Source organism: Mucilaginibacter sp. UR6-1, assembly GCF_020880975.1.
Classification (GTDB): Bacteria; Bacteroidota; Bacteroidia; order Sphingobacteriales; family Sphingobacteriaceae; genus Mucilaginibacter.
The window spans coordinates 634,387-692,057 of the sequence record NZ_JAJIWP010000003.1 but is presented as its reverse complement, the minus strand read 5'-3'; the positions used below and the strand labels follow the sequence as shown (position 1 = coordinate 692,057).

General features: G+C 41.9%; 57 protein-coding genes (2 of these 57 only partly in view). 18 read left to right on the top strand and 39 right to left on the bottom strand.

Annotation, left to right across the window (positions count from 1 at the left end; genetic code table 11):
• The 3 genes from glgB to LJ707_RS13560 form a co-directional block, all read right to left on the bottom strand.
• Positions 1–1,370, bottom strand: the 5' portion of a protein-coding gene (glgB, locus tag LJ707_RS13570; protein WP_228952523.1) for a 1,4-alpha-glucan branching protein GlgB. Its footprint begins 577 nt before the window's first position; only the first 1,370 of its 1,947 coding nucleotides appear in the window; its start codon is at positions 1,368–1,370; its stop codon lies off the left edge, out of view.
• 333 nt (positions 1,371–1,703) lie between these two features.
• Complete coding sequence (locus tag LJ707_RS13565) at positions 1,704–2,621, bottom strand: OmpA family protein (RefSeq protein ID WP_228951845.1); 918 nt, start codon at positions 2,619–2,621, stop codon at positions 1,704–1,706.
• Positions 2,622–2,797: 176 nt separating this feature from the next.
• Positions 2,798–5,254 (bottom strand): glycoside hydrolase family 31 protein, encoded by a 2,457-nt coding sequence (locus tag LJ707_RS13560; RefSeq protein ID WP_228951843.1) that lies wholly within the window; start codon positions 5,252–5,254, stop codon positions 2,798–2,800.
• Between the two features lie 196 nt (positions 5,255–5,450).
• On the opposite strand from LJ707_RS13560, the gene LJ707_RS13555 reads away from it, so the two are divergent.
• Entirely contained in the window at positions 5,451–6,044 is a 594-nt protein-coding gene (locus LJ707_RS13555; protein ID WP_228951841.1) for a hypothetical protein, read from the top strand.
• Here LJ707_RS13555 and LJ707_RS13550 read toward each other — a convergent pair.
• On the bottom strand, positions 6,041–7,750 hold the full coding sequence (locus LJ707_RS13550; protein ID WP_228951839.1) for an alpha-amylase family protein: 1,710 nt from the start codon (positions 7,748–7,750) through the stop codon (positions 6,041–6,043). The two genes, LJ707_RS13555 and LJ707_RS13550, sit on opposite strands and share 4 nt — an antisense overlap.
• Positions 7,751–7,985: 235 nt before the next feature.
• On the opposite strand from LJ707_RS13550, the gene LJ707_RS13545 reads away from it, so the two are divergent.
• From LJ707_RS13545 to LJ707_RS13530, 4 genes are all read left to right on the top strand, one after another.
• Positions 7,986–8,558, top strand: coding sequence for a thermonuclease family protein (locus tag LJ707_RS13545; protein ID WP_228951836.1), 573 nt, complete (start codon positions 7,986–7,988; stop codon positions 8,556–8,558).
• Positions 8,545–10,983, top strand: a complete 2,439-nt coding sequence (locus LJ707_RS13540) for a penicillin acylase family protein (RefSeq protein ID WP_228951834.1) — start codon at positions 8,545–8,547, stop codon at positions 10,981–10,983. Before LJ707_RS13545 ends, LJ707_RS13540 begins: the two co-directional genes overlap by 14 nt.
• Positions 10,984–11,068: 85 nt before the next feature.
• Positions 11,069–11,746, top strand: coding sequence for an outer membrane lipoprotein carrier protein LolA (locus LJ707_RS13535; protein WP_228951832.1), 678 nt, complete (start codon positions 11,069–11,071; stop codon positions 11,744–11,746).
• A 118-nt stretch (positions 11,747–11,864) separates the two neighbouring features.
• The gene (locus LJ707_RS13530; protein WP_228951830.1) at positions 11,865–12,455 is read left to right on the top strand and encodes a hypothetical protein; all 591 of its coding nucleotides are present in this window, start codon (positions 11,865–11,867) and stop codon (positions 12,453–12,455) included.
• Here LJ707_RS13530 and LJ707_RS13525 read toward each other — a convergent pair.
• Complete coding sequence (locus tag LJ707_RS13525; protein ID WP_228951828.1) at positions 12,452–13,003, bottom strand: AAA family ATPase; 552 nt, start codon at positions 13,001–13,003, stop codon at positions 12,452–12,454. The two genes, LJ707_RS13530 and LJ707_RS13525, sit on opposite strands and share 4 nt — an antisense overlap.
• A gap of 116 nt (positions 13,004–13,119) precedes the next feature.
• Between LJ707_RS13525 and LJ707_RS13520 the strand changes: the two genes are divergently transcribed.
• On the top strand, positions 13,120–13,392 hold the full coding sequence (locus LJ707_RS13520; RefSeq protein WP_228951826.1) for a hypothetical protein: 273 nt from the start codon (positions 13,120–13,122) through the stop codon (positions 13,390–13,392).
• Entirely contained in the window at positions 13,389–14,153 is a 765-nt protein-coding gene (locus LJ707_RS13515; protein WP_228951824.1) for an MBL fold metallo-hydrolase, read from the top strand. Before LJ707_RS13520 ends, LJ707_RS13515 begins: the two co-directional genes overlap by 4 nt.
• Before the next feature lie 14 nt (positions 14,154–14,167).
• On the opposite strand, the gene LJ707_RS13510 is transcribed toward LJ707_RS13515, so the two are convergent.
• The 4 genes from LJ707_RS13510 to pfkA form a co-directional block, all read right to left on the bottom strand.
• Positions 14,168–14,782 (bottom strand): DUF4377 domain-containing protein, encoded by a 615-nt coding sequence (locus LJ707_RS13510; RefSeq protein ID WP_228951823.1) that lies wholly within the window; start codon positions 14,780–14,782, stop codon positions 14,168–14,170.
• Between the two features lie 136 nt (positions 14,783–14,918).
• Positions 14,919–15,914 (bottom strand): type I glyceraldehyde-3-phosphate dehydrogenase, encoded by a 996-nt coding sequence (gene gap, locus LJ707_RS13505; RefSeq protein WP_228951821.1) that lies wholly within the window; start codon positions 15,912–15,914, stop codon positions 14,919–14,921.
• Positions 15,915–15,919: 5 nt separating this feature from the next.
• Positions 15,920–16,768 (bottom strand): hypothetical protein, encoded by an 849-nt coding sequence (locus LJ707_RS13500; protein ID WP_228951819.1) that lies wholly within the window; start codon positions 16,766–16,768, stop codon positions 15,920–15,922.
• A 3-nt stretch (positions 16,769–16,771) separates the two neighbouring features.
• The gene (gene pfkA, locus LJ707_RS13495; RefSeq protein WP_228951816.1) at positions 16,772–17,758 is read right to left on the bottom strand and encodes a 6-phosphofructokinase; all 987 of its coding nucleotides are present in this window, start codon (positions 17,756–17,758) and stop codon (positions 16,772–16,774) included.
• A 127-nt stretch (positions 17,759–17,885) separates the two neighbouring features.
• Between pfkA and LJ707_RS13490 the strand changes: the two genes are divergently transcribed.
• Positions 17,886–18,611, top strand: coding sequence for an NUDIX domain-containing protein (locus LJ707_RS13490; protein WP_228951814.1), 726 nt, complete (start codon positions 17,886–17,888; stop codon positions 18,609–18,611).
• Positions 18,612–18,691: 80 nt separating this feature from the next.
• On the opposite strand, the gene LJ707_RS13485 is transcribed toward LJ707_RS13490, so the two are convergent.
• Positions 18,692–19,552, bottom strand: coding sequence for an N-acetylglucosamine kinase (locus LJ707_RS13485; protein ID WP_228951811.1), 861 nt, complete (start codon positions 19,550–19,552; stop codon positions 18,692–18,694).
• Between the two features lie 311 nt (positions 19,553–19,863).
• Between LJ707_RS13485 and LJ707_RS13480 the strand changes: the two genes are divergently transcribed.
• On the top strand, positions 19,864–20,355 hold the full coding sequence (locus LJ707_RS13480) for a hypothetical protein (protein WP_228951805.1): 492 nt from the start codon (positions 19,864–19,866) through the stop codon (positions 20,353–20,355).
• Positions 20,356–20,405: 50 nt separating this feature from the next.
• Here LJ707_RS13480 and surE read toward each other — a convergent pair whose 3' ends face one another.
• Positions 20,406–21,146, bottom strand: a complete 741-nt coding sequence (surE, locus tag LJ707_RS13475; RefSeq protein ID WP_228951804.1) for a 5'/3'-nucleotidase SurE — start codon at positions 21,144–21,146, stop codon at positions 20,406–20,408.
• A gap of 81 nt (positions 21,147–21,227) precedes the next feature.
• Here surE and LJ707_RS13470 point away from each other — a divergent pair, with 81 nt between their 5' ends.
• On the top strand, positions 21,228–22,124 hold the full coding sequence (locus LJ707_RS13470) for a diacylglycerol kinase family protein (protein ID WP_228951803.1): 897 nt from the start codon (positions 21,228–21,230) through the stop codon (positions 22,122–22,124).
• Between the two features lie 188 nt (positions 22,125–22,312).
• On the opposite strand, the gene LJ707_RS13465 is transcribed toward LJ707_RS13470, so the two are convergent.
• From LJ707_RS13465 to LJ707_RS13435, 7 genes are all read right to left on the bottom strand, one after another.
• Complete coding sequence (locus LJ707_RS13465) at positions 22,313–23,713, bottom strand: outer membrane beta-barrel protein (protein ID WP_228951802.1); 1,401 nt, start codon at positions 23,711–23,713, stop codon at positions 22,313–22,315.
• Complete coding sequence (locus LJ707_RS13460) at positions 23,710–24,261, bottom strand: RNA polymerase sigma factor (protein WP_228951800.1); 552 nt, start codon at positions 24,259–24,261, stop codon at positions 23,710–23,712. The genes LJ707_RS13465 and LJ707_RS13460 overlap by 4 nt, the downstream gene beginning before the upstream one ends.
• Before the next feature lie 79 nt (positions 24,262–24,340).
• The gene (locus LJ707_RS13455) at positions 24,341–24,793 is read right to left on the bottom strand and encodes a hypothetical protein (RefSeq protein WP_228951798.1); all 453 of its coding nucleotides are present in this window, start codon (positions 24,791–24,793) and stop codon (positions 24,341–24,343) included.
• Positions 24,794–24,858: 65 nt separating this feature from the next.
• Positions 24,859–25,662: a nucleoside triphosphate pyrophosphohydrolase gene (mazG, locus tag LJ707_RS13450; RefSeq protein WP_228951796.1), complete on the bottom strand. Its 804-nt coding sequence runs from the start codon at positions 25,660–25,662 to the stop codon at positions 24,859–24,861.
• Between the two features lie 134 nt (positions 25,663–25,796).
• Complete coding sequence (mnmD, locus tag LJ707_RS13445) at positions 25,797–26,525, bottom strand: tRNA (5-methylaminomethyl-2-thiouridine)(34)-methyltransferase MnmD (RefSeq protein WP_228951794.1); 729 nt, start codon at positions 26,523–26,525, stop codon at positions 25,797–25,799.
• Between the two features lie 50 nt (positions 26,526–26,575).
• On the bottom strand, positions 26,576–27,907 hold the full coding sequence (locus LJ707_RS13440) for an MBL fold metallo-hydrolase (protein ID WP_228951792.1): 1,332 nt from the start codon (positions 27,905–27,907) through the stop codon (positions 26,576–26,578).
• Positions 27,908–28,325: 418 nt separating this feature from the next.
• On the bottom strand, positions 28,326–30,374 hold the full coding sequence (locus LJ707_RS13435; RefSeq protein ID WP_228951790.1) for a M13 family metallopeptidase: 2,049 nt from the start codon (positions 30,372–30,374) through the stop codon (positions 28,326–28,328).
• Positions 30,375–30,754: 380 nt separating this feature from the next.
• On the opposite strand from LJ707_RS13435, the gene LJ707_RS13430 reads away from it, so the two are divergent.
• Both LJ707_RS13430 and LJ707_RS13425 read left to right on the top strand, forming a co-directional pair.
• Positions 30,755–33,496 carry a valine--tRNA ligase gene (locus LJ707_RS13430; protein WP_228951788.1) on the top strand — a complete coding sequence of 914 codons (2,742 nt, stop codon included), beginning with the start codon at positions 30,755–30,757 and terminating at the stop codon, positions 33,494–33,496.
• A 79-nt stretch (positions 33,497–33,575) separates the two neighbouring features.
• Positions 33,576–35,375, top strand: a complete 1,800-nt coding sequence (locus LJ707_RS13425) for an ATP-binding protein (RefSeq protein ID WP_228951785.1) — start codon at positions 33,576–33,578, stop codon at positions 35,373–35,375.
• Here the strand turns inward: LJ707_RS13425 and LJ707_RS13420 are convergent.
• Positions 35,372–35,830, bottom strand: coding sequence for a type I restriction enzyme HsdR N-terminal domain-containing protein (locus tag LJ707_RS13420; protein WP_228951783.1), 459 nt, complete (start codon positions 35,828–35,830; stop codon positions 35,372–35,374). The genes LJ707_RS13425 and LJ707_RS13420 overlap by 4 nt on opposite strands.
• 122 nt (positions 35,831–35,952) lie before the next feature.
• Here LJ707_RS13420 and holA point away from each other — a divergent pair, with 122 nt between their 5' ends.
• Positions 35,953–36,975: a DNA polymerase III subunit delta gene (gene holA, locus LJ707_RS13415; protein ID WP_228951781.1), complete on the top strand. Its 1,023-nt coding sequence runs from the start codon at positions 35,953–35,955 to the stop codon at positions 36,973–36,975.
• An 11-nt stretch (positions 36,976–36,986) separates the two neighbouring features.
• On the opposite strand, the gene LJ707_RS13410 is transcribed toward holA, so the two are convergent.
• The 5 genes from LJ707_RS13410 to LJ707_RS13390 form a co-directional block, all read right to left on the bottom strand.
• Positions 36,987–37,187 (bottom strand): hypothetical protein, encoded by a 201-nt coding sequence (locus tag LJ707_RS13410; protein ID WP_228951779.1) that lies wholly within the window; start codon positions 37,185–37,187, stop codon positions 36,987–36,989.
• Positions 37,188–37,630: 443 nt separating this feature from the next.
• A complete protein-coding gene (locus tag LJ707_RS13405; protein WP_228951777.1) occupies positions 37,631–37,939 on the bottom strand; it encodes a hypothetical protein in 309 nt (102 codons plus the stop codon).
• Between the two features lie 6 nt (positions 37,940–37,945).
• Positions 37,946–38,197, bottom strand: a complete 252-nt coding sequence (locus tag LJ707_RS13400; RefSeq protein ID WP_228951775.1) for a hypothetical protein — start codon at positions 38,195–38,197, stop codon at positions 37,946–37,948.
• A gap of 28 nt (positions 38,198–38,225) precedes the next feature.
• On the bottom strand, positions 38,226–39,485 hold the full coding sequence (locus LJ707_RS13395; RefSeq protein ID WP_228951773.1) for a Y-family DNA polymerase: 1,260 nt from the start codon (positions 39,483–39,485) through the stop codon (positions 38,226–38,228).
• Positions 39,469–39,870: a LexA family transcriptional regulator gene (locus tag LJ707_RS13390; RefSeq protein ID WP_228951770.1), complete on the bottom strand. Its 402-nt coding sequence runs from the start codon at positions 39,868–39,870 to the stop codon at positions 39,469–39,471. Before LJ707_RS13390 ends, LJ707_RS13395 begins: the two co-directional genes overlap by 17 nt.
• Positions 39,871–39,981: 111 nt before the next feature.
• Between LJ707_RS13390 and LJ707_RS13385 the strand changes: the two genes are divergently transcribed.
• Positions 39,982–40,830 (top strand): hypothetical protein, encoded by an 849-nt coding sequence (locus LJ707_RS13385; RefSeq protein ID WP_228951768.1) that lies wholly within the window; start codon positions 39,982–39,984, stop codon positions 40,828–40,830.
• 32 nt (positions 40,831–40,862) lie between these two features.
• On the top strand, positions 40,863–41,408 hold the full coding sequence (locus LJ707_RS13380) for a hypothetical protein (RefSeq protein ID WP_228951765.1): 546 nt from the start codon (positions 40,863–40,865) through the stop codon (positions 41,406–41,408).
• A 60-nt stretch (positions 41,409–41,468) separates the two neighbouring features.
• On the opposite strand, the gene LJ707_RS13375 is transcribed toward LJ707_RS13380, so the two are convergent.
• Together LJ707_RS13375 and LJ707_RS13370 are read right to left on the bottom strand one after the other, a co-directional pair.
• A complete protein-coding gene (locus LJ707_RS13375) occupies positions 41,469–41,915 on the bottom strand; it encodes a phage holin family protein (RefSeq protein ID WP_228951764.1) in 447 nt (148 codons plus the stop codon).
• Entirely contained in the window at positions 41,915–42,361 is a 447-nt protein-coding gene (locus LJ707_RS13370; protein ID WP_228951763.1) for a lysozyme, read from the bottom strand. The genes LJ707_RS13375 and LJ707_RS13370 overlap by 1 nt, the downstream gene beginning before the upstream one ends.
• Positions 42,362–42,510: 149 nt before the next feature.
• Here LJ707_RS13370 and LJ707_RS13365 point away from each other — a divergent pair, with 149 nt between their 5' ends.
• Both LJ707_RS13365 and LJ707_RS13360 read left to right on the top strand, forming a co-directional pair.
• Positions 42,511–42,948: a hypothetical protein gene (locus tag LJ707_RS13365; protein WP_228951762.1), complete on the top strand. Its 438-nt coding sequence runs from the start codon at positions 42,511–42,513 to the stop codon at positions 42,946–42,948.
• Positions 42,949–42,950: 2 nt separating this feature from the next.
• On the top strand, positions 42,951–43,388 hold the full coding sequence (locus LJ707_RS13360; RefSeq protein ID WP_228951761.1) for a hypothetical protein: 438 nt from the start codon (positions 42,951–42,953) through the stop codon (positions 43,386–43,388).
• Positions 43,389–43,734: 346 nt separating this feature from the next.
• Here LJ707_RS13360 and LJ707_RS13355 read toward each other — a convergent pair whose 3' ends face one another.
• The 11 genes from LJ707_RS13355 to LJ707_RS13305 form a co-directional block, all read right to left on the bottom strand.
• On the bottom strand, positions 43,735–44,214 hold the full coding sequence (locus LJ707_RS13355; protein WP_228951759.1) for a hypothetical protein: 480 nt from the start codon (positions 44,212–44,214) through the stop codon (positions 43,735–43,737).
• The gene (locus tag LJ707_RS13350; RefSeq protein WP_228951757.1) at positions 44,214–44,780 is read right to left on the bottom strand and encodes a hypothetical protein; all 567 of its coding nucleotides are present in this window, start codon (positions 44,778–44,780) and stop codon (positions 44,214–44,216) included. The genes LJ707_RS13355 and LJ707_RS13350 overlap by 1 nt, the downstream gene beginning before the upstream one ends.
• On the bottom strand, positions 44,780–46,603 hold the full coding sequence (locus LJ707_RS13345) for a hypothetical protein (RefSeq protein WP_228951755.1): 1,824 nt from the start codon (positions 46,601–46,603) through the stop codon (positions 44,780–44,782). The genes LJ707_RS13350 and LJ707_RS13345 overlap by 1 nt, the downstream gene beginning before the upstream one ends.
• Positions 46,603–46,953, bottom strand: a complete 351-nt coding sequence (locus LJ707_RS13340; protein ID WP_228951753.1) for a hypothetical protein — start codon at positions 46,951–46,953, stop codon at positions 46,603–46,605. Before LJ707_RS13340 ends, LJ707_RS13345 begins: the two co-directional genes overlap by 1 nt.
• Positions 46,954–47,039: 86 nt before the next feature.
• Complete coding sequence (locus tag LJ707_RS13335; protein ID WP_228951751.1) at positions 47,040–47,576, bottom strand: hypothetical protein; 537 nt, start codon at positions 47,574–47,576, stop codon at positions 47,040–47,042.
• 25 nt (positions 47,577–47,601) lie between these two features.
• Entirely contained in the window at positions 47,602–48,543 is a 942-nt protein-coding gene (locus LJ707_RS13330; protein WP_228951749.1) for a hypothetical protein, read from the bottom strand.
• A gap of 14 nt (positions 48,544–48,557) precedes the next feature.
• Positions 48,558–49,151 carry a hypothetical protein gene (locus tag LJ707_RS13325; RefSeq protein ID WP_228951747.1) on the bottom strand — a complete coding sequence of 198 codons (594 nt, stop codon included), beginning with the start codon at positions 49,149–49,151 and terminating at the stop codon, positions 48,558–48,560.
• Between the two features lie 40 nt (positions 49,152–49,191).
• Positions 49,192–49,797 carry an XkdF-like putative serine protease domain-containing protein gene (locus LJ707_RS13320; protein ID WP_228951745.1) on the bottom strand — a complete coding sequence of 202 codons (606 nt, stop codon included), beginning with the start codon at positions 49,795–49,797 and terminating at the stop codon, positions 49,192–49,194.
• A gap of 16 nt (positions 49,798–49,813) precedes the next feature.
• Complete coding sequence (locus LJ707_RS13315; protein ID WP_228951743.1) at positions 49,814–52,249, bottom strand: hypothetical protein; 2,436 nt, start codon at positions 52,247–52,249, stop codon at positions 49,814–49,816.
• 313 nt (positions 52,250–52,562) lie between these two features.
• A complete protein-coding gene (locus LJ707_RS13310; protein WP_228951741.1) occupies positions 52,563–53,000 on the bottom strand; it encodes a hypothetical protein in 438 nt (145 codons plus the stop codon).
• A gap of 47 nt (positions 53,001–53,047) precedes the next feature.
• Complete coding sequence (locus LJ707_RS13305) at positions 53,048–54,823, bottom strand: hypothetical protein (protein WP_228951739.1); 1,776 nt, start codon at positions 54,821–54,823, stop codon at positions 53,048–53,050.
• 25 nt (positions 54,824–54,848) lie between these two features.
• Here LJ707_RS13305 and LJ707_RS13300 point away from each other — a divergent pair, with 25 nt between their 5' ends.
• Entirely contained in the window at positions 54,849–55,982 is a 1,134-nt protein-coding gene (locus tag LJ707_RS13300; protein WP_228951737.1) for a hypothetical protein, read from the top strand.
• Between the two features lie 5 nt (positions 55,983–55,987).
• Here LJ707_RS13300 and LJ707_RS13295 read toward each other — a convergent pair whose 3' ends face one another.
• Together LJ707_RS13295 and LJ707_RS13290 are read right to left on the bottom strand one after the other, a co-directional pair.
• A complete protein-coding gene (locus LJ707_RS13295) occupies positions 55,988–56,842 on the bottom strand; it encodes a hypothetical protein (protein WP_228951734.1) in 855 nt (284 codons plus the stop codon).
• 2 nt (positions 56,843–56,844) lie between these two features.
• Positions 56,845–57,671: the 3' portion of an SGNH/GDSL hydrolase family protein gene (locus LJ707_RS13290; RefSeq protein ID WP_228951733.1), read on the bottom strand. The gene runs 193 nt beyond the window's last position; only the last 827 of its 1,020 coding nucleotides appear in the window; its start codon lies beyond the right edge, outside the window; the stop codon is at positions 56,845–56,847.

Sequence of the window (57,671 nt, the reverse complement as noted above, 5' to 3'; positions counted from 1 at the left end):
AATGATTTTTTACCGTACACCACCTCATCGTGCGAGAAAGGCAGCATAAAATTCTCGGTGAAGGCATAAATAGTGCTAAACGTTATCTGCCCGTGATGATACTTGCGGTATACCGGATCATTAGCAAAATACTTTAGCGTATCGTGCATCCAGCCCATCATCCATTTCATGCCAAAGCCAAGGCCGCCGGTAAAGGTAGGGCGGCTTACACCCGGAAACGCGGTTGACTCCTCGGCAATGGTTTGCACATCCGGAAAGTGCGCGTAAACCGCCTCATTAAACTCCTTTAAAAATGATACAGCCTCCAGGTTTTCGTTACCGCCATAAATATTGGGCTCCCACTCGCCATGGTTGCGCGAGTAATCAAGGTACAGCATTGAGGCTACGGCATCCACACGCAAACCATCAGCATGGTAACGATCCAGCCAAAACAGGGCATTACTTATTAAAAATGCGCGCACCTCGTTACGACCGTAATTAAATATGTATGATTTCCAGTCGGGATGATAGCCCTTGCGGGTATCGGCATGTTCATACAAATGCGAACCATCAAAGCGGTACAAAGCATGTGCATCTCCCGGAAAATGTGATGGTACCCAATCCAAAATAACACCGATGCCCTCGTTATGCAGGCGTTCAATCAGCTCCATTAACTGCTGTGGCGTACCATAGCGGGATGATGCCGCGAAAAAGCCGCTCACCTGGTAACCCCAGCTTGGGTAGTACGGGTGCTCCATTATAGGCATAAACTCTACATGGGTAAAGCCCATATCCTTGAGGTATGGCACCAGCTTATCGCCAAGCTGTGTATAGCTTAAAAACTCATCAGGGCTTTCGGGGCTTCGCGCCCATGAGCCTACGTGCATCTCATAAACCGAATAAGGTTTATCCAGCGCGTTGTGCGCATTGCGGTTGGTCATCCATTGCTTATCCTTCCACTCATAAAAAGTATCAGCTACTATGGATGCCGTGTGTGGCGGTAACTCCCAGCGTAGCGCGAAGGGGTCGCTTTTTTCAAGCTCCTCGCCTGATGATGATTTTATAAAATATTTATAAGTTTCACCCACCCCTATATTCGGTATAAAGCCTTCCCAAATACCTGAGCTATCCCAGCGTACCAGTAACTGGTGCGAACCGCGGTTCCAGCCGTTAAAATTACCTGTTACTGATACATATTGCGCGTTTGGCGCCCAAACCGCAAAGTACGTACCCACTACACCATGATGCTCAACCACGTGCGAGCCAAATTTCTCGTACAGCTTATAATGCTTGCCCGCCTTAAAAAGCGATACATCAAACTCGGTAAAACGGCTGTATGGCTCCACTGCCTTAAAAGTATGCGTAGCAGCGGTTACATGTACATCGGGCATTGCCGTGCTGGTAGCTTGAGGCGTTGTTGCAGCCACGGTTTCATCGCCCGGTACAGGTGCCGATTTGGCGCTTGCCTTAGTTGTTCTCTTTACTTTTTTGGTAGTAATATCGGTTAGTTCTGATTCGGTTATCTTGGTTTGCTTTGCCATATTAAAATGCCTTCTTCAGGCGGTTGTACCCTGTACAGGGAGAATGATTGATGCTCAAATATATCATATTTGAACATACTTAACAGACCTTTGTTTTATAGCACCACACTATCGGCCCAAAATAAAAAAGGGCGTTATCTGAATTAACAGATAACGCCCTTTAAATAAGTAATATCAGCTAAATTATTGCTGTGGTGTTTGCTGAGGCTGCGGGGTAGTTGGCTGTGCTGTACCTTGCTGGCCTTGCTGATCGGGCGCTTTGCCAATCAAATCCATAAACTGATCAAGTTTTGGTGTAATGATAATCTGTGTGCGGCGGTTCTTGGTTTTACCGGCCTCGGTATTGTTATCAGCTATCGGGTTGTACTGGCCACGGCCTCCGGCTGTTAATCGCTTAGGATCAACCGCGTAGTTGTTTTGCAATGCCTGTACTACTGACGATGCGCGTAGCGCGCTCAGATCCCAATTGTTGCGGATGTTTTTTTGCGAGATAGGCACGTTATCGGTATTACCTTCAATCAGCACATCGTAGTTATTGTAATCCTTGATGATCTTGGCAATCTTGCTCAGGGTTTCTCCTGATTTATCAGAGATCTCATAGCTGCCTGATTTGTACAGCATATTGTCAGACAATGAAATATAAACCACGCCTTTAAGCACCTTTACGTCAACATCGCGCATTTCCTGCTGGTTTAGTGAGCGAGTCAGGTTATTGGTAAGCACCATGTTAAGCGAGTCGCTTTTGTTTTTGGCGTTAACCAGTTGCTGTATATAGCGGTTAGATGCGTTTATCTCATCAACCAGTTTTGAGATATTGAGGTTACCCTGCCCGCTTGAGGTTAAACACTTATCCAACGCCGATTGCAATTGCCTGTTGTTGGCACGCTCGGTATTGATCTGATCGGTAAGGTTTTCTACCTTGTTGGTTGCCACGGCGAGGTTACGCTCGGTAGTAAGGTATTTTACGCGCATGGATTTGGTATTACTGTCCAAACGGTTATAATCTGTTTGTAGCTGCTTGTATTTTTTGCTGCTTACACAACCCTGGCCAATTACCGCGGCAAGCAGCAGCACAGGTATTGTTGTTAATGATAGTTTCATAGTATAATATATTTTGTGATAAAAATATTTAACAATACTAATCAACTAATATTATGCCATAAAGTTTTAAAAGGCTATTTATACACTTGAATTACATTTTAACATTACAGATAAAACATAGTGTATTAAATTAAAAACGGCCGTTAATACCGGCCGTTTTTAATTATTTAACAATATTATTTACTTATTTGTAAAGTACTGAACGTTTTGGTGTATTTAAATTCCAGCACTTTTTCATTACTGATCACAAAATCAGCGATATCCTTACCATCAATAGTAATAGTTGCGGGTACAAATGGCAGGCCTATCACCTTAAAGTGGTAGCCATCATAGCGTGGGGTGTATAAACCTTCCATGCTTTGGTTAAGCGTTAATGAGCTTTCATCGCCGTTCACTACAAACTTTTTCTCGGAGTAAATATCCTGCTCGTAAGCGAATGATTCGCCGTGATCTTCAAAAAAGAAGGAATTGGCCTCGTAATCACTGTAATAAACATTGAGCTTTATCTCTTCAATAGGTTTTTCGCCCACGTATTGCATTACCGGGTATTCGGGTATTACTGAACCTGCTTTTATAAAAATCGGGATGGTTTCCAGCGGGGTTGGTACTTCAACCTCTTCGCCGCCGGTTTCAACCTCATTTGTCCAGAAATTGAACCATTTACCTTTCGGCAGGTATACCTTGCGGCTTTTTTGGCCGGGTTCAAGCACCGGGCAAACAAGTATCTTATCGCCATAGGTGAATTCATCCTGGCGAAAGTGGTTTTTCAGCACATCCTGCTCCTGCATTACCACAGGGCGCAGTATAGGGAAACCGTAACGGTGATGTTCCCAAAAGGCCGAATACATGTAAGGCAGCAGGCGGTATCTTAATTCAATAAAGTTACGGTTGATGGCCGTGAACGGTTCGCCAAAGCTCCAGGGCTCGCGCTCTTTGGTATCTCCGGCGGAGTGCGCACGCATAAACGGCGAGAAGGAACCTAACTGTATCCAGCGGGTAAACAGCTCACCATCGGGTTCGCCGCTAAAGCCGCCAATATCGGTACCGCAAAACGGTATGCCCGACATGGACAGGCGCTGGCATTGTATATTACCCAAACGCAAATGCTCCCACGAGGCCACGTTATCACCCGTCCATACCGAGGCGTAGCGCTGCAAGCCCGAGTAGCCCGCGCGGGTAATGGTAAACGGGCGCTTGTTCTTTAATATTTTGCGCATACCCTCGTAAGTAGCACGCACCATTTGCATACCATACACGTTGTGCGCCTTGCGGTGCGAACCACGGTAGCCATCATAATCGTGCCTTACATCAGCCGGGAAGGTACCGGAGCCGAATACGGCAGGCTCGTTCATATCATTCCATACACCGGCTACGCCATATTCTATCAGTTCGTCAAACAAACTGCCCCACCATTCGCGCACCTCGGCATTGGTAAAATCCGGAAACTGGCATCGGCCCGGCCATACGTGGCCTTCCATAAAATAATCGTCAGACCGTCTGCAGAAATATTTCTTCTCCTTGCCCTCTTTAAAAATAGGGTAGTTATCATCTACACGGATACCCGGATCAACAATAACCACGGTTTTAAAGCCCATTTCGGCAGCGTCGGCTATCATCTTCTTCGGATCAGGAAAGTAGCGGCGGTTCCAGGTAAAGCAGCGGTAACCATCCATATAATCGATATCCAGGTAAATGGCATCGCACGGTATCTTATTCTCACGGAAACCTTTAGCCACCGCCCGGAATTTAGCTTCGGGATAATAGCTCCAGCGGCATTGGTGATAGCCCAGCGCCCACAGCGGCGGCATGGGGTGCGTACCGGTAAGCAGGTGGTAGCTTTTTACCACGTCCATCATGTGCGGGCCGTGAATGTAGTAGTATTGCATTTCGCCGCCATCAGCCCAAAAGCTGGTTTTGGTTCTGTCCTCGCCGCCAAAGTCAAAGTGCGCCTTAAAGGTATTGTCAAAGAAAATACCGTGCGCTATCCCCTCATTTACGCTGATGTAAAAGGGTATACTGCGGTATAGCGGGTCCTGATTCCAGGCAAATGAGTAGGCATCGGTATTCCAGTTCACCAGGCGTTTGCCGCGCAGGTTAAGCTCGGTTGGCTTATCACCCAGGCCAAAAAAGTTCTCGTCGGGATGACATTCTTTGGTTGAGAATACATAATACCCGCCAAACTGGGTGTTCTCTTCCCAGTGCATGGCTTTGGCATCGCTGCTGGTTATTACATTATTCTGGTCAGAAAAGGAGATAAAAAAATCAGCCTTACGGATGTGGCAGTTCACCTTAGCGGTTGATACCCTGAACTCCTTATCATCCTCAAAAAAGTTAACAGCTATATTTTTAGGTTTCAGATCAGGCACAGCGTACGAGAAGTCTTCAAGAAAAACGCCGTGCGGGGCCAGCCTCACACGCATAATCTCCTCGTTCACCACGATCAGCTCCACCTTGGCATCGCCATCGGTAAAATAGTATTTACTGCCCGAGCCTACACCGTGCGTGGGTACGCCCAAATATTTTTTGGTGATAGGCTTGATGCCATCGGCGGGGTTATTTAAGTGCCTGAACCCTTCTTCCTCTTCAACAAACTCATTCAGTATCTCCTTCGGGTTAAGTATGTTCTCTTCCATTTAAATCAATTAGTAAGTGCTACAAAAATGCTGATTGCATAACTTAATCGCAATATAAGGTTTTCAACCATTAATGGGACACTTTTGCACACACCAATTAACTTTTTTGGGGTTAGCGTTAATTAAATTTAAACTTAGCATTACGGCTGTGTTTTATGTAGCCTTTATAGTAAATTTACCATACATCCTGATGCCAATGAAACCCGCGTTAACCTTGTTACTGTTACTGCTTTTTAAAACAGGCCTTACTCAAAGCAATGAAAAGTTAAAGGCCAGGATCGCTGAATTGAAAACTGCCGGTGTAGACACTACTATAGTTTATTATATGTACTGCGCCGACACGCGGCCTCGCCTTCAAGCACCGCTTATGCCCTGCGAGGTAGAGAAGATACGTTACCTGATGTGGCAGCAAGATGGCAAAAGCCGGATACAACGATTTGACGAATGCAAGAATTATCAGCCGCAACTGATGAATACTAAGCTGGTAACATTTATTAAAGCAAACTTTGAGAAAATAATAGCAGACTCGATACCGCCACCTTTATTTAAAAACGATGGCAAAAACGGCGAATTTGAAATTGCTGTAAAAAGCGCACACTATTGCGATAATGTGTTTGTGTTTAACACCGGTAACGGGGAGTACATGCAAAGAATATATAAGCCCTTTATCAACCAAAAGTATGTTGGCAGAGAAAAGAAGCTAAACATCTACCACAAACACAACATGCGCTCACCGCTAAAAAAGCTGATAGACATGGTGGAAAAAGAACCTTATATCCAAGCCCTTTAAAATGCCAGTAAATATCCTGCTGCCGCCGGAAGATTCAATTGTAGTCCGTTAGCGATATCCGCTGTTGTAAACGTCTTTTCGGATAATAAATCACTAAACATTATCTCACCTGCAATCCCCAGTTTCCCGATCAGATCATGAGGCAGCTTTACCATAATATCAACTGCATGGCGGTTAAAATTAACCACCGCCAGCACCCGCGCGTTGGCGGTGTAACGCAGGTAAATATACAGGCGGTTGTTAAAGCCCGGCTGATGTTCATTGGCGATCATCAACTCATAAAACGCGCCTTCGCGCAAGGCTTCATTATCGCGCACGGCATTGAGCAGCCTACTGTAAAATTGGCGTAAACGCACCTGGCTTTCATGTAATTGCGCACCATCGTAGGCGTGGCTGTTTACCCATTTTTGATGTTCGGGTACGCCCCAGTAATCAAATATGGTGGTGCGGCCGTCATCACCGCTAAAACCGGATGCGCCATGGGCGGGTTCCCCTACCTCCTGCCCCGAGTAGATCATCACCGGCCCGGTTGAAAGCGTAGCGCTAACAATTATACCCGGCAGGGCCAGCCAGGCATCGCCCGCAAAGGGTGCAGAGGCTATCCTCTCCTCGTCGTGGTTTTCCATAAAGCGCAGCATACGCTCATCAAATCCTTTAGTGTGATGGTTCCATACGGCGTTAATATCCCAGGTACTGGAATGCCCCTCATTACGGGTAAGGCGCTTTACGGCATCGTATAAGCCTACTTTATCATACAGGTAATCAAACCGCCCATTAAAAAGATAGTTGTGATATTCGTGCGGATTATAGGCTTCGCCAATAAAGATCACATCAGAGTAACGCTCTTTCATCTCAGCTATCAGCCATCCCCAAAATTCAAAGGGTACGTACTCCACCATATCGCAACGGAACCCATCGATACCCTTATCCGCCCAGTACGACAGGATGTGCAGCATTTTATGCCACAGCGGCGGCACAGGGTTAAAGTAGGTTTTGTATCCGGCCACGTAATCCACCCCATAATTAAGCTTAATGGTTTCAAACCAGTTGTTGATGGATGGGTATGCGTTAAATACGTTGTCGCCAGTGGCCTTGGCCGGATTTTCATCAAACTGACCATCCTTTAGCGGGCTGGAAAATTCATCGCCTCCCGGATTATATCCCGAAGGTATCACCAGCGGCTGACCGGGTATATAATAAAAATCGTTAGTGGCCGAAAAGGCTATCGTGTTATCATCATCCTCGCCAAAATCGCGCACGCCGGCCGGTTTTATATCCGAGTGATAGGTACGCGCCACATGGTTTGGTACAAAATCCATTATCACCTTTAAACCGGCAGCGTGGGTACGGGCTATCAGCAACTCAAATTCCTGCACACGATTGGGTACATCAACCGCCAGATCAGGGTCGATATCATAATAATCCTTAATAGCATAAGGCGACCCCGCCCTGCCCTTCACCACATCCGGATCATCTGGCGCGATGCCGTGGGCGGAATAATCCGTCATGGTGGCATGTTCAATTACACCGGTGTACCAAACGTGGGTAAAGCCCATGTTTTTGATCTCGCTCAGCGCCTTTTCATTAATATCGTTCAGCTTGCCGCAGCCGTTCTCTTCTATCGAACCGTAATATTTCCGGGTAGTATTGGTGTTGCCGAACAGCCTCGGCAGCAGTTGATATATGGTGAGTTTATGGTCGCTCATTTTACAATATTGGGTAATGCATTGCTAAGATATATTTTTTTAACTCACCCCGACTGCGCTGCGCTGGTCACCCCTCTCTGCGCAAGCGCAAAGAGGGGGAGCATCCTTAATAATTATATTTTTTTTATTTGCTCTGTGATCCTCCCCCTCTCTACCTGTGGGTAGAGAGGGGTGGCCAGCGCAGCGCAGTCGGGGTGAGTTAAATTTTATACCTTAGCCATCCGTTTTACACCGAATGAAAAAGCTACGCCTGCTCCTGATATTTCTAATTATAGCCCTTGCCGGTTGCAACCCTTTACCCGAGGATACCTACAAGGTGGTAAAAATAAAAGACGGCGATACTATTGAACTGTTAAGCCACGATCTGCAAAACATAACCGTGCGTTTGGCCGGTATTGATTGCCCCGAAAAAGCACAGGCCTTTGGCACCGCTGCAAGGCAATACACCGCGCAACTTTGCTTTGGGCAAAATGTTACGCTGGATGGCAGCGATAAAGACCGCTATGGCCGCACGGTAGCTTATGTAATATTGGCCGATGGCCGTAACCTGAACCACGAGCTGGTTAAAAACGGCTACGCCTGGGAGTATAAAACTTACTCAAAAGACCCTGAACTGGCCGGGTTTGAACAATATGCCCGCCAAAACCGTTTAGGCCTATGGCAGGATGAAAACCCGGTTGAACCATGGAACTTTCGCCGCAACAAAACAAAGAACAAGAACAAAAAACCGCGTAAAAAGCGGAGGCATAAACAAGAGGAAACAGTATCTTTAGTAAGCCTTTACAACATACCTGATGAAGTTTTTTAAAGCTTTTTTTTCGCTCGTCGTTACGGTTACCATGTTATGGGCGCTGCAAACCAATTTTGGCAGCATACCCGCTATTGGCCCTTTGCTGAACCCGGTAAGTGGTTTTTGGCAAAATGCCGAGAACCGTACCGAAGTTGGGGATGATGAACTAAGTCTGCCCGGTCTTACCAACGAAGTAACCATCAAATTTGATGAACGCCGTATACCGCACATCTTTGCCAAAAACAACCACGATCTGTATTACGCGCAGGGCTACATCACCGCGCGCGACAGGCTGTGGCAAATGGATATTCAAACCCGCAGCGCGGCAGGCAGGTTATCAGAAGTTGTGGGCGATAAGGCACTGGAGCGCGACCGCACCGCCCGCCGCATGGGCATGGTTTACGGTGCCGAAAATACGCTGAAGTGCATCATGAAAGATAGCGTAATGAGCAAGGTGATCAATGCTTATACTGACGGCATCAACGCCTACATAGCCGGGTTGGATGAAAAAGATTATCCGCTGGAATTTAAGCTGATGGGCTACAAACCCGAGCCCTGGAAATCTATTAACTGCGCTTTTTTGTTAAAGCTGATGTCGCAAACGCTGGCGGGTGGGTCTGATCAGTTTGCCATGACCAATACCCTGCAACTTTTTGGTGCAGATGTAATGCGGGAGCTATTTCCGGACAGGCCGGTGCGCGATGAACCGATCATTCCCGCAGGCACTAAATGGAACTTTAAGCCGCTGACCGTACCCCAACCCTCAAAAAGCTTTACAGCGCAGATGAATGCGGCTGCAAAACCCCGGCAAAAGGTAGAAGGCATCGGCAGTAATAACTGGGCTATCAGCGGCAGCAAATCGGCCAATGGCTACCCTATTTTAGCTAATGATCCGCATTTGAACCTCACCTTTCCATCCATCTGGTACCAGATACAAATGAGTGCGCCGGGTGTAAATGTTTATGGTGTATCGCTGCCGGGGGCACCTTGTGTAGTTATCGGCTTTAACAATAAGGTAAGCTGGGGCGTAACCAATGTTGATGCCGCCGTGCTTGATTGGTACCAGATAAAATTCCGTGACGCTAATAAGAATGAATACTGGTACAACAACCGCTGGAATAAGGTAACCAAACGCGTTGAAGCTATCGCCGTAAAAGACGGCAGCACCGTATACGATACCGTTTTGTACACCCACCATGGCCCGGTAGTTTATGAAACGGCGGCTAAAAAAGACAAAAATGCCCCTGAGTATATCCCGGTAGGCAATGCATTAAGGTGGATAGCGCATGATGAGTCGGACGAGTTCAAGACCTTTTACCTGCTTAACCGCGCTACCAATTATGCCGATTACCGCAAGGCTTTGCAATACTACTCTGCCCCCGCGCAAAACTTTATTTTCGCGGATGTAAACAAGGATATCGCCATTACACCTAACGGTAAAATTCCCCTTAAATATTCGGAACAGGGCAAGTACATAATGGATGGCAGCGACCCGGGGAATGATTGGCATGGCTTTATACCTTATACCCATAACCCTACGGTTAAAAATCCGCCGCGCGGTTTTGTAAGTTCGGCCAACCAGTTCAGTACCGATAAAACATACCCTTACTATATTAACTGGCAATTTGCGGGTTACGAGCGCGGTAAACGCATTAACAGCCGTTTGGCTGCTATGCACCAGGCCAACGCCGATAGCCTGCGCTTGTTACAATTGGATGATTACAGCATAGTTGCACAAGATGTGTTACCTACCATGCTCACCTATTTGGATACCACCAAGCTGGATGATGCGCAGATGGATGCATACCAAATTGTTAAAAATTGGGATAAACATTATGCCGTAAATTCAGCAGGGCCAAGTGTTTTTAACGGCTGGTGGCGCAAGTTTTACGCCATGACCTGGAACGACCAGTTTAACAGCAGCAAAATACCCCTGCGCGTGCCCGACCGTGATGTTACCGAGCAACTGCTCATCAAACAACCAAAATCAAAATGGTTTGACAACCAGCGCACCCCGGTTGTTGAAACCGCGGCAGATGTAGTAACCCGTGCTTTTATAGTTACCGTTGATGACCTGGTGCGCCTGCATGGCAAACCGGGCAATAACTGGGCATGGGCTAAGGTTAAGCCCTTTGAGGTTGCGCACCTTGCCGGCTTAGATGGTTTTGGCTCGGGCAACTTTGCCACGCCGGGCACAGGTTTAACTGTTAATGCCTTGGTTGACGGGCATGGTCCATCCTGGCGCATGGTGGTACAAATGGGGCCTCAGGTAAAGGGCTATGGCATTATTTCGGGCGGGCAATCGGGCAACCCGGGCAGTTATTATTATGATGACATGCTGGCCACCTGGCAGGCCGGCAAACTGGATGAGCTGTTGTTCCTTCTCTCGCCGCGCGAACCTTCAAAACGCATTAAGGCCGAACTAAAACTAACTGTAAGGTAATTAAACCATCGGCACAAAATTCACTCTTAAAATATTAAAAACCCCTGCGGCAATTTTACGTTAGGGGTATAACTATAACAGATACATGAAAAAATATATCATACTCGCGTTGCTGATTACCGTGCAGGCTTACGGAGCCTTTGCCCAAAAGGATGACGATGCCAAAACCATTTTGAGCGAACTGAGCAAAAAATACAGGTCATACTCTTCCATAAAAACAGATTTTACACTGACTGTTGATAACAAGCAGGCCGGTATACAAAACACCCAAACCGGTACGCTTGTATCAAAAATACAGGGTAATAAATTCAGGGTGAGCGTTTATCAAACCAACGGCAAAAAACAGGTGATCGATCAGGAGATCATCAGCGATGGTAAAACCCAGTGGAGCTATATGGTTGACGAGAAAGAAGTACAGGTAAATGATGCCGGCCAGGGCGATGATGCCTTTAACCCGGCGCAGATATTTACCATCTACGAAAAAGGATATAAATACGTATATAATGGCCTGCAAAAACAGGGCGGCAAAACCTACCAGGTGATAGACCTGACACCTGAAGCCGAAAAAGCCCAGTTCTTCAAGATCAGGCTGATGATCGATAAGGTTAAAAAACAGATCTATAACGTACTGGTGTTTGACCGCAATGGCTCACGCTACAATTACACCCTTAAAACCACCACACCCAATGCCCCCGTGGCCGATGCTTACTTTAGCTTTGATGCCAAAAAACACCCAGGCGTTGAGGTAGTTGACTTGCGATAGATTTGAAAACCAAGCATAAAAAAAGCGGCACTAAAATAAAGGTGCCGCTTTTTTTATGCTCGTTAAACCTTTTATGTGTATTTTTATCAAACCCGTATAAACCAACCAATCTTATATCATGAAAAACCTTTTCCTTTTTGCTGTATTGATTTGCTTTATGGCAAATACAGCCTCTGCCCAAAAACGCACACCTTCGCACGAATACAATTTTCAAGACCTGTCGGCACTAAAAATGCTGCCTAAGAAAAGCCGTGATAGCTTGATCCGCGCGATGCGAAAATCAAATAAAGAGCTGGCTAAATTAAAAACCGTAGATGTAAACGGCAAGCCGTCGGGCGGCAAAATAGCTAAGTTAACCAAGGATTATTACAGCCAGATGTCAGCCATGATGATACAGGTGCTTGAAAACCCTACAGATGCGACAACTAAGTTTAACGAGCGCAAATTTGAACGGCTGCAATCGCAATTCGAGTTTGAAATGCAATTATTTACCGAAGAGGAAAACTATAAGCAGGAGCGTAAACGCATCATCGACGACTTTAATAACGAAGAATTTGACGATGCCGAAGACCGCCGAGATGCCCGCGAGGACATGAAAGAAGAACTTAAAGACCTGGAAGAAGATTACAAAGACACCATCAAGGATTTAAAGGATGAACGTAAAGACCGCCTTGAGGAAGAAGCCGAGCAGGATAGCGAAGACGTTTAAACAATACCCTGCATGGCGTTTAACACTTTTGCAACACGGTCATCAACCGTTGTATCGCCGGTGATGCGCAATACCGGGCATGTTAACGTTTGCAGCCAGTTTTGCTGTTTTTGAAGGGTGCGGCTGGTAGGCGCTGTATTATCATCGTAGCCGGCCGCCCAGTTCATAAACTCAACAAACTGCCGGTTGCGTGAAGCATCAGTATATATAATATCACCATAACGCTCAAATTCGCGTTTTTTTAAGCGCGTCATCCTTATATTAGGTGGTACGTGCAAAAAAACCACCAAATCAAAGGTCAGCTCTTCTGTAAACTTCCAGCCCATTACAGGGCCGCCTAATATCCAGTTGCCATGGCTTCGCAATTCATTAAGCATTAACCGGTTTCGATGCTCAATGGGCCGTTTTATGGTAAACGGATCGGCATTGGTGGTGTTATCCCAATAATAAAAATCACTGTCAACATAGGCATAGCCTGTTTTATTGGCCAGTGCCTGCCCCAGCGTGGTTACGCCCGCGCCCGAGGCACCTAAAATATTTATACGCATGTTCAGCTATTTATCAGCGCTGCAAAAATTGCACTTTTATCATGCAAACGAAAACTTTTTCGCAAACATATCATCCTTGATCATTCTTTGTTATTTTTGAAGGAATACGATATTCAATGCTTACGCTAACAACCCATACGCTCGAAAAACTGGAACTGCTGCTAAAAACGGGCGGGTACAGGGTGCGTTATGAAAAGGGTAACTTTAAAACCGGGGCATGCCTGCTGCAAAGCAGTAAAATGATCGTGGTTAATAAGTTTTCAAACCTCGAAAGCCGCATACAATCGTTAGTTGAGCTGCTGCGCGAGCTGGAAATAGATCATAAACAACTGGACGATAAGCAAATTGCTTTTTTACACCAGCTTAAACAAACCAACCTGCAACTGTGACCATTACTTTTTTAGGAACCGGAACTTCACAGGGCGTACCTGTTATTGCCTGCCATTGCGAGGTATGCCAGTCGCATGATCCGCATGATAAGCGCCTGCGCAGCTCGATACTGATTGAAACCGAGGGCAAGAACATTGTGATTGATTCGGGGCCTGATTTCAGGTACCAGATGTTGCGTGCCGATGTACAGCACCTTGACGCCATTATTTTTACCCATGAGCATAAGGACCACGTGGCCGGCCTTGATGATGTGCGCGCCTTTAACTACATACAACAGGCCCCTATTGATGTATACGCCATGGAACGCGTACAGGAGGCCCTGAAACGTGAATTCATTTATATATTTGATAATGCTGGTTACCCCGGCATTCCGCAAATCAACCTGCACACTATCAGTAAGGATGAAGCGTTCTATATCGGCAGCCTTGCCGTTACCCCTATTGAGGTATTGCATTACAAGCTGCCGGTATTAGGCTTCCGCATAGGTGATTTCACGTATATTACCGATGCTAAAACCATAGCCCCCGATGAGGTGGAGAAGATAAAGGGCACCAAAATACTGGTTATAAACGCGCTGCAAAAACAAACCCATATATCGCACTTTACGTTTGATGAGGCCATTGCCTTTGCCCAAACAATCGGTGCCGAAAAAACTTACTTCACCCACATCAGTCACCGTTTGGGCAAGCACCACGTTATATCGCAGGAGCTGCCGGATGGTATTGAACTGGCTTATGATTCGTTGCAGCTATACCTGTAGCTGATCAGCTCTTTTTAAGGGGTAAATTGTATTGATTGCACCAGGTATGCCTTGCCAAAGCGCTGCGGATCATGCTTTACCGTAGCTTTTATAGCTTTCCATTTAGGCTCCTGGATAGTTTGTGAATGATTGTTCCGCATGTCCTGCGCGTTGGCCCATATTTCGGCAAGCTGGCTCCCGGTATGGTTATCAGCATAGGTAAATTGTATCTCAGGCGTGAAATAATAATCATTATCAACCTTATTTAGCCTGATAACAGGTCCGCCGAATCCATAATGATAAATGAGCTGAATTGTAAAAGGCTCATCTCCTTTATACTGATCTTTACTTACTATACTAACAAAATCATACCAGTAAGATGAACCATCGGCAGGTGGGTTTTCCTCGTAGTGAAACCTGGCTTTAACCTTATAGCTATATCCCGGTTCACGATTTTCAAACCCGGCCAGTACGGCTTCCGCGGGCTTTTTAGTATTGGCGGTTAACAATATATCCTGATCGGCACCGTAGCGATGGTCAACCAGTAGTTCAACCTCCTGGCCGTTCTTTAACTTTAACGGACCGTATACCGCCTCCTTTTTGCAGGAAAATAAACTTACGGCAATAAAAAGTAAGATGAGCTTTTTCATGTAGATAATGGTTTTGATCTGTATGAAATATTACGGTATAACTACGCTAAACGCTACACATCCAAATTAAAAAATAGCTTATAAAACAGCAAAGCCGGCTTTAAGGGCCGGCTTTGATATATAAAAGGGTTGGCTATTATAATTTGCCTAACTCTTGTACTAAATCAATCAGTTTGTTTGAGTAACCCCACTCGTTATCGTACCATGAAACAACTTTAACAAAGTTATCATTCAGGGCGATACCGGCCTTAGCATCAAATATTGAAGTACGTGCATCACCTTTAAAATCTTCTGATACAACTTCGTCTTCAGTATAACCCAGGATGCCTTTTAATTCACCTTCTGAGGCTTCTTTCATAGCAGCTTTAACAGCCTCGTATGAGGTAGCTGTTTTAAGGCGAACGGTTAAGTCAACTACTGATACGTCAGCAACCGGAACACGGAATGACATACCTGTTAATTTACCTTTAAGCTCAGGCAATACCAAACCCACTGCTTTAGCAGCACCGGTTGATGAAGGGATGATGTTTTGGTAAGCACCACGGCCACCTCTCCAGTCTTTTGCAGACGGGCCATCAACAGTTTTTTGCGTAGCAGTTACCGCGTGGATAGTGCTCATTAAACCTTCTTCGATACCGAATTTATCATTCAATACCTTAGCTATAGGCGCTAAACAGTTGGTAGTACATGATGCGTTTGATACGATATTTTGATCAGCTTTTAATTGCTTGTGGTTAACACCCATTACAAATGTAGGGGTATCATCCTTTGCAGGGGCGCTCATAACAACTTTCTTCGCACCGGCGTCGATGTGTTTTTGAGCAGTTTCCTGAGTTAAGAATAAACCGGTTGATTCGATGATCACCTCGGCACCAACATCACCCCATTTAAGGTTAGCCGGATCTTTCTCAGCAGTAACACGGATGGTTTTGCCGTTAACAACAAGGTTACCGCCTTCTACAGTAACCGTACCGTTGAATTTACCGTGGGTTGAGTCGTATTTTAACATGTAAGCCATGTAATCAGGCTCAACAAGGTCATTGATGCCTACAACTTCAATTTCCGGGCGTTCAACAGCGGCTCTGAAAGCAAGGCGGCCGATACGGCCAAAACCATTAATTCCTATTTTCATATTGTTTAATTTTTGTTTGCGTAATACGTTAATAAATTATTTATGGGTGACCTGACAATGCTGCTTACGCTTATACCGGCATTGGCAGTTATAGGTTGCAATACGTCCTGAAAGTGCATAGCTACTGATCCTGAAAAATGTACCGGTGCTTCCGGGTATTGCTGATGTAAGGGTACTAAGTACGTATTCACCATTTTTTCAAAACCTGTAGTTAAAAGGTTCCTGATATATTGATCGTCCCTGTTATCAATAAAGAAGTCGTTAAAAGAGCTCAAAAACAGTGCCGTTTGCTTTTGGCGGTACACTTTGTCCAAAATGGCATTACGGTCATAATTATACCTTTTGGCAAACTTCTTACAAAGTTCATCAGGCAGGGCCTTACTTATAAATGCTTTTAGCAGTTGCCTGCCCAGCCAATTGCCTGATCCTTCGTCGGCAAGTATATAACCAAGGCCGAAATTGTTGTTTTTAATCTTACGGCCGTCATACCAGGCGGCGTTTGTACCGCTGCCGCAAATGCAAACTATGCCCTGTTCACCTTTGCAGCCGGCCAGCGCAACTGCATCAATGTCATGCCCTACTGTAATTTTGGCAAATTTAAAAAAAGTAGTGAAAGCTTTGCGAATAATTTCTTTCATATCAGGCGATGAAAGGCCCGGGCCGAAAAAATATATCTTTCTTACTACCTCAGCATGGTGTATGAGGTTAATGTTTTTATTCAGCACATGGATGATGTGCTTCTCGTCATTCAAATAAGGGTTTATACCGGTGGTTTTAAAAGATGCCACGGTGCGCCCCTTATCGGCAAGGCGCCAGTGTGCATAATGCGATCCGCTATAAACAACTGCTATCATTAATTAGATCGAGAGTATTTCCATCATCTGCATCAAATCCTCTTCCAGTTTAAACTCGTGCTGGTTGAGTGCTTCCTCAAGCGAGGTTAAAACTATGTTGTTAGCCTGCAGGCCAACCATTTGCTGTGTTTTACCGGCTACCATGGCATTAACCGCCGCAAAACCTAAACGGCTGCCTAAAATACGGTCAAAACTGCTTGGGCTTCCGCCGCGCTGCAAGTGGCCAAGTATGGTTACTTTAATATCGTAGTTCTTAACTTCCTTTTCAACAGCTTTGGCAATATCATAAACGCCGCCGTGCTTATCACCTTCGGCAACAATTACTATGCTTGATGATTTTTTGTTATAATGACCGGCCTTTAAACTAACAATAAGCTCTTCAATGGCTGTTTCTTTTTCAGGCAGCAGGATAGCTTCCGCACCGCATGATATACCCGCACGCAGCGCTATAGCACCCGAATCACGGCCCATAACCTCTATAAAGAATAAACGGTCATGCGCGTCGGCAGTATCGCGTATCTTATCAATAGCTTCAATAACGGTATTGGTGGCGGTATCAAAACCCAGGGTATAGGTTGATCCGTAAAGATCATTATCAATAGTACCCGGTACACCGATCACTGATATATCAGGAAATTTTTTGGAGAAACGCAGTGCTCCGGTAAATGTACCATCACCACCTATAACCACCAACCCATCAATACCCCTGGCCTTTAAATTTTTGTAGGCCAGCTCCATTCCTTCTTCATTACGAAACGCCAGGCAACGCGCGGTTTTTAAGATGGTACCACCCAGGTTAAGTATGTTACTTACCGAGCGGTTATTCATATCATACATGTTATTGTCGATAAGGCCCTGGTAACCCTGCCTAACGCCAACTACCTGTAATCCATTATATAATGCCGTTCTAACAACCGCCCTTATGCAGGGGTTCATGCCGGGAGCATCACCACCGGAAGTTAAAACAGCAATCTTTGAAAGTTTTTGCATTTGCGTTTATTTGGTATTCGAAATTACGGTACGAAGATACTGTGTGCAATTTACACCATTAAATTTATTTTTATTTTTTTGTTTATTATTAACGCATATCTTTATCCTATTGTTATAAACTGATATTTTGGAAACTGTACTACCTAAATTCGACTCCGTATTTTCTATTGACTGTGTGATTTTTGGCTTCGAGGCCGGCGAGTTGAAGATATTACTGATAGAGCGTAACGAGGAACCTTTTAAAGACTGGTACGCCCTGCCCGGTAACTTTGTTGAGCAGAACGAAAGCATTGACGATGGTGCCAAACGTATATTGTACGAGCTTACCGGCCTGCGCAACATGCCTATTAAGCAGTTGCATACCTTTGGCGAGGTTAACCGCCACCCGCAGGGCCGTGTAATTACCGTGGCCTACTTTGCGCTGATACGCATAAGCGGCCAAAAGGACCTTACCCCTATTACCCAGTACGCCCGTAAAGCATTCTGGATACCGGTTAACGAGATGCCGAAACTGGCGTTTGACCATAGCGAGATATTCCGCAGCGCGTTCAGCAAGATCAGGAAACGGTTAAACTATCAGCCCATAGCGTTTGACTTGCTGCCCGAAAAGTTTACGCTTACGCAATTGCAATCACTATACGAGATCATCCTGAACAAGAAGCTCGATAAGCGCAACTTCCGCAAAAAAATGCTGAGCTACGGCTTTTTAAAGGAGCTGAGCGAGAAACAGAAAGGCGTATCATACCGCGCCGCTAAACTTTATAAGTTCGATCGCCGTAAGTACAACAAAATATTCCAGAACGATTTGAACATGGAGGCTTTGCCGGCGGCAGCGGTGGCTGTCGAAAAGTAGATCTATCCATACCCTATAAAACAAACAGCCCCTGCTTCATTTTGAAACAGGGGCTGTTTGTTTTATATGCTTTTGCCTGGTTATAACTGGCTTGGCGCAAGCTCAAGGTGAAATTTCACCAGGTCATCTATAGGTGAGCGGATGATTTTACCTACCGTCATGCCGTTCTCGGTAACTACCTCTTCTAACACGTTGCGGAAGTTATAACCTACCGAACCAATACAGTTAAAGGTATATTTTTGATAATCAGGATATTTGGTAACTACGTTTTTAAAGAAATCAACAAATGATGAACGTACCAGGTTGCGTGAGTACTCCAGGTGTACGTTGTTATCATAAACAAACTTACTGAAGCTGGCGCAAAAGCGGTTAGCCAATGGCTTGGTGTATACCTGCTCGTTCACATCATCAGGTGTAAGCTTAAAGGTTTCCCAAAACAGTTTGCGTACAGCCTCGGGCATATAGCCGCGCAGGTAATCAATAAGCAGTTTTTTACCAATGTGGCAGCCGCTGCCCTCGTCGCCTAAAATGTAAGCGCCTGAATCAATATTCTGTAGTATGTTCTTACCATCATAAGTACAGGTATTCATGCCGGTACCTAAAATGGCGGCAAAGCCTTCGGTATGGCCAAGCAGCGCGCGTGCGGCAGCCAGCAAATCATGGCCGATGTTTACTTTAGCTGCTGTAAAAACAACCTGCATCGACTCCTTTATCTGGTTGCGCTTTTCGTCTGTTGAACAGCCTGCACCGTAGTAGTTAACCTCAGTGATCTTGTCAATTTCTAAATCAGTCGGCAGGTTTTCCTGTAACGATTTAATAACGTATTCTTTGCTTACAAAGTAAGGGTTATAACCTTCAGTATTAAAGTATACTTTTTTGCCTTCCTCATTTACCAGGCACCAGTTAGTTTTAGTTGAGCCGCCATCGGCAATAATGATCATAATTGTTTTTTATTGATTAGAAATTCCGGTAAATGTATAATTAACTTATTGTAAAACGAACACTTTGAGGTTAAAAAAAACGTTTTTTCTTAATATAAATATCACCCCGTTCGTTATGCAATGGCAATTAATACAACAATATTATAGTTTATTACAGTTAAAATATCAAATATAAGCTTTAGGCAAACAACTTACAACATACAGGCATAGTGTACCGAAACCTTACATTATTATAATAAATAAAAAAGTTTATTTAGTTATATTTAAACCTGTTATCAGCTTAATTGTTTAAATGATATAAATTTATCAGGATGAAAAAGTTACTGCTTATGCTACTGTTAACCGGCGCAGTAGTGCTACCATCATTTTCGCAAACCCTGCCACGGGTTGACAGGTATGACCTGGAAACTGAAGAAGGTGTTATTGATGCCGACTCGATAGCACTGCCCGTTGCCGAATACCTTTTTAAGATACCGGCTATTAAGGATGACCCTGCCCGCCTGCGCGCTATGAGCTTTTTAAATAAATGGATGGAAGAAACGCCAAGCTATGAGTTTATACTGGATGAGGACATTATGGCCAATTTTGACGACGACAAGGACATAACCGACCTATACATGGCCGCGCTTACCAAATATCAACTGCAAAACCCGGATATTGAGGATGACCGTAAAATATCCATCGGCGCGTTAAAGCTGCTGCTTGACTATGCCGATAACGACGATAATTATGTACTGTTGCGCGACGACATGAACAAGCTGATGGCGGCCTATAAAGCCGGGCGTTTAGAGCAGGCGCTGTAATAATAACTAACTAAAACAAAAACGGGGAGCAAATGCTCCCCGTTTTTGTTTTATAAGCCTACCGGCTGTGTTTGTATCTTTTCTTTTAATTCAGCCTCGTTGGTTAAGTCAAGCCTTAGCGGGGTTATTGATACCAGGTTGTTATCAACAGCCCAGCGGTCAGTACCTTCTTCGGCAGGTTCAAGCGGGGTTACTGTAAACCAGTAATGCTTGCGGCCCAGCGGATCAGTACCGGGTATTACTGTGCCATCATATAAACGTACTGATTGCCTTGTCCAGGTAATATCAGTAGGGTGTTCCGGAAAGTTCACGTTATACAGCGCCAGCTTGGTATCTTCCAACAACGAGCTCAGTACTTTTTCAACAAAGGGTTCAAGTGCTTTAAAATCAGGTTCGGTTTTACCAACCGGGGTACTGAGCGCTATGCCTTTTATACCAAATAACACAGCTTGCTTGGCCGCTGCCAGCGTACCCGAATGCCACATAGAATTACCCAGGTTTGGGCCCATATTAATACCTGATAATACCACATCCGTTTTTGACCACAGGTGCGTACCCAGCGCAACACAATCAGCCGGAGTACCGTTTACCCGGTAAGCATCAATACCCGGAAATTCAATAGGCGATTTTTTATAACTTAACGGCCGGGAGTGTGTAACCGCATGGCCCATTGATGATTGCTCAACATCGGGTGCAACTACGCGCACCTCGCCAAACTTACGTGCTATTTGTGCCAGGGCGGCAATGCCGGGGCTATATATTCCGTCGTCATTTGTGATCAATATCCTCATAACATTTAACAGTTAGTTTATTATTTCAACCACAAAACAAAAAGGATGTTTTAATTGATTGTATTTTAAACATACTTACCGATGCCAAAAGCAAAGCTGTTGCACAACCCCAGAGCGGGCGATAAAGACCACTCGAAAGAGAATTTAATTAAGCTGATAGATGACGCCGGGTTTAACCCCGACTATGCCTCGATAAAGGAAGAAGGCTGGGAACAGATAACACCTGATACTGATATGGTAGTTATTGTGGGCGGCGATGGCACTGTACGCAAAGCGGCCAAAGCGATACTGAAAACAGATATGCACTGCCCCTACCTGATAGGGTTGCTGCCTTTTGGCACGGCCAACAATATTGCCAAAACATTAAAGATACATGGCGATATTAAGGACATTGTACAATCGTGGCATAACAAAAAAACCGCGCCATTTGATGTTACCTATGTTAGCGGCCTTGAGCAGCCGGTATTGTTTTTGGAAGGTTTTGGATACGGCATTTTTCCGCAGTTGATGAAAGACATGAAGCTGCTTGACAAGAAAGAATTGGACACACCTGAAAAAGAATTAAAAAAGGCGCTTGAGGTTTTAAAGGAGATCGTACTAAATTATGAAGGCCGGGAATGTATTATTACGGTTGATGATGAAACCATAAGCGGCTGTTACCTGCTGGTTGAGGCCATGAATATTTGCTCCATCGGCCCTAACCTGCATCTGGCACCTGCCGCCCAACCCGGCGATGGCCTGCTTGAACTGGTTTTATTGCCCGAAAAACAACGCCGACAGTTTGCCGACCATTTGCAGCACCTGATAGATGGGAATGACTGTCCTGACTTTCCTTATCAAACCCATACCGGTAAAAGCATTACCCTGAAATGGATGGGGACAGACCTGCACGCCGATGATGAATTACTGGAATACCAGCATCCCGCTAAGGTTAGCTTAGCTATAAAACCAGGCTTAATGGAGTTTTTGGTGCCCTAACCTGCATATACCCGGTAGTAGGTATTTTTTAAAACTAATATTAGTTATAGCTTTAGGGAATATCAGCACCTTAACCATATCCTTTAATAAGGCATCGGCCGGCAGGCTGTATGCTTAAACAACAAAGCAGAAGTACCAATGCACGCTTGCATCAGTACTTCTGCTTTGTTGTTTATAATTTGTTTGAATTACTTTTTTCCTGTCTGAAAATTCAGTTTCAGGTTGATGCCACCGGCACCAAATTTGATCTGCTGGGCACCAAGGCCATCAAGCGGGTATTTAACAAAAGGCTCAATAACCAGCCTGTTACTTTTGCCCAGCGGATAGCCGATACCAAAGGCCACATTCAGCGTTTTTGCGAAATAAAAGTTACCAACGCCCTGCTCAATTTTCTCGTTAACTACCCTGCTATCACGCCCGGATATAGATGAGTAGTTATATCTGTAGTTATAATTTTGATTAAGAAATGTACCCGAGCTTAAACCTGCCGATATATAAGTATCGCTCTTATCCGGATTAAACTCGTATTTCAGGTTAACCGGTATATCAAGCCCCATCAAACTGGCGTTGTAATTTTGCAATTCAGGCGCGGCTATCGAGGTGTTGAAACCCTTTTCATCAGTAGCTTTTATAGAATTACCTACCGCAGAAGCATCAAAAGCTACGGCAGAAAGTTGAGTGGTATTATCAACATTGTAATTAAAGGAGTTTTGCGCGATAGATACCCCTGTTGATAGTTTGAGGTTTTTAGATAACCTGAAATCAGACGATACACCTGCACCCACATTTACGCGGTTATCGCTGCCTTTGGCATAGTTAACATAAGTAGCGGCATACACCCCAAAGTTTATCAGCTTATCACCCTTACGCTCCTGCTTTTTAGCGGCATTTTTAGCATAGTCGCGGGCAAACATATCATCCATTGAGGGTTTAGTGGCAACCGCCGGTTGTTTAACATCGGGCTGTATGGCAGCAGCAGTATTGTCCGGCTTTTCGGCAGGCACTGTAACGGCGGCTACATATTGCTGGTTAGCCGCCTGCGGACGCGGAGTACTGATCACACTGTCTTTTTTCCCCCTATTAACAGTTGATGCAATGCGGCTTGTGGCCACACTGTAGTTTTCAGCAGCTCCGCGCCTTGCCGCAGTTACAGCTTGTTCGGTTGGTTGGTAGCCGGCAGCGCCATCTAACGTTGGCTCAACAGGCTTAAAGCGTCCGGAAGCCTGATTATCAGCAATTTGCTCCCCGACGGCACCGTTATCAAATGGTTCGTTATTTTGTTTTTCCGTTGCCCGAGCTTCAACAGTTTTTTTGATGACTTGCTGTTGTGTTTTCTTAACCGGTTTTACAGCGGCTACCTGGTTATCCTGATCATTTTTATCAAACCTGATCCACAGGCCAAGGCCAAGGCACAGGAGTATAACCGCGGCGGCCGAAATCCACCACAACTTCATTACACCGCGGTTATGTGCCTGTGCCGGGAACCGCTCTCTGAGCAGCATCCAGCCCGCATCAGCTCCCGGGTCTTCGTAATTATCAAAAACCTCGCTGATGCGTTTTTTTAAGTCGTTATTAAGCTCTTCTTTCATAAGCCTTGCTCCTCCGTACTTAAAATTTTTCTCAGCCTCTCCTTCGCCCTGCTCAGGTAAACTCTCGAAGAGCTAACCGGTATATCTAACATCTTGCCGATCTCATCATGATTGTAGCCGTCTATCTCATACAAATTAAAGATGGTGCTTTGTATCTCGGGCAAATGGTTAAGCAGCTTTAAAATATCATCCGCGTTCAATTTGCCGATCACCGTAGCACCCTGACCTATTGGCGGCACTTCGTCAATGTCAGTATTCGCCATAAATTTCAAACCTTTTCTCCGCTGATCAATAGCGGTATTCACCACCACTGTTCGCAGCCAGGCCTTGAATGGCTTATCATCGTTATAAGTATGTATAGCGTTAAAAACTTTTATAAATGCGTCATTAACTACCTCTAATGCATCATCGCGGTTAATGCTGTACCTCAAACTAACACCCATAGCGTAGCCATAGAACTGCTTATATAGCACTTCCTGGTATCGTAGGCTGCCTTTTTTACATTGACTGATGAGCTCACTCTCAGTAATGCCCTTGGTTAGATGCATTAAACGCTTAGACTGATTAGTTGTGTGATACTCCCTTTGGGGGATAGTAAAGGTAACTAATAACACAATTAATTAGCCCTTAATTAGCCGTTTTCCTCAAATCGTATATCCAGCGTGTAGTGTCGGGTTGTGAGCCACGCGCTATTTGTAGTATAGTACCATTATAATAGTAGGCATAAATACCAACCAGGTGGTTACTTTTTGAAGTATCGGTATAAGTTTTATCAGTAAACCTGATAGCTGAATAATCGTAGGCGAAGTTACCGTTGCTGTTTTTGTGCACCTGGGTGCTGTCAGTACGTAGCGTGTATCCGCTATCAGCCTTTAAACGTAACGTTACAGGTATTTTTTTAGCAGTATCAAAACCTGTACCTGATGTTTTCTTCTTTAATTTATAGAAAGAGCCCTTAAAATTGCCTGTAAGTTCAGCAAGCGGGGTAACATCATTATCATTGTTCTTTAAACATCCGGTGCTTAATACACCAATAAGCAAGGCGCCTACGGCCATCACATTAGTCAGTTTTCTTTTCATTTTCCTTAAGCTTTTTTACCATTACGGCAGCTTAAAGTAAAACGATACACGCTAACGAAAAAAACTTACATTTTCTTGGCCTCGTTCCAAAAAACGTCCATTTCGGCCAGCGTCATGTCATGAAGTTTTTTGCCCTGCTCGTTAGCCTTGGTTTCGAGGTACTGAAAACGCTTTATGAATTTACGGTTGGTTTTTTCAAGGGCATCCTCGGGGTTAATGTTAATAAAGCGGGCGTAATTAATAAGGGAGAAAAGCACATCACCAAATTCACCTTCGGCCTTTTCATGATCAAAATCGCGGTCGTCCTCCGGGTTGAATTCCTGCTTAAATTCGCGCATCTCCTCTTCTACTTTTTCCCAAACCTGGCTTTTATCCTCCCAGTCAAAACCCACGCCGCGGGCTTTTTCCTGTATGCGGGATGCTTTTACCAGTGCCGGCAGCGATGCGGGCACGCCACCTAAAACCGATTTATTGCCTTCCTTTAATTTGATCTGCTCCCAGTTGCGCTTAACGGCGGCTTCGTCCTCAGCGGTTACATCACCATAAATGTGCGGGTGCCGGTTGATGAGCTTATCGCTGATGCTGTTCAGCACATCGGTAATATTAAAATCATTGGTTTCGGATGCTATGCGCGCGTAAAAAACCAGGTGCAGCATAATATCGCCCAGTTCCTTTTTTACCTCCTGCAAATCGCCGCTTAGTATAGCGTCCGAAAGCTCGTAAGTTTCCTCAATGGTAAGGTGCCTGATGCTCTCGATGGTTTGCTTTTTGTCCCACGGGCAATTCTCCCGCAGATCATCCATTATTTTCAGCAAACGTTCAAAAGCTACGGTTGACGTAGCACCGGTAACAGGCGGAGTTAAAGGCATAATGCTTTGTTTTGGGCAAAGGTAGTTCCTTATTTCGGATTTCGAATTTTTCTTTATTTCGAATTTCGGATGTTCAATTTCGAATTTATGTTTTACAGTTCAGGGTTTATAATTTAGAGTTTAGTAATTAGATTTTAGAATTTGTCCTTCACCGCCCTCAGCATCTCCCTCTTTCCGGGCGCACCGGGTGCTTTTTCAACCTTTAGGCCGAGGGCTTTGATGCTGCGTTTCAGGTTACCGGTAATGGCATAGGTAACAAATACACCGCCGGGTTTCAAAAATTGCAGGGTGTGGGCAATGGCCGTTTCGTCCCACATTTCGGGTTGGTGTACGGCCGCGAAGGCATCAAAATAAATCACATCAAATTGCTTCGGCGATGTAAAATCAAGCAGTTTGGTATAGGCAATTTCGAGGGAACAGTAGTCGTTTAATTTTTCCTCGCCTGTTAAGGCATTGGCATAAGCGCCGGTAAACTGCTGCCATAACACAGGCGAGCAATAGGCATCATAACCGGTTTGCTCTAACAATTCCTGCGTTAGCGGATAGGCCTCAATGCCGGTATAATCAAGTTTTATCTGCTTCGCGAAGCAATAATCTGCAGTCAATAAAAAGTTCAATCCCGTACCAAAACCCACCTCAAGCACGGATACTTCTTTTACATCTTCGCCTGCCAAAAAATAACGTAGTCCGGAGTTCAAAAAAACATGCTGGCTCTCCTGCAAAGCGCCATGTTTTGAATGGTAATTCTCGCCCACGGCAGGGTTATAAATGGTTTTGGAGCCATCGGCAGTGGTGACAAGTTGTAAGACCTCACCCCGACCCTCTCCAAAGGAGAGGGAGTTTTGCTTTTCCTGATTATTCATAACTGTATTATTATAACGTCCTCCCTATCGGGGAGGATTTAGGAGGGGTTTTATTTCAGAAGGGCTTTTATTGCTTCCCCATAATCAAACACCGGGGTATTAGTTACAGCGGCTTCAATAATGCTGCTTGCCGCGGCCGAGCGGTAGCCTGCCGCGCAGTGTACTACAATGGGTTTGCCGGTTGGTATCTCGTTTACGCGTTCGCGCAATTCGGGCAGCGGTATGTTAATAGCGCTTTCAAACACCTTGCCTTTGGCGGTTTCGCCGGTGTTGCGTACGTCAACAATGGTGTAATTGTTTTGGTTAGCTACAAGGTCATCAGTAAAATCAGCATCTTGTATATGTTCGCCTTTCAATTGAGTTGAAGCGGCTTTGATATTCTTTTCGTACCCTATTTTAGCCGCCTTGGCAACGGCTTCGTTAATACAATGCTCGCTGGCAGCAATTAAATAGAATTGTTCATCAGGCGCCACTATGGAGCCCAGCCACGTTTCAAACTTTTCGCCATCCTGTAAATTGACAGCTCCGGATAAATGCCCGTTCTTGAATTGTTTGGCGGGGCGGCTGTCTATTATCAGAACGCCTTTTTCAACGCTTACGCTTTCAACTACCTTAACGGCATCAATGCCTTGTTTAAATGCAGGTGCGCCGCTTTTGTTAGTTTCTACATCGTACCCGAAATATTTAGGTACAAAGGGCTGATCGGCAATCAGGAGCTCCACAAATTCCGCTTCTTCCATGGGTTGCAGGGCGTAGTTCTCGCGCAATTCGCGGCCGATGGTACTTTGCAGATCGGCGCTCATGTTTTTACCGCACAATGACCCGGGGCCATGCGCGGGGTAAACAATTACATCCTTACGCAACGGCATCAGCTTATGGCGGGTGGTATGGAACATCCGTCGGGCCAGTTCTTCCTTTTTAGCGGTGATATTGCCTGCACTCTCGCGCAGATCGGGCCTGCCAACATCGCCTACAAAAAGGGTATCGCCGGTAAATATGGCGGCATCCTTACCATTTTCATCCTCTACCAAAATACAAATGGAATCAGGCGAGTGGCCGGGCGTGTTAATGGCTTTCAGTTTAATATCCGCCAGATCAATTATATCGCCATCATCAAAAGTTTCGTGCGGGTATTCGGCACCGGCCAGTTTGCTTATATAAACCGTAGCACCGGTTGTTTGATGGATCTCCAGGTGCGAGCTTACAAAATCAGCATGAAGATGCGTTTCAATAACACCTACTATTTCGGCTTCGTGCAACGAGGCAAGGTCATAATACTGCTGCGGATTGCGGGCGGGATCAATAACCACCATTTTGCCGGCGCGGATAACACCATACGAGGCATGGGCCAGGCCCTTGTCATAAAATTGATTGATGAACATAGTCGGCGCAAAGATAAGGTACCCCTCCTAAATCCTCCCCAATGGGGAGGACTTTTTTATTTTTCTTGTTGAGCCCTCCCTTTTGGAAGAATTACCACCCTAACCCTGTCATTTCGAGCGGTAGCGAGAAATCCGCCTGCGTTTATAGCAAAGCGACAGATTTCTCCTCGTACCTCGTCGAAATGACATTTTTAAAAAATAGTCCACCACCATGTCATTTCGAGCGATAGCGAGAAATCCGCCTGCGTTTATAGCAAAGCGACGGATTTCTCCTCGTACCTCGTCGAAATGACATTTAAAAGAATTAGGTGCGACCCCCCAACCTGTCATTTCGAGCAGTAGCGAGAAATCTGCCTGCGTTCATAGCAAAGCGACGGATTTCTCCTTGTACTTCGTCGAAATGACATAAAAAAAAGGTTTACCAGATCTTCGCCCTGTCCTCCGGTTTTTTGTACATCTTATCGCCGGGTTGCACGTTGAATGCTTTGTACCAGGCATCAATATTAGTTAACGGCGCGTTGGTACGATGCTCTTCAGGCGAGTGCGGATCGGTCAGGATGCGCTGGGCGGCGGTTTCGGCCAACTGCTTGCTGCGCCATACCTGCGCCCACGACAGGAAGAAACGCTGATCGGGCGTGAAGCCGTCAATCTTTTCGCCACCCTGGCCTTGTTTGGTTTTTTTCCAGGCATCGTAAGCAATGCTTAAACCGCCTAAGTCAGCCAGGTTTTCGCCAAGCGTAAGCCTGCCGTTTACGTGCATGGTATCTAATACGGTAAGCGCGTTGTACTGCTCAACCACCTTATCGCTGCGTTGCTTGAATTTTTCGGCATCAGCGGCGGTCCACCAATCGCGCAGGGTACCATCGGCATCATATTTACGGCCCTGATCGTCAAAACCATGAGTAATTTCATGCCCGATAACTGCGCCTATACCACCATAGTTAATGGCATCATCGGCCTTAAAATCAAAAAACGGAAAGCGCAATATCCCGGCAGGGAAAACAATCTCGTTATTTACCGAATTGTAATATGCGTTTACGGTTGGCGGTGTCATGCCCCAGCGGGTTTTGTCAACCGGTTTGCCCAGGCGGGTAACCATATAATTATATCGCCATACCGAAATATTACGCAGATTACCGGCATAATCATTACGGCTTATGTTCAGGCCATCATACGTTTGCCATTTGTCCGGGTAGCCAATTTTAACGGTAAAGGCATTCAGCTTTTTAAGCGCGCGGGCCTTTGTTTCGTCGCTCATCCAATCCAGGTTTTTAATATGCTCGGCATAGGCAACTTTAAGGTTGTTCACCAACTGTTCCATATATTGCTTTGCCGCGGCCGGAAAGTATTTGGCTACATATAGCTGGCCTAACAACTCACCCAGGCTACCATCAACCAGTGCCGACATACGCTCACTGCGCGGCGCCTGCACCTTTTGGCCGGTAAGCACACTGTTAAAATCAAAGCCGGCCTTTACAAACGGCGAGCTTAATGAGCCTGCCGCGCCTTTAAGTATATTCCATTTCAGATACACCTTCAGGTCGGCAATCGGCGTAGCGGTTAGTAATGAATCAACCGTTTTTATGAATGCCGGGTTTGATATCAGCAGCGAGTCCTGTCCCGGAGTTTTTAGCTTTGGCAGCAACTCAACCCAGTTAAGGCCTGGGGTGGTTTTGCTGAATGCAGCTACCGTAAATTTATTGTAGGTAGCATTCGGGTCGCGCATGGCCACACGGGTAAGCTGGGCGTTGGCCAAAGTTTTTTCGGCTTGCCAGATGATGGCCGCGTTATTTTCGGCAACATCCGCAGGCGTACCCGTCAGGGTAAATAACTGAACAATGTATTTTTTATACGCATCCTGTATCTTTTGGGTACGGGCATCGCTTTTCAGGTAATAATCACGATCAGGCAAAGTAATGCCGCCCTGGCCCAGGCTAACAATGTATTTGGTGGGGTTCTTTGAATCCTGCCCCACGCCAAAGCCAAACAACGGACTGCCTAAACCATTAACACGCTGATAAACCAGTTCATTAACCACACCCTGTATCGAGGCTATCTTATCAATACGTTTCAGGTCTGTTTTAATAGGAGTATAACCCTTCTTTTCAATGGCGATGCTATCCATAGCACTGGCATACAGGTCGCCGGTGCGTTGCTTTATACTGCCTTTAGGGTTATCGGGCGTTTTACTTACCTCATCCAGTATACTGATGAGCTTATCGGTACTCTCCTGCCTCAGCATAATAAAACTACCCCAGCGGGTTTGCTTGGCAGGTATCTCATTATGTTTTACCCAGCCGCCGTTGGCATATTCAAAAAAGTCATCACCGGGTTTAACGGCGGTGTCCATATTTTGAGTATCAATAAATTTTTGAGGTGGATTATTGTCAGCGCCACTTTGAGCAAATGTGGCGGTATTGGCGCATAGCACTGCCGGGAGCGCTAAACTCAGGTATTTTAATTTCATGTTAGTCAGTTAATATGAAATTAAAGTTAAGTAAATGCAGGTTAATATCGCAATTACTATTAACGGTTGAACCAGTTAACCAGAACTTCAAGTCCCGACTTTTTTAACAACTCGTGCACAAACCTATTGAACGACAGTGTTTTCATGCTGATCAAAACTTATGTACTATGTATAACTGCGTAATTGTAAAATTATTGTTCTTGTGGTCATTTGGCATTGGTCATTTGTCATTAGTACTTAGCAAAATGGCTTTTATTGTTCAACATTAAAACAATAAGTAAGAACAAATGCCCAATGACAACTGACTAATGACCACTCCCCCAATGACTATTGACAAATGACCACTGACAATAACCGCAGGATTATTATTTTTGCAGCCTATGAGTAAATATCAGCCGCAGGAATTTGAAGATAAATGGTATAGCTACTGGTTGCAGCAGCAGTTTTTTAAATCGGTACCCGACGAGCGCGAGCCTTACACTATTGTGATACCTCCGCCAAACGTTACCGGTGTGCTGCATATGGGCCACATGCTTAACAATACCATTCAGGATGTGCTGATACGCCGCGCCCGCATGAAAGGCAAGAACGCCTGCTGGGTACCGGGCACCGATCATGCCAGTATTGCTACCGAAGCCAAAGTAGTGGCTATGCTTAAAGAAAAAGGCATCAGCAAAAAAGACCTTACCCGCGACGAGTTTTTAAAATACGCCTGGGAGTGGAAAGAAAAATACGGCGGCATCATTTTAGAACAGCTTAAAAAACTGGGCGCATCATGCGATTGGGACCGCACCGCTTTCACTATGGACCCGCACATGAGCGAGGCCGTTATTGATACTTTTATTGATCTGTACAAAAAAGGCTGGATATACCGCGGCGTGCGCATGGTTAACTGGGACCCGCAAGGTAAAACCGCCGTTAGCGACGAGGAAGTTATCCGCAAAGAGGTAAACCAGAAGCTGTATTATATCAAGTATTTTTTGAGTCCGGAAGACGGGAAGTCCGGAAGTCAGAAAGACGGAAGTGAAGTAGAAAAGCCACAGGTTGTAATTGGTGATGATGAGAAACAAGAAGTAATTTCTGTTGAACAGGAGCTGCTTTCGGACTTACCGACTTCCGGACTTACGGACTTCTTAACCATCGCCACCACCCGCCCGGAAACCATTATGGCTGATAGCGCTATCTGTATCAACCCGAATGATGAGCGATACACGCATCTGCATGGCAAAAAGGTATTGATACCACTTATTAACCGCGAGATACCGGTAATATTGGATGAGTATGTAGATATGGAATTTGGTACCGGATGCTTAAAAGTAACCCCGGCGCACGATTTGAACGACTACCAGTTGGGCCAAAAGCACAACCTGCCGGTAATTGATATATTAAACGATGACGGCACGCTGAACGAAAGCGCGCAGATACTGGTTGGTACAGACCGCTTTGCCGCCCGTAAAAAAATCGCTGTTTTGTTAGAGGAAGCCGGATCATTAGCTAAAACCGAGGATTATAAATCGCAGATAGGTTTTTCGGAGCGTACGGATGCCGTTATCGAGCCAAAGCTGTCTATGCAGTGGTTTTGTAAAATGAGCGAAATGGCTAAACCCGCGCTTGATGTGGTACTGAATGGCGAGGTTAAGCTGATTCCCGAAAAATTCACTAACACGTACCGCCACTGGATGGAGAACGTGAAGGATTGGAACATCAGTCGCCAGCTTTGGTGGGGCCAGCGCATCCCGGCCTGGTACAATGAAAATAACGAGTGGGTAGTTGCCAAAACCGAAGAGGAAGCAAAGGCTGAGTTTGAAAAAGCAGGCTTAACTTATACAGCGCTTCGCCAGGAGGATGATGTGGTTGATACCTGGTTTTCGTCATGGTTATGGCCAATATCGGTATTCAACGGCATTGCCGAACCTGATAACGAGGAGATAAACTACTACTACCCTACTAACGATTTGGTTACCGCGCCGGAGATCCTGTTCTTTTGGGTGGCGCGTATGATCATGGCAGGCATTGAATGGCGTAAGGAAGTACCTTTTCGCAATGTGTACCTTACCGGTATTGTGCGCGATAAGCTGGGCCGCAAAATGTCAAAATCATTAGGCAATTCGCCCGATCCGCTTGACCTGATCAAGAAATATGGCGCTGATGGCGTACGCGTAGGTATGTTGTTATGCTCACCTGCCGGTAACGATTTAATGTTCGATGAATCATACTGCGAGCAGGGCCGTAACTTTGGCAACAAGATATGGAACGCCTTTCGCCTGGTAAAAGGCTGGGAAGTTGATGATAGCCTGCCATGCCCTAATACTACTTCTATAGAGTGGTTTAACAGCCGTTTTAACCAGGCACTTGCCGAAATTGAGGACAACTTTGCGCAGTACCGTTTAAACGAGGCGCTGATGGCTACCTATAAACTGGTGTGGGATGATTTCTGCGCCTGGTACCTTGAAATGATTAAACCCGCCTATCAGCAACCGGTAGACAGGCAAACCTACAAGGTTACTATCGGATACTTTGAGAATATTTTGAAAATACTTCATCCGTTTATGCCTTTTACTACTGAAGAATTGTGGCACGATGATTTATTTGGCGAACGTGGGGAAAACGACTGTTGCATTGTGGCGCAAATGCCAAGTTATGGGGAAGTAAATACACAGTTGATTAACGACATCGAAGTTATAAAATCAATTATTGGGCAAGTACGAAACATCAGGAGCAAAAATCAGCTATCCCCTAAAGAAAGTTTACAACTTATAGGAAAAATAAACTCAGGTATCAGCTATAATGCGTACGCCGGGGTTATCCAAAAGCTTGCCAATGTTGGCGAGCTAACTTATGCTGATACCAAAGTTAGCGGTGCAGTGGCTTTTATGGCACATACCGATGAGTTTTTTGTACCGCTTGAACTAAACGTTGATGCCGATGCTGAAAAGGATCGTCTTGAAAAGGAAAAAGAATACCTGCTCGGCTTCCTTAAAAAAGTTAACGGCATGCTGAACAATGAAAAATTTGTTGCCAACGCCAAGCCCGAAATTATTGAAAACGAGCATCGCAAAAAGGCAGATGCCGAGGCAAAGCTGACCGTGGTTGAAGAAAGCCTTGCATCTTTGGCCAGCTAATTGCATTATAAATTAAACACGGGCCGTATAAACAGGTTTAGCTGCCTTGGCCCGTGTTTTTTTTGAATGGTGATTAGCAATGAGTAACCCGGCAGGCATTTTCAATTTTTCATTAAAACGTATACTTAACAGCGAGCAATCATTACTTGATCAGGCGCGAATAAAACTGCTTTATTACGGGCTTGTTTTTGTAGCCGTAGCCATGGTACTGCTGCTGGCCAGCATTAACCTTACGCATCAACCCGCCATTGCCATTACCTCAACAGCCCTGCTTGTAAGCGTGCTGGTAATGTTCAAATACCTCACTTATAAACCCGATTGGGCAAGCATATCGCATGGTATGCTTATTATAGGCTCCTTTATTACTCTTGGCAATGTATTCGTGATACTGCAGGATGTGAATATGATCACCGTGCAGATCATCATCCTTATCGTGGTATTCTCCTTTTACATGCTGGGCCATCGCTGGGGCATTTTTTATTCGCTGGCCAACCTGTTGCCTGTGCTGGGCTTTTTGGTTTTGCAATACAAAACCAGTTATATCATCAGTTTCAGGCCCGAAAAGATAGATCCCTCAACGATGATCATCTGCGTGTTCGCTAACTTTTTGCTTACCATATTTGTGATAAGCCATTTTTACAATGCCTTTGTTACCAATATGCGCCAGCTTAAAAACGTGGGCGACGAGCAATCGCAACTGAACAGCAAACTGGAGCTGGCCATGCAAAAGGCCGAAAAATCATCGCACGCCAAATCGGAGTTCCTGTCAACCATGTCGCACGAGATACGTACGCCGCTTAACGCGGTTATCGGCATGACCAATTTACTGCTGATGAACAGCCCCCGGCCCGATCAGAAAGAAAACCTTGACATACTGAAATTTTCGGCAGCTAACCTGCTTTCCATCGTTAATGATGTGCTGGACTTTAACAAGATTGAATCGGGCAAGGTATCCTTTGAGCATATCCGTATGGACCTTACCGATTTGCTTAATAACATTTGCGGCGGCTTTATTATCAAGGCCGAAGAAAAAGGCCTGCTGTTTAAGCTCGATATTGATAGCCGGCTTAAAAACAAGGTATTTTTTGGCGACCCTACCCGCATCACCCAAATTATTTTTAACCTGGTAAGCAATGCCATCAAATTTACCCAGCAGGGTAATGTTTGGGTACGCGCCACTTGCGTTGAGGACAGGCATAATACCAGTACCGTATTGTTTTCTGTTAAAGATACCGGCATCGGCATTGCCCAAAATAACCTTCAGGCCATATTTGAGCCCTTTGCGCAGGAGAATATTACCGTTACACGCCAGTACGGCGGCACCGGCCTTGGCCTGGCCATAGTAAAAAGACTGCTTGAATTGCAGGGCCTGCAGCTTAGCGTAAACAGCAAACCCGGTGTTGGCTCCGAGTTTTCGTTCAGTATGGCGTTTGAAACATCGACCGAGGCGGTTGAGGCTGCCGTGGCACCTAAACCCGTGCCTGATGCCAATGACCTTAGCCACCTGCAGGTACTGATAGCCGAAGACAATATTGTGAACGTAATGCTGATGAAAAAGCTGCTCTCTAAATGGAAGATAGTACCAACCATTGCCGAGAACGGCGCCATGGCCGTGCAAAAGCTGCAATACGGTAATTTTGATATTGTGCTGATGGATTTGCAAATGCCCGTGATGGATGGCTTTGAGGCTGCCCGCGAAATTCGCAGGCTTACCGATCCCAAAAAAGCTAATACCCCTATCATAGCGCTTACCGCGTCGGCATTGTTTGATATACAGGAGCAGGTTTACGCTTCGGGCATGAACAACTACGTATCAAAACCATTTAAACCCGAGGACCTGTTCGAGAAGATGCAGTCGCTCGTATCCATAGCCGGCTAAAGCTCATTAAACCCCGGCAGGTCGGCAATAAACCGGTAGCTGCCTTGCTCATGGTCAATACGGCAACAATAGTGTTGCAACCCGTTGGTAACGGCCAACAAGCTCACCCTATGCGCCATATTGTAGCGGGCTATCTGGTCAAACACCTTTTGATCAATACTTACCGATGGGGCCTTGCATTCCACCATTAAAATACGCTCGCCGTCGCGGTTAAATACCACAATATCGGTACGGCGGCTCATGCCGTTCAGTTTAAGGCCGCCCTCCAGCCGCATTAAGGCTTTGGGGTATTGCTTTTGATTAATGAGGTATTGCACAAAATGCTGCCGCACCCACTCCTCGGGCGTTATAATGATGGTTCGCTTACGCAACTCATCAAACAGGGTAAGCTGTCCGTTAGCTTCGGTAATTTTAAAGGGGTACGGAGGCAGGGCCAGCGGTTGCAGCAAACTCATATATCAACAATCACAAATAATTTAGCGCCGCAAGGTACAAAAACCTTTATAAGTAATTTTAAAATGCCCGCCCGTGCGCCTCGCCTTTGCCATTTGTATTATGTAATTTTGACCCATACGATATGACTGCTACTGATATTTTAAAGGACCTGAAAAACCGCAAGTTTAAGCCTGTATACCTGCTGCATGGCGAGGAACCTTATTATATTGACCTGATCAGCAATTATATTGAGCACCATGCCCTGCCCGCCGCCGAGCGTGGCTTTAACCAAACCGTGCTGTACGGTAAGGATACCGACATCATGACCGTGCTTAACGCCGCCAAGCGCTACCCCATGATGGCCGACTACCAGGTAGTTTTGGTAAAAGAAGCGCAGGAAATGAAGTGGGGCAAGGATGATGACGACAAAAAGCACATTAACCCCATACTGGCCTATCTTGAAAACCCGTTGCCAAGCACCATACTGGTGTTTTGCCATAAGTACGGCAAATTCGATAAGCGCAAAAAAACTTACAAGGCCATTGACAAGAACGGACTGGTATTTGAGTCGACAAGTTTGTATGATAATAAGATACCCGGCTGGATAGAGGGTTTTATACAAGAAAAAAACTATCGCATTAACCAGCAGGCTTCGGCCTTGCTGGCTGAGTACCTGGGTAACGACCTGTCAAAAATCGCTAACGAACTTGAAAAGCTGATGCTGAACGTGCCGCAAGGCGAAGAAATTACGCTGAAACACATTCAGGATAACATCGGCATCAGCAAGGAGTATAATGTATTTGAATTGCAGGCCGCCCTCGCCAAAAAGGATGTGCTGAAAACCAACCAGATCATCAACTACTTTGAGGCCAACCCCAAGGCCAACCCCATTGTACTGCTGTTTGGTAACCTTAACAACTACTTTAGCAAGGTGCTGGTGTACCACTATGTAAAAGATAAAAGCCCGCAAAATCTGGCCAAAGAAATGGGCGTGAACCCCTACTTTGTAAAGGATTACGAGCAAGCTGCCCGCAACTACAACTTTGCCAAAACCATGCAGATCATCGGCCTGCTGCGCGAGTATGACCTGAAAAGTAAAGGCGTAGAATCAAACCTGCCTCCCGGTGAATTGATGCGGGAGTTAATGTTTAAGATTTTGCATTGAGGGGATAACTGTTAGTTATCCGCAATAGCCTTGTCGTGTTTTATTATTTGCCCTGCTCCTATTGCAAGAAAAGAAATAAACATCGGGTATAACACAAAGAAGGTTGTGTGAGCTGCCGGTATCGAAAGTACCAAGGCAATAACAACATGAAAAATAGCCGTAACTATCACGCCTACTGTTCCTATAATAAAAAATGGATTCAAAGCTTTCATTATTACAAACATTATTAAATTTTAAAAAACTCAAGTTTTATAGTTGACCTTTATTTTATCGCCTCTTTTTGACACCTTTGGGCTTTAATTGTTACACACATGAACTACTGGTTAGTAAAAAGCGAACGTGTGGTAGAAGTGTTCCTTTTAAGAATTGTAATGTTTCTGCGTTTTTTGTCACCAACTCTGTCACCATTGATATGAAAAACCGCTCTAACGATAGTAAAAACCCACAATTTTGGTTAGTAAAATCGGAACCCCAATATATATAAACCCACCTTACAATGTCAATAGGGCATTTTAAATATTAAATTTTTTCATTTTTTATACCTTTTTATATGCGTTTTGTCACCAAAATTGTCACCTACTTTTGTATAAAAATTGAAAGAAATTCGCTCACATACAGCGGGGGCTTGCTCAATAAAAATCTTTCAGTCGGTGCCTTAATACCTGCCCAATTCATTCGGGTCGAATGCACCTCTACCAAACACATAAATTAGTATAGCAACTAAAAAAGCTGATATGATACCAGCAATTAGAACCTTAAAGATAGAGACGTACCATTTTTGTGTATTGCTGTTACCAAAATACCAATGTTGTGTATAAACACCGCTACCTATAATAAAAGTAATTACTGATATCATAATAACAGATTTACCAATGACTGATACGGTGACTGAGTAATAGAATATAACTAATCCCAAAACGATAAATAATACGCCTTTAAGAACTGAGATTAGTTTATTAGACATTGCTTATTACTTATAGATTATAAAATCTCTTGACTGATTGGGTCGCCATACTGTGAAATTCAAATCAGCTTTGCGCTCTCTTATAGCCCTTACGTAAGTTTCAGTGACCCTTTTGATGTCTGCAAATACATCATCAAATCCACCTTCATCTGAAATAACAAACTTTATTACCCATCCATCAAGTTCAATAATGTCTTTGTACTGTACAGGTAATTCTTGCTTTAAATAAGTAAGAACCATTTTTAAGTAGTCAACCATCTCAATAAAGTTTAGTGTCTTAATATAGCTATTTGATAATTATTATATCTGATAATCGGGTGGTGTATTTGGGAGTTAAGTTCTCTTGCTTCATTTTCCATTCCTGTACAAACCCCTGTTGCGCTGACCTGATAGTATCTCTACCATTCAAACGGTTTATCCTATCCACTCTCCTACTAATTTCAATTTCTTTATCCCGGCTATTTGAATGAAACAGGTTTTGTGTACCGTCATCATTAGTACGTAAATCGGTAAGCATTACACCTACCCTCTTATATAGATAACCTTTCCTGTATATCACTTTTAAGCCATCTACAGCACGTTTAATCAGATAAGGTGTATAATCTGTTGGCACATCACAAACAGTGCTTATTTCAGGAAAATATTGAGCATCTGTTTTTGAGAAGTTGTTAGTGCCTAACCATACAGTAATGCCTCCGGCAACAAAGCCCTGTCTTCTTAGCTTTTCCGCTACCCTTGCCGTATAGTTGGCTAATGCTTCTACCATTGGTTCAAATTCAGTTTGGAACTTACCAAAGCTTTTTTGAGAGGCTATATTTTGTTTAGCTGGTTCAATTAACTCTAAAGGAATACAGCTTATGCCTTGCAATTCATAAACGGTACGCTGCAACACAACACTAAAGTTTTTCTTAGCCCAATCAGTGTTAACTTTTGACAAGTCATAGGCGGTATAAACGTTGAACTTATTTAGCCTTGCTGCTAACCTTCTGCCTATACCCCACAAATCTTTTATATCAGTTGTATGAAGTGCATCAATACGTTTTTCTTCGCTATCTAATATATACACGCCAATAGACCTGTATTTCTTTTTAGCTATCCGATTAGCAAGCTTTGATAGGGTTTTAGTAGGTGCTACCCCAATTGTTACTGGTACGCCTGACCAGTGAGATATTTTATCCCTTGCATCCTTAACATAACTAAACAAATCACGGTATTTAAAGCCCGTACAGCTTACAAAAGATTCATCAATGCTATAATCTTCAACCTCTGGAAAGAAGTTTCTTATAATCGATTTAATGCGCTTTGACATATCTCCGTATAAAGTATAGTTACTGCTGAACCCTTTAATGTTGTATACCTTCATCAGCTTCTTAACTTCAAATATGGGTACTGCCATATCAATACCTAAAGCTTTAGCCTCTTCGCTCCGGGCTATAATTGCACCATCATTATTTGAGAATACAACTACAGGCACGCCATTCAATGACGGCATAAAATTACGCTCACACGAAGCGTAGAAATTGTTGCAATCAATAATGCCAATCATTGCTCCGGTTCTTTATATCCTGAATAACAAATGTGATAACACCCCACACTCTAAAATCTGTCAACTCCTTTATCTCAATTGGTGCAAAATCAGGATTAGCCGATAATAACCGTATGCCCTGCAAAGGGTCTATATGCAAGATTTTGGCGTTGAATTCGCCATCAATAGCACACACCACTAAATCTCGGTGTACAGCAGTAAGGCTTTTATCAATAACTACTATATCACCTGAATAGATGCAAATATCTTTGAGTGATGACCCTGATACTCTGCCTAAGAATGTGCTTGCAGCGTTGCTGATACATATATCATCAAGTGATAAAACCTCTTCTAAATAATCTTCTGCCGGGGATGGAAAACCACATTGAATTGTGGATAAAAACAATGGTAGTTCTGTTAAGGAACTTTTAAATTTATATACTGATATGTTAGCAGGGGACTTCACCTTACAAATCTGCTAACATTTTTAGTATTTTTACAATTTAAACTTTAAACAATGCAGGAACAAAATACTGACGTATTAAAAGATACCATACTGCCCCTTCTTCCAATATATACTTTGCTGATTTTAATGTACGGTGCAGCTAAACAGTTTATATATTATTATGAATTCAATTTAGACATATTTTCATTTTTAGAAATCTCTGAATTGTTGCCTCAATCTCTGTTTGACTTATTTATAGGGGGGATATATAATTTAGCTGGCGTGCTTGTTGGTGCATATTATCTTCATAAAGTGACACCAAGTAAGAAAAAAATAGTTAAACCTACTTCTACCGCTTTAATTGTGGACGAAAGTGTCAGAAAAGCAATTTCAGAAGAACGGCATTCGATACAAATAGCCAATGCAAAAGAATTGCGCAAAGACTTGCCTAAAATTTTACTCACATTTGGTATATTTTTTTTATTCATTTGTACCCTATTATTTACAGCATATAATCACATTGTAGATTTTACAAGTCCTAATCAACCTAATTGGTTTAAGTTTATTATGACTATTGGATTCCAAGTTGGTATAGCAATCATATTAGGAATATTTACAATACTAATACTTGAATTTACGATACCATCATTTGATTTTAAATTCAAGTTTATTATTACTACATCCATTATTCTATTTGCATCGGGAATTGCTCAGGGGCACTTTAAGTATAAAAGAGTTCAAAAAACGTTGGCATATAAGAATTGTTCAATTGAATTTGAAAATAAAATAATTCAATCGAATAGTATGTATTATTATATCGGCAAAACTCATAGTAATGTTTTTTTCTATGACGTTAAAAGAGACATCGTTACGTGTTACTCGATGAATGAAATTACCAAATTGGATATTGGTGTAAACTAACTCAGACAAGCTAAGTATTATAAATAACATAAATGAGCGAACAAAACAAATGGCATTCTAAATGGTGGGCATCAAGTATATTATTACCTGTAGCTGCATCAGCAATTTATGACTGGATAAAAGAAAAACCGTTTTCAACCTCTCTTATCTCTTGGATTAAAGCAATTTTAAATTTCATAGTTGGTATTTTAACTTTTGAAATCGAAGTCTGGCATATCTTAATATTTTTAATTGTTATAGCTATAATATTTTTTGTTTCAATAAAAAGCAGGAAGAGTGTAGATAAATCTAAGCCACATAGTTTCTTGTCATACACCTCAGATAGATTTAAAAATTGGCTATGGAGTTGGGAATATGACGTTAATTATAGAACAAATACGTACACACTTAAAAAATTGGTTCCTGTATGTGAATATTGTAATATACCTATGCTTGAATTATATAACACTTGGGAAAGTGGCTATGTCTGTCCAAAATGTGAGCGCAAATACACTAACGACAAATCCAACTACGAAAATCGAGAATACATTCACGCATTGATAGGTAATAAAGTGAAGGAGATTCAGGACTCTGTTTAATTATTTTTTTTAATCGCCTCTAAAACGCTGGTAGCAATAACCGCTATCAGCTTTAAAATCTTAATTATTTTCATTTTTCTGTTTAGTGATTTTTGAGTTGAATAACTCTGTAACTTTATCCTTAATCATTACCCACAAGTTGGTACCTGTAATGATACTTATGTTCTCAATTCCACTTTGGAATTCTGTTAGCATAATATAACCGGCAACTATCCGGGCTAACATTAATTCACTATCCCCAAGCATAGCTATATCTACAATAAGACCTATAAACACTGCAAATGAATAGAAGATAAATTTAGTAGTGGTATCTTTCAACCGCTTGCTGGTCAACGGCTCCTTTTTGATAACCACTTTACTATAAATACCCGTAATTAAATCAACCAGTAACAATACATAAATAGTAATCAAGAATTGATGTATCGGGGTAGTAAAAACAAGGAACCATAAAAGGAACTTGCTGATGAATGACCATAAGCCATTGAAGAAGTTAAATAAGTTAAACATTAGGCAGTGAAATATAAATTGGCTTCTCTAATTCTACGTTTAAGAAGACCATCAACCACTTTACCACCGGCACGCTTCCATTTCAAAAATTCGGCTTTAATGTCTTGTTCAGTTGATTGAGAATTGATTTTTTTAAGTAAGGTTGAGCTTTTGAACGCTTGTATGCCTACGTTAAATGAAAATGATACAAGTGCGTTGAACTGATGTTGATTGATATTAATTTTAACAGCCTTAGAAACGGCATCTTCAAAGGATTGAACAATGATATTAAAGTATTCGGTGCATTGTTCTATAGTGATTGTATCGCCTAATTTAATCTTTCCACCATGTGGATAGTAAGTAAAGCCTACACCAATTGTAGGAATACCAGCAACATCAAGGTAAGCTTTAAGCTTAACACCCTCTTCTTTGTAAATGAAATCCCTTCCCGCTTTATCTATCCTCACAGGATAAATAGTCCGGGTTATGTTATATTTAGCTTATGAACCTTATTACAAAAATACTATTGTGGATTGCCGGAATAATACTTGGTTATTTACTATTGATGGGTATAGCAATGCAATTTGGATTTCACGGTTAATATCATTTTTAAACTATGAACCTTATCAACATTCTTAGATGGGTACTTGGCATACCTTTATCTTATATAATCACAGGATTATTTTTTTACATTTTATCTCAAATACTAAGGTTTAGAATTGACCAGTTAGAGGAATCAACTTATTTATCTTTTTTTGTAATAATTTGTGTATTAATTGGCTTTATTCCGGTTATTGCTGCTACTTATGTTGTACCATCACCTAAAAAATATGGTGCGGTAGCAGTTATTGTAATTGGTGAAGTTGTACTTGGAAATCGGCTTCTTAACATATTTATTGCCAATGTATCATCAGCATATTCAGACCCTTTAATACTTAGTGTCACGGGTGGCTTAACTGCTGGATTTGTATTAGGGTTTTTAGTAAGCTACAAGCTTTTTAAACATAGAGGTTGGAATAAGGCAAATTTAGTTGAAGAATTAGAAGAATATTAAGTATGAACTTCATTAAGATATTAAGATGGTCATTGGGCATTCCTTTCGCATTAGCCCTCACTGTTTCACTCTTGTATTTACTTATTCAGGTCACGGGCGCAACCGAGTTTTCGCATAAAATAAAAACTAATGGAGATGTAGTAATTGGTTGTTTTTTATACTTTATAGCTCCATACATAAGTTTTACTTTGCTACCAATCATCACTTGTTTGATAGTGCCCAAACCTAAGAAATGGGGTGTTACCGCAGTAACGATAGTCAGCGCAATATTTTCTATCTACGCAGTAACTTATTTGTTAAAGTCTTATAACTATTTAGGTATATCCAGTAACATAGGCTTGTCTGCTGGCTTAGGAACTGGAATCTTGATTAGTTATAACTACTTCAAAAACAAAGGCTGGAATAAAGCTGCGAAAATAGAAACCATTGAAGAATATTAGATGAAGCTGGCTATCAAAATTCTCCGTTGGATAGTTTGCATACCTATCTCATTATTTCCAGTCGCTTTTTCCAGCGCAGTATTGTTTGCATATGTAATGGGTTCTAAACCCCTTGAATTTTTGTTCGGACTTATTTATTCTTTGGTTCCTATCATCGCCTGTGCAATTGCTCCGGCACCTAAAATGATTGCAGGGATATTAGCAGTGATAATACCAATATTATTTAGTTTTAAATTCATAGCATCAGGCATATCTGATATGAACTCAACTACTTTCGGAATGTATTTCGGCTTAATAGTGGGTTTTTTATTCGCTTACTTAATGTTTAAGAAAAGGGGATGGAGTTTTAAAACTCCTGATTAAATTGCTCACCAAAAGGGCGGGTGTTATCGTTAGTTGGTATGATACAAGCATTCGCCTCACGGAATTGATTGAAGGTTAATACAAACACGCAACCCGCTACCCTATCAACATTAGCATCAGTAAATTTTTGAACACTTACATTTTCGTCAACCTCATAACCGGTATCAAACTGATTAGCGAAGTAAGTAACCACATCATCAGCAATCAAATTACAGTCTGAATAAATCTCAAATTCAGTCTCGGGCAAATTAGGGTCGAATAAGTCACCTATAATAATTTCAAATTGATGGCTAACGTTAGCACCGTTGATACGCTGTGTTACATAATCAATATGAGCAACCGGATAAACAATGTTGTCATAAGCTTTAAAATCAGCTTCATTTGATGTAATAACGGTGTTGATTTGCTGATGCTGCTTTAAGAAGTTTTCAATAAATTTTATGTATTGGTTAATGGTTATCATTAATAAATCACCCTTCTATAATAACCAGTTTTATAAGCAGCATCCCGGTAAGCTTCTGCTTCATTGTATTGATTATCCGGTATAGATATTCCGGTGAAAGCAAAACTGGTATCTATATTTTGAGGCGGTACAGTTTCTGGGTCGTTATCCGTTTCCATGTACTCTATCAATAGCTTTTTATAGCCTTCCAACTTTGCTGTATAGTTACTTCTGAGCTTATCAACATCACCTATTTGAGCATTGGCATCAGTAATGTTTTGAACTCCTTTGTTACTTACTTTGTGCTGTAATGGTGACAGGCTATAAAGTAAGCTACCATAGACCATTACCGGTTTGATGTGTTCAAACAACAGTGTATCATCATTTGAATAAGTAAAGCCTGATATAGTAACACCGCTAACTAACAGGTTAGATAATCTTTTATAAGTTGCTTTGCCCAAAATTTGAGATAGCTCCAAATCTTGAAACTCAATGATACTTTGATTCAAAATCTTCTCGTAAACATTGATTTGAATTATAGAGTTCTCTTTAAGCTCCTGTACGGTTAAGAATTGCACCCTCTTCATTATTTGTTACCCTTTCTAATTACTTTAACCATTTTCCATTCGTGCCTACATTGATTTTCCGCTTGGCCTGTATCAGAATTAAAATACCAGCCACCGCAATGCCTGAATATATCATATCCAAAAATTGAGCTCATTTGCTGAATGTCAGTACGTGTATACAAGCGGTCATTATTGATAAGCTTAGTGCAGAAATCCCTTGATGCTGCAATTAACGGCTTACCATATCCGCTACGCACAACATACTCATACATCACCTGCACCTCGTTGCTTACTTTAGGCTGCTCTACAGGCTTAATATTTACCTTACCATTGCTTATATCGCTTGAAATTATCTTTGCTTGTGTGAGCTTATTTATCTTTTCTGTGATAGCTTCATTGGTTGTATTAATGCCTAAAGTATTTTGAATATCTGCTTTAATGGTAGCGATGGATTTGCCGTCTATCTTTTCTGAAATCAAATAATTCTCAATAGCATCATCACCAGCAAAGTTTAGTGCTTCATCCGTTACAAATTCAAATTCACCCCGATGAACACCAAAGTCTTTAACCAGTTCAAAATCTTCCCCGGTTAACTTCTTACCGTCCTTTGCAAATCCATTTTCCATGTTAGGAGCTGCTGCACCAATTAAACCTTGACCGGCACCATTAGGTAGTGGCGATTTACCATCAATGTTCCTTAGTTCATCGATAGTCAACACCTTCTCTTTGGTGGCATTTTCTAATGAAGTGCTAAACAATGATGATTTATCTTTGAATTCAATAGCAGGTAAACCAGCATCAGCAAACAATTTATTCAATCCCGATTCAATTACATTCCGGGTATTTTTAACCCAAGTCTGTTTAAAAATCTCATATTGAATTTCAAGCTCTGTACCGTTACCACCTAATGAACCTTCGGTTTCAACACCAAAAAGTAAACGGGTAGCTGAATGTGATTGCAGTATTGAATTTTCAACTTTCTTAATGACTTCTGTCAGTTTAGTAGCATAGTCATCGCTTGGAATGCTATCAATTTTAACACTTGAAGAATCGCCACCGTTATCATAGTTGATAAGATATTTCAAGCCATCAGACCCTGAATAAGTAGCTTTAAACTTACGTTCAAAATCTCTCCCCTCTTCTGATGTTGGAACTCCCTTGAAAAAACTTATAATATGAGCTGGACTAAAGCCATCCTCAATATTATTCTTAAACCAGTTGTTGATAAGCATATCTGTTACCATCGCGGTGATAGCGGCCTTATAGTCAACATCAGGGTAAATATTATTTACACTTGGCGCGTAGCCTGTGTAGTAAAATATTTTGGATTTACGGTCTTCGTTATCGCCTTTTATCCATCTGTTATACGTTAACACATCCCTACGTTTAATCCAATCCTGACATACCCAAAAACGTGTGCGGTTCTTGTTGCTTCTGATATGATTTATGGGAATGTGATTAAAATAAAGCGGCTTATTGTTCAACAAATCGTACTGTACCTCAATTGCAAAAGCTTGGAAAAGAATAAAATCATAACTCAACTTCTGAATTAACTCTTCTGCTGAATCAACCTGATTAATATTAGCTACAAATGGTTTTGAATCCGATTTCGTTACAATTCCATCACCCATTAAGAAATTGAGCTTCTTGCCAACGATTCCCCGGTGTAACGCGCATTCACCATAAAGTTTTAGAAGAAAGTTAGGGTACAGATTATCTGTACCAAAGCTTACCCACCTATCATCACTGGTGCTTTGTATTACTTCAACTGGCAGTGGTGTAATACTTCTCGCAAACGTTATTAATTCCTGAAATCCTTTATCTCCCGCACTTTTCTCACTCATTATGGTTTGTAAATCAAATATTCTTCGCTTCTGATAGGGCTTATGATTTCAGGTTCAGCTTCTTTTATTTGAATTAGTAGCTTACCTGTTTCAATGATGCTGTTTGCTTTTTGATAAACTTGGTAAGTATAAAATCCGGCTGGAATGCCGTTGAAAAGCGAAGTATCAACGGTAAATAAATCATACCGACTATTTGATAAAGAGAGCTTATCAGAAAGCGTAATCTGATAAGTATCATTTGTTGCATCACCAGTAAAAGCCAATAAGTATTCCGGCTCATTTACCGTTACTTTTTCACTTAACGTAAGTATCAGTTGCTGCTTCGGCTTTGCTGTATCAATCAGTATCATAATCCCTTGAAATAAATAGTACGGGTACATAAAAAAACCCCTTAGCGATTAACTAAGAGGTTGAATAATAAAACCTAATTAAGCTTTTAAGCTGCTATCAATGCTGAAATTATTGCCGGGTCTACTGGTTGCAAAAATTCAGTATCTGAACCTGCTAAAGTGATAACCCTTCCATTAGAACCTGTACCCGCGGTACCTTCCATGGTTTTAGCCATAAATTGGTTATTTAAACCAAAAGCTACCCATGTACCAGTTTCCAAACGAACTAATGCAGCAACCGGATTTGACACCAGTTTTTCAACACCTTGCCTTGCAGCCAACGAACCAACATTTGATAAGGTAAAAGTTAATTCTTTAGCTATGTCATAACTACCATTGTCATTGTATGTATATGTTTCCTTAATCGATGATTGTTTTGCAACAGTACCGTATTTAACAAACTTTGTAGAGCCTGTTTTTAAAGCTATTTCCGTTATTAAACCTGATGCAGATGTTGAATAAACTTCTGTACTGCCTGATACCGCTTTTAAGTCAGCGAATGCAATCAGGTACACATCAGACTTTACACCATCCTTTGTATTTTTACCGCAATCTCTTGCGGTTTGTAATAATGTTTCACACATAATTCACCCTCTCCTATCCTTATTATTAAGCTACTTTAGAGTAGAATATTTCATTGTGCATAGCAGTTGCAGTACCCAAAGAGTATTGAAAATCGATGTACAATTGCTTAGTTTCAGGTGAAAAATATTTAGTTGCAGTTGAAGCATCAGAATCCAAATCGGTACCAGCGTATAAGCTGCGAAGTCTTGTAAATACAACTGTACCCGTACCTACTAAACCTTCAACAATTTCCATAGGGCAATCTGTACCAAATAATACTTTCTCAGTTGCAGGAACATAAAGGTTCTTTTCACTCAAAGCAGCAATGTATAATTGATAATCAGCTTTTGAAATAAATAAGCGAAAATCCGGTTGTGTTCGTACTTCGACTTTAGTGGATAAGAAACCATTTTTAAGTTTTTCAACGATGGTAGCACCGGTAGTTGAACCTGATAAGTTAATAGCTACACCAGTTGCACCTGAAACTTTCATTTTTTTCAAGAAACCATCAAACCTGTTTAAGTTTTTTGTTGCACCAGTGCCCGGTAAATTAACGTCACCTTGCCATAGAGCTTGTTCGTTGATACTTGCTATAGCAGCAGCTTGTTCATTGCCTATGAATTCAGCAAAAGCAGCGTTATCATAGTTTTGACCTTTAAATTTAGCTTTAAGCTCTTCAACGGTGAATTTGTCTGTTAATTGACGGTTTGACCAGTTAGTTAAAGATTTGATTTCAGCAGGTTCAATAATAACTTGGTCAATCACCATTCCGCCTTGAGCGTTGCGCTCTGCTGCATCAGTTGAATTGTCTTGCAAAACAACGTCAACATCCGAAATAGGAATAGCTTGTTTGCCTTTAACGTTGGTTAATAGTTTGCCACTTTGGGCTAAAATTGATAGCGTACTTGCGCCTAAAATACTTTTGGTAATAAAGTCTGTTGAATCCTGATTAGTATAGTCAGGTAATTTGGTAACATCAAATGCCATTTTTTGTAAATCCGTTATTGCTTGTAGAATAGGCTTGCTACTCTCTTGATTTTATCCTCTTCACTATCCTTCATCTCTGGTCGAGCATCAACGGATTTTTGAGTAGGTATTTTTGATAATGCTATTATTGAATCATTGACTGTTAATAGCTGATTTTTGAATTCCGATACATCTTGTTTAGATGGTACCGCATTGATTGAATCCATTAAGGTTTTTATGGTTTCTTCTAAAGATTTAACCCTGTCTTCTAAAGCTTTTACAGCTTCATCTTCTTTGGGTTTTTCATCTTCAGCGATAGGTTCTGCACCGGCTTCATCAGCCAATTCTTCATCTGCTGGTTTTGTTTCCTCACCACCTTGGATTGATTCAATTTTGCCATCCTTTACGGTGATTACTTTATCGTTTTCTAATGAGTAAACACCATCAGTAGCTGGCTCTGAACCATTGGACGTTGATATTGAAACATCAGCACCAACTTCCATGGCAGATTCAATTGAAACATCACTATCCTTTACCTTAACAGCCTCAAAAACTTCTTTCTTTTCAGTGAAAAACTTTAAAAGCTTATCAACTGAACCGATTAATTTTTCTAATTTCTTATTTTCCATTTTTTGGCTTATACCATAAATAGTATGTAAGCCCGGCTAATTAATTAACCAGTTCATCAATAGATGCTATAACATCATCAATAGCAATATCAAAATCATTTGCTTTGGATAAATTAACAGTAGTTTGGGTATCGATTGCTTTAAAGATTCCTTCAACAGAAAAGCCTTTTATTTTTCCAGCTTTAATATTCTGCCAAACTGAATCATTGAGAATCTTAACGCCTATAATCCAACTACCATCAGGACAATCAACCCCTTTAGGTGCGTTGATGCCTTTTTCTTGGTCGGTAATATAAGATTGAAATATTAGCGATTCAGCAGGTACTAACGTATGCTCAATATTGGTGTTATTGAAAAGCCCTTTTTGTGCAAATACCTGTGCAATTTGCCGGATAGTTTCTTTTGAAAACGTTGCCATGTATTCACCATTTTGCTCTGAATTTCTATAGATAGGCACATCAGGAATCATAGCAGCACCTAAAAGTTCTTTGCGCTCTTCATTAATTGAAAATTTTTCAATTGCTGTGTCCTTTGAAAAGGCAATAAAATCGCTTTCAATAGCCGGGTTTTCAACCAAAGCTACTGCTGAAACAAATGAGTTATCTTCAGGATTGATTAATAATTCTATAAGTGGTAATTTTTTCATTTTATGTGATATAGGTTTAGATTGTTGACTGAGAATTGAAGTAGCTGGTTTTACTTTTTTGCTTCTCCAAATCCTTGTCAACTATATAAGCTCTGATATTTTGTGTTTGCTTGGCAGTATTATCAATTGATTGCCTGATTTCATTGGTACCGTTATTCTCCCGGTTTATAACTTGACTATTGATAACAGGTGCGCTTACACTTGCACCACCAGTGTTGCCACCAGCAGTAGGTACTTTTACGCTCATTATCTTTCGTACTTGTTCAAAGCCTACAGCACCGGTTGCTATCGCTTGCGCTATTGCATAACCCGGTATGGGTACACCGGCAAAGGCTCTTAGCTGCCCCGCAATGGCTGAATAAGTGTTGATAAGAGAAGATGCCACGGCAAGTGATTTTCCGGCTAATGTGTTCTGTCCTAATATTTCTGATGCTGTACCTGCTGCTGCTCCAACGGCATCATACATTTTTAGCTTATTATCAAATTCAGCTTGTGCTATTTGTTTCTTAGCATCAGCAGCCTCTTTCTCTGTATCAGTTAAGGTTTTATTATGTTCAGCCGTCAATAATTCAATTTCTTCTTGTTGTCCTTCAAGCTGCGTTCGTTTAAGTTCAAATGCTGCATTTTCGGCATCAAAGCGGGCTTTAGCTAAATTTTCAACCTTTATTTTAGCTTCGTCCGGAGTATCAGTTTCACTTGGACGGTTTACATCTTCTGCAATGGTTAAATCGGTTTGCGCTTTATTATTGGTACTTGATGCTTTAGCTTCTGCTGTGTTCTGATTGAGTTGAAAAAATCTATCTTGCTGAATAACGGCTTGCTGTCCCGGTGTGGCACTTTTCAATAGTTCATCAGCCTTCTTATTTATCTCAATTGCTCTTTTCTCATAAGAACTTAAATAGGCAGTTTGAACTTCATCATCGTATGCTTTGATTAAATCATCATACTTTTTAGTGATAACCGCCTCTTCAGCTTTACGGGCTTCTGTCAAGGTTTTAAATTGCTGGTTATAATCTATTATATCCTTTTTACGCTTCTCTAATAGCGCGAACTCCTTTTTGTACTTTATATCAAGGTTTTCAAGTTCAATATCACGTTGAGATTTACTCGCATCAGTAACAATCTTTTTAGCGTCTTCGTTCTGCTTTTTGAGTTCATCCAAATCAGCTTTCAACTTAGCCTTACCATCATCAGAATACTTTTTGGCAAGGGCTTTAGTTTCATCATTACGTTTTTTCTGTTCTGCTGCCTGTGCTACTGCATATTCTTGTTTAAGCTTTTTAGTTTCCTCTTCATTGCCTTTAGCAAGTTCTAACTGGTCTTTGTAGAGCAGTTGCTGTAGCTTGGTAACATCTTTACCTGCTGCCTTTTGAATTTCAATTCGGTTCTTTAGATTTTCAACCTCTTTCGTTAGCTGTTCTTTTCGGTGGGCTTCTCGCTGGTCTGCCAATTTTGATGCTACACCTGATTGATAATTACCTATTACATTGAAGTCATTAACCAATTGGTTTGCCCCAGCTTTAAATTCAGCAATTGCCCCTTTAAAATCACCGGTCATTACTTTATACAAGACTTTAAACTGAAGGATTAGAGCATCAATAGGTGCTTTGAGTACGTTGATGATAACATTACCTACGCCGTAAACGACCTGCATAATCTTATCAAAACCACCTTTAGTATCGCTCAAAGCCGGTATGAGCTTTTGTACAGATGCTTTCAGATTATCCCAATTAGTAACCAAATAAGCTACTGCCGAAATAAGTAAACCTATGCCTATAGCAGATAAAGCACCACGTAATGTTACAGCACTGGCTGTAGCTGTATTATTTGCTGCTGTTACACCTTGCGTTGCTGTAGCTTGTGCTGTACTTGCTGCTGCCTGTACGTTTTGTGCTTGTGTTTGAGCTTGTGTTGCAGTAGTGGTTAATCCTAATAACCTACCTAAATCTTTGAAGCTGTCTTTAATATCCCCTAATGAATCTATAGCATCACTAAATGCCATCAGTGATTGAAGCTTGGCGGTTATTTTTGCAGCATCATCAGTTTCAAGTCCGATTAGATTAAGGGTTGCGGTGTATCCAGCAAGAGCCTTAGCCCCTGCACTGGCAAAATTGGCGAATACCTTAAATTTATTATCCGGGTCAAACGCACGTATAGAATTGTTGGCTTCATCAATATCATTTCGCAACCCGGCAACTCTTGCAGCAGTTTGAGCAAATTGAGCTGTATTTTGTTGCCCCAACGAAGCCATCCGTTGAAGGTCGTTATTGGCATCCCTCAATTGTTGGCGCAAAGTTCTCACAGGGGCGGCCATGTTGGCCTGCCCCGTTCTTTGCGCCGTGTTATTCAGTTGTTGTACTTGTTGTGTAGCTTGTTGAACTTGCTGCTGCCCCTGTACTCCAATATTAATTAAAACGTTAGATTGTTGAGTATTACCTCCGTTGTTTGCCATCTATCCTTTTGGATAAATAGTCTGCGAAAAATGTGATATTTGATTTGCTAAATCTTATTAAAATGAATAATGCCCAATGCCCAAATTGCAAAAACTATAATACAAAAACCGAAACTCAACAATACAGGTTGACTGTATTAATACTTAGTTTATTGTCAATCTCACTCGGTATCATTACAATGGATGGTTTAGTATTTATGTCATCCTTCTTTATTGCAGTGGGAGTTATTCCTGCAATAGTGTTTGCTTACAGATATTTCATTGAAAAAAAGACCTATAATAAATGTTTGAATTGCAATTATCGCTGGCAATCTTAAAGATTGATTTTTTGAAACTTAACCGTTGATGGTTCTAACCTATTATGGTACTCTACTTCCATCATTTTGTAATAGGCATTACCGTGTCGGTTATTAATAAATATTGGCACTCGCATATCTAAGTTTGATATATCTGCTTCACTTAGCAGCACAGTTGCTTCTAACAGTACATTATTTAAATCGGTAAGTTCCTTGATTTGGTTACTATAATACCTGTAATAGCTGTTTGGTATTGCTTCAATTTGCGGTATATCAGCCGGAAAATAATATTGAGCAGCAATACCAAAATTCAGGTCTGCCATGTAAGTATTATTCGTTAATCCGGTTGCAAACTTGATATGCCCTATTTGCGGGTAAAAGGTGAACCTATGATTAGGTTCAAAAGGAATAGGTATTTCAGGTGAAAAGCTGAAAGTACTACCGTTGTAGCTCATATTTCCGATTTGATAGCCCTCACAATCTTTTAAACCATTGTAGTACATTATCCTGATATTGCTTTTGTAAGTACTTCTAAAATTGTTGGATTCGAGTTTATAAATCTCCGGCGTAATTCTACGGGTATTATTATATTGCACCAAAGGAGTTGGTGAAAAAACAAGTTCAATCTTCTTTTCATCTGCTGTACCGATACTATCTGTTTCCGCATAAGAGCCGTATACTTCACCATACTTTGATGAATAAAGACCGTTGAAATAATCAGAATCTGCTTTATAAGTGAATGAATATTTCTTTGCCAATTCCCCATAAGATGAAAGGTTACTTTACTGGAATAATCAACCTTTTTAGTGTAGTCTAAAGCAGTTGCTTGTATATTTTCGGGCTTACAAAAGCTATAATAATCATTGTAGGTTTGGAAAATAATATGCTTAGGATTATCAAGGGTTGAATAAGTGTACAGATTTAATAGCATTGAAAGGCTTTTAACAAAATCTTTCTGCTTAATATTGGTTACTGGTGCCGGGGCAATAGAATCACCGGACTTCACATTATAGTTAACAACTGCCCCTGTTTCAAATTTCAAATTGGTGATGTTACTATTTAAGTTGATAACTGAACCATTGAAGTCAAATCTTATAGCAAATTGCTTACCTACTTGAAAAGCACGTTGTGGAATTATTAATTCAACATACTTGCTTTGGCTGTTATTATTTAAACTCATAAAGAGATTTTCCACCACTACCGTGAATTCTTTTGTTGTGCTTGAACGTTCCAATAGTTTGATACGGAAATCAGCATTACCATTAAGTGTTGCTGAATAATTAAAGCTTACTTTACCATCAGTTTTGAATTCCCTTACAACTGTAAATACGTTACCAGTTTCACCATCTTCATTGGGATAAGGTGTACTATTCCCTTCAATGCTTGATAAATAATCAACCCGGTATGGAAATCTTAAATAACGTCTTTGTTCTTGTAAATCACCACTTGTTTTATTAACAGGAATACTGAACAAATTGGACATCATTAAAAAAGTATCACCCGCCATATTTTGGTTCATTACATCACTGTTATTTGGTATGATAAGCCTGTTGAAGTCTTCAATAAATTCTGTACCTCCTTTAACCTCATAAGTAAATCCTGACAGCTCCGGCTGGTTAAATATCTTGTTCAAATATTCTTTTACGTAAATGGCTGGTCTAAAATTATTGATGTGGATTTTATTAACGTCTGATGGGTATGGTGAACTTACATCACCATAATTTATGAACGGGTATAAATAACCTTTACCGTACTCCATGGCAACAGTGTCACCACTGATTTTGATATTTGAATCCCAACTATCTATAATATGCCTTACATCAAACTGGTGGGTGTATTCAGTAAAATCTAAATCAGATAATAGCTTATCTCCCAACAGTGAGTAAAAATTGAAGATGTTACCGGTAATGATACATTCATAGCTTATTATACCACCATCAATGATAGCGTTACTAAACTTTAAATATCCTTTAAGTATTGGGGTTGAATTTTCGAGCACCAAACATTCAACAGGTTTATTAACTGAAAAATTGATAAATAAGCTCTCTTGAATATTAGGGTCAACATGGCGGGATTGATTAAATACGTTACCAAAAATCCTGTTATTATTCTTGGTACCAACAAATGTGATATTCTTTGATAAAGTGTCCTTTTTCTGTGATATGTCCTTAATATCAGTAAGTGAAAATGTGGTTGAGAAATCTAATCCCTCAGTATCAAGTTCAGCATAATTGCCATTAGGTTCTAATAAATAAATCTTGTAGTTTAAGCCCTGCATACCATAAATAGTATGCTTACTTAAAATGAAAATTAGATTTTACCTAACCCTTGCTATTTTATTCATCACATTTAATTGCTTCGCTAATAAAGAGAGAATTGATAGTAGTGCTTACATTAAAAAAAGCGTTGCAGAACTGCAAGACAGCTTAACAAGTGTCAATAAGCAATTGGCAGACATTAGGCATACCGTTGAAATTTCACAAAATGATATTTCAAGCACAAACAGTTCCTTATCGAACATAATAGCTTCAATAGGAATCACGTTGGCGTTAGCAGCTATTATAATTGGCTTTATTGCTTGGTTTGTCAATAAGAGAGCAGATAAAGCAGCTAAAACGCTTGAAGAAATAGATTTAAAGGTATCGGAGGTTAGAGGAATTCTTGCAAAAACTGATGCCATCAAAACAGATGTGGAAATCCTTTCCGATAAAGTGAAAAATAATATTAGTCAGCTATATCAAGACTTACAAGACGAAGAATTACGCAACATATTCGATATAATAATTAAGCACCCTCAATACTTTGATATTTACCTTCCATTACTTCGCACAAGACACAAAATTAATAAAAAGTTCATTCCTCTTATTGCACAGGTTGTTGACTCTTTAAGCCAAGGTCAAAAACAGGAATTCTATAAGCTCTTAGTAAGCATATTCGGCGATTACATAATTTTAGAGCAAAGTCAAATACTGGCAGTTTACATTAAAGACCCGTATAGCTTTGTCTTTTTTACAGATAAAGATGTTGATTACGCGATTAAGATTCTTAGTGAGAAATACAAAACGATTGGCTTAACGGCTGATGAAGATTTATTCATAGCACTCAAGATATTACCGGAGGCAAGACAATTTAGCTTCTATCACAAAAATCTGCGTTATGAGAAAATCTTATCAACCTTTGGGTTGGCATATTGGTTACGATTTGAGAAACCTAACTTAGAATTAGATGTACTAAAAAAGCATATTGAAAGCTTCTTCAATAGCAATCCCTTCAGATATAAAAAAAATGAAATCGGTATCGCTTATCAAGAGTTTCTTGCATACTTAAAGGACAGAAACGTAACCTATAATTTTAACAAAAATTTAGATGAGGATATAATATTTGAAGAATTTATCAAATATTCTATTAATCCCCATTTTTTTGTCCAAGACATGTAACTGACTTATCTTCCCAAACTCTGATTATATGCCTTTGTTAAATTGCTAAAATTAACCATATCAGAATCTGTAAATCCTTTAGCTATAAAAGCTGTACCCAAAGTAACATCGGAAAAATAGTTTAATTCAATTGTGCTGTTTTTATAAGCTAATAAATACACCGGGACATTACCACCTGTAAGCGGTATAGTTGCACTGGCTGTACCAACTATTGAAGTATCATCCCATAGCTTAACTGTACCGCTATTATTTGATACGGCTAAGAATCCGATTTTTGCTCTGTCTAATGTAGTACCTGATGTTAAACCGCCTGTAGTTCTCGCTAACTCACCTTGTGTTACATTGGAAAAGTTCCGGGCTAAAACTAATCTGCTGATACTTGTTGATGCGGATGATGTGCTGGCACCTCCCATTACAACCCGGCTGTTAGTATCTGCAACTTCACCAGTAGTATTATAAAACCCGGCACAAGTGCTGCTCAATGTACCAGTCCAGTAATAATTAGAATTGGCTGAACGCTGTGCATTTCTATCACCAACATAACCTGATGCAGTATGCGCACTGGTTACATCATTTGAGAATGTTAATCTGTATGCAGCATCAGTATCCTGATAGTTCTTGAAGTTGTATTTATGATAGGTTGCTGTTGAACCTATAAAAGGATAAAGAACTTCTATCTTATCCCAAAGGTTAGCACTAACTAATCCATCATAATATGATTGCAGTGCTGTTTTTTCGTTTGTGGTTAATGTACCACCACCTAAAGCATTAAAGTTGTTTATATAGGTTGAAACATCAGAAGATTGCCCTAACCCAAAGGAACTGAAATCAGCCCCTTCAATTATTAATTTAAATTTCATTATTAAGCTGCTTGTTTAAAGTGTAGGTTGAGAATGTTACCTACATAATCCGCTAACCTTGCGTGACCTGCTATGTTCGGGTGTAAACCGTCCGGTGACCACGGTGAAGTACCACCGCTGACCATATTGTAGTAATTGAATCCGCTATTCTGATTAGTATCAATGATGATGATACCGTAATCCTTAGCTACTTTTTGAATAGCATCTTGAAACTCCGACATATAAAAGCCGGTAGTTACATTAAGCGATGGAAAACCCCTATCCGCTCTTTGCATCGGGGTCATAAAGAAGATTTTTGAACCCTTATATCTGTCTTGAAGCGAGTGAAACAGGTACTTTAATGCGCTATAGAAAGTGGTTTTGCCTGTTTCAGAATCGGCATAAGTACCCAACGGGATATTCTGACCACCAAAGTCATTAGTACCGCCGAACACTACAACCGCATCAGGTGTAAATGTAGAGTTTAAGGACTGCCAACGGCTATCAGTTGTGAAGGCTGATACACCGGATTTCTGCGCAATACAAGAACCGGGTACTCCATTAGCGTATACATTGCAACCGTATCTATCACGGATTAAACCCCAATAGATATTATTAGCTGTTATACCGTCTTGTGAACGTGGTGCAGTAGTGATGCTATCACCTAAGAATGCTATATTCTTACCTTTAAGATTATTCCAGCTATCTGTTGCCCCGGTAACTTTATTGCGGTATAAAAGATTACCATCAATAGTTAATCTTAAAGCATTGTAACCGTTGGAATCTTGAATGCTGAATAAATCAGTATTGCTTTGCTGTAAAGCTTTAAGGTATTCCAGTGAACCAACAG

What these genes read in the sequence shown, in the direction of transcription:
- LJ707_RS13565 (WP_228951845.1), bottom strand. Translation starts at nt 2,621, where the DNA reads ATGAAACTATCATTAACAACAATACCTGTGCTGCTGCTTGCCGCGGTA.
- LJ707_RS13560 (WP_228951843.1), bottom strand. Translation starts at nt 5,254, where the DNA reads ATGGAAGAGAACATACTTAACCCGAAGGAGATACTGAATGAGTTTGTT.
- LJ707_RS13555 (WP_228951841.1), top strand. Translation starts at nt 5,451, where the DNA reads ATGAAACCCGCGTTAACCTTGTTACTGTTACTGCTTTTTAAAACAGGC.
- LJ707_RS13550 (WP_228951839.1), bottom strand. Translation starts at nt 7,750, where the DNA reads ATGAGCGACCATAAACTCACCATATATCAACTGCTGCCGAGGCTGTTC.
- LJ707_RS13545 (WP_228951836.1), top strand. Translation starts at nt 7,986, where the DNA reads ATGAAAAAGCTACGCCTGCTCCTGATATTTCTAATTATAGCCCTTGCC.
- LJ707_RS13540 (WP_228951834.1), top strand. Translation starts at nt 8,545, where the DNA reads ATGAAGTTTTTTAAAGCTTTTTTTTCGCTCGTCGTTACGGTTACCATG.
- LJ707_RS13535 (WP_228951832.1), top strand. Translation starts at nt 11,069, where the DNA reads ATGAAAAAATATATCATACTCGCGTTGCTGATTACCGTGCAGGCTTAC.
- LJ707_RS13530 (WP_228951830.1), top strand. Translation starts at nt 11,865, where the DNA reads ATGAAAAACCTTTTCCTTTTTGCTGTATTGATTTGCTTTATGGCAAAT.
- LJ707_RS13525 (WP_228951828.1), bottom strand. Translation starts at nt 13,003, where the DNA reads ATGCGTATAAATATTTTAGGTGCCTCGGGCGCGGGCGTAACCACGCTG.
- LJ707_RS13520 (WP_228951826.1), top strand. Translation starts at nt 13,120, where the DNA reads ATGCTTACGCTAACAACCCATACGCTCGAAAAACTGGAACTGCTGCTA.
- LJ707_RS13510 (WP_228951823.1), bottom strand. Translation starts at nt 14,782, where the DNA reads ATGAAAAAGCTCATCTTACTTTTTATTGCCGTAAGTTTATTTTCCTGC.
- gap (WP_228951821.1), bottom strand. Translation starts at nt 15,914, where the DNA reads ATGAAAATAGGAATTAATGGTTTTGGCCGTATCGGCCGCCTTGCTTTC.
- LJ707_RS13500 (WP_228951819.1), bottom strand. Translation starts at nt 16,768, where the DNA reads ATGATAGCAGTTGTTTATAGCGGATCGCATTATGCACACTGGCGCCTT.
- pfkA (WP_228951816.1), bottom strand. Translation starts at nt 17,758, where the DNA reads ATGCAAAAACTTTCAAAGATTGCTGTTTTAACTTCCGGTGGTGATGCT.
- LJ707_RS13485 (WP_228951811.1), bottom strand. Translation starts at nt 19,552, where the DNA reads ATGATCATTATTGCCGATGGCGGCTCAACTAAAACTAACTGGTGCCTG.
- LJ707_RS13480 (WP_228951805.1), top strand. Translation starts at nt 19,864, where the DNA reads ATGAAAAAGTTACTGCTTATGCTACTGTTAACCGGCGCAGTAGTGCTA.
- surE (WP_228951804.1), bottom strand. Translation starts at nt 21,146, where the DNA reads ATGAGGATATTGATCACAAATGACGACGGAATATATAGCCCCGGCATT.
- LJ707_RS13470 (WP_228951803.1), top strand. Translation starts at nt 21,228, where the DNA reads ATGCCAAAAGCAAAGCTGTTGCACAACCCCAGAGCGGGCGATAAAGAC.
- LJ707_RS13465 (WP_228951802.1), bottom strand. Translation starts at nt 23,713, where the DNA reads ATGAAAGAAGAGCTTAATAACGACTTAAAAAAACGCATCAGCGAGGTT.
- LJ707_RS13460 (WP_228951800.1), bottom strand. Translation starts at nt 24,261, where the DNA reads ATGCATCTAACCAAGGGCATTACTGAGAGTGAGCTCATCAGTCAATGT.
- LJ707_RS13455 (WP_228951798.1), bottom strand. Translation starts at nt 24,793, where the DNA reads ATGAAAAGAAAACTGACTAATGTGATGGCCGTAGGCGCCTTGCTTATT.
- mazG (WP_228951796.1), bottom strand. Translation starts at nt 25,662, where the DNA reads ATGCCTTTAACTCCGCCTGTTACCGGTGCTACGTCAACCGTAGCTTTT.
- mnmD (WP_228951794.1), bottom strand. Translation starts at nt 26,525, where the DNA reads ATGAATAATCAGGAAAAGCAAAACTCCCTCTCCTTTGGAGAGGGTCGG.
- LJ707_RS13440 (WP_228951792.1), bottom strand. Translation starts at nt 27,907, where the DNA reads ATGTTCATCAATCAATTTTATGACAAGGGCCTGGCCCATGCCTCGTAT.
- LJ707_RS13435 (WP_228951790.1), bottom strand. Translation starts at nt 30,374, where the DNA reads ATGAAATTAAAATACCTGAGTTTAGCGCTCCCGGCAGTGCTATGCGCC.
- LJ707_RS13430 (WP_228951788.1), top strand. Translation starts at nt 30,755, where the DNA reads ATGAGTAAATATCAGCCGCAGGAATTTGAAGATAAATGGTATAGCTAC.
- LJ707_RS13425 (WP_228951785.1), top strand. Translation starts at nt 33,576, where the DNA reads ATGAGTAACCCGGCAGGCATTTTCAATTTTTCATTAAAACGTATACTT.
- LJ707_RS13420 (WP_228951783.1), bottom strand. Translation starts at nt 35,830, where the DNA reads ATGAGTTTGCTGCAACCGCTGGCCCTGCCTCCGTACCCCTTTAAAATT.
- holA (WP_228951781.1), top strand. Translation starts at nt 35,953, where the DNA reads ATGACTGCTACTGATATTTTAAAGGACCTGAAAAACCGCAAGTTTAAG.
- LJ707_RS13410 (WP_228951779.1), bottom strand. Translation starts at nt 37,187, where the DNA reads ATGAAAGCTTTGAATCCATTTTTTATTATAGGAACAGTAGGCGTGATA.
- LJ707_RS13405 (WP_228951777.1), bottom strand. Translation starts at nt 37,939, where the DNA reads ATGTCTAATAAACTAATCTCAGTTCTTAAAGGCGTATTATTTATCGTT.
- LJ707_RS13400 (WP_228951775.1), bottom strand. Translation starts at nt 38,197, where the DNA reads ATGGTTGACTACTTAAAAATGGTTCTTACTTATTTAAAGCAAGAATTA.
- LJ707_RS13395 (WP_228951773.1), bottom strand. Translation starts at nt 39,485, where the DNA reads ATGATTGGCATTATTGATTGCAACAATTTCTACGCTTCGTGTGAGCGT.
- LJ707_RS13385 (WP_228951768.1), top strand. Translation starts at nt 39,982, where the DNA reads ATGCAGGAACAAAATACTGACGTATTAAAAGATACCATACTGCCCCTT.
- LJ707_RS13380 (WP_228951765.1), top strand. Translation starts at nt 40,863, where the DNA reads ATGAGCGAACAAAACAAATGGCATTCTAAATGGTGGGCATCAAGTATA.
- LJ707_RS13375 (WP_228951764.1), bottom strand. Translation starts at nt 41,915, where the DNA reads ATGTTTAACTTATTTAACTTCTTCAATGGCTTATGGTCATTCATCAGC.
- LJ707_RS13365 (WP_228951762.1), top strand. Translation starts at nt 42,511, where the DNA reads ATGAACCTTATCAACATTCTTAGATGGGTACTTGGCATACCTTTATCT.
- LJ707_RS13360 (WP_228951761.1), top strand. Translation starts at nt 42,951, where the DNA reads ATGAACTTCATTAAGATATTAAGATGGTCATTGGGCATTCCTTTCGCA.
- LJ707_RS13355 (WP_228951759.1), bottom strand. Translation starts at nt 44,214, where the DNA reads ATGATAACCATTAACCAATACATAAAATTTATTGAAAACTTCTTAAAG.
- LJ707_RS13350 (WP_228951757.1), bottom strand. Translation starts at nt 44,780, where the DNA reads ATGAAGAGGGTGCAATTCTTAACCGTACAGGAGCTTAAAGAGAACTCT.
- LJ707_RS13345 (WP_228951755.1), bottom strand. Translation starts at nt 46,603, where the DNA reads ATGAGTGAGAAAAGTGCGGGAGATAAAGGATTTCAGGAATTAATAACG.
- LJ707_RS13340 (WP_228951753.1), bottom strand. Translation starts at nt 46,953, where the DNA reads ATGATACTGATTGATACAGCAAAGCCGAAGCAGCAACTGATACTTACG.
- LJ707_RS13335 (WP_228951751.1), bottom strand. Translation starts at nt 47,576, where the DNA reads ATGTGTGAAACATTATTACAAACCGCAAGAGATTGCGGTAAAAATACA.
- LJ707_RS13330 (WP_228951749.1), bottom strand. Translation starts at nt 48,543, where the DNA reads ATGGCATTTGATGTTACCAAATTACCTGACTATACTAATCAGGATTCA.
- LJ707_RS13325 (WP_228951747.1), bottom strand. Translation starts at nt 49,151, where the DNA reads ATGGAAAATAAGAAATTAGAAAAATTAATCGGTTCAGTTGATAAGCTT.
- LJ707_RS13320 (WP_228951745.1), bottom strand. Translation starts at nt 49,797, where the DNA reads ATGAAAAAATTACCACTTATAGAATTATTAATCAATCCTGAAGATAAC.
- LJ707_RS13315 (WP_228951743.1), bottom strand. Translation starts at nt 52,249, where the DNA reads ATGGCAAACAACGGAGGTAATACTCAACAATCTAACGTTTTAATTAAT.
- LJ707_RS13310 (WP_228951741.1), bottom strand. Translation starts at nt 53,000, where the DNA reads ATGAGCTACAACGGTAGTACTTTCAGCTTTTCACCTGAAATACCTATT.
- LJ707_RS13305 (WP_228951739.1), bottom strand. Translation starts at nt 54,823, where the DNA reads ATGCAGGGCTTAAACTACAAGATTTATTTATTAGAACCTAATGGCAAT.
- LJ707_RS13300 (WP_228951737.1), top strand. Translation starts at nt 54,849, where the DNA reads ATGAAAATTAGATTTTACCTAACCCTTGCTATTTTATTCATCACATTT.
- LJ707_RS13295 (WP_228951734.1), bottom strand. Translation starts at nt 56,842, where the DNA reads ATGAAATTTAAATTAATAATTGAAGGGGCTGATTTCAGTTCCTTTGGG.